Source organism: Streptomyces sp. CNQ329 (assembly GCF_000482585.1).
In genome coordinates this window covers 1-57,284 of the sequence record NZ_AXVU01000037.1, presented here as the reverse complement: position 1 = coordinate 57,284, position 57,284 = coordinate 1, and the positions used below count along the sequence as shown (strand labels likewise).

General features: G+C 73.0%; 47 protein-coding genes, 1 tRNA gene and 1 pseudogene (1 of these 49 running past the window's edge). 24 read left to right on the top strand and 25 right to left on the bottom strand.

What is annotated here, in order from left to right; genetic code table 11:
- Positions 1-537: the 3' portion of an ABC transporter ATP-binding protein gene (locus I003_RS0122775; RefSeq protein WP_027773631.1), read on the top strand. Its footprint begins 222 nt before the window's first position; only the last 537 of its 759 coding nucleotides appear in the window; its start codon lies beyond the left edge, outside the window; the stop codon is at positions 535-537.
- 10 nt (positions 538-547) lie between these two features.
- Positions 548-1,297 carry an MOSC domain-containing protein gene (locus I003_RS0122770; protein WP_027773630.1) on the top strand — a complete coding sequence of 250 codons (750 nt, stop codon included), beginning with the start codon at positions 548-550 and terminating at the stop codon, positions 1,295-1,297.
- Positions 1,298-1,318: 21 nt separating this feature from the next.
- Here the strand turns inward: I003_RS0122770 and I003_RS0122765 are convergent, their stop codons facing one another.
- Complete coding sequence (locus I003_RS0122765) at positions 1,319-2,497, bottom strand: hypothetical protein (protein WP_037721460.1); 1,179 nt, start codon at positions 2,495-2,497, stop codon at positions 1,319-1,321.
- Between the two features lie 323 nt (positions 2,498-2,820).
- On the opposite strand from I003_RS0122765, the gene I003_RS32910 reads away from it, so the two are divergent.
- The gene (locus tag I003_RS32910) at positions 2,821-3,993 is read left to right on the top strand and encodes a PQQ-dependent sugar dehydrogenase (protein ID WP_051368385.1); all 1,173 of its coding nucleotides are present in this window, start codon (positions 2,821-2,823) and stop codon (positions 3,991-3,993) included.
- Between the two features lie 123 nt (positions 3,994-4,116).
- On the opposite strand, the gene I003_RS0122755 is transcribed toward I003_RS32910, so the two are convergent.
- The 4 genes from I003_RS0122755 to I003_RS0122740 all read right to left on the bottom strand — a co-directional run bounded on the left by I003_RS0122755 (position 4,117) and on the right by I003_RS0122740 (position 9,144).
- Complete coding sequence (locus tag I003_RS0122755) at positions 4,117-4,968, bottom strand: EamA family transporter (RefSeq protein WP_027773628.1); 852 nt, start codon at positions 4,966-4,968, stop codon at positions 4,117-4,119.
- A complete protein-coding gene (locus I003_RS0122750; protein ID WP_027773627.1) occupies positions 4,965-5,459 on the bottom strand; it encodes a YbaK/EbsC family protein in 495 nt (164 codons plus the stop codon). The genes I003_RS0122755 and I003_RS0122750 overlap by 4 nt, the downstream gene beginning before the upstream one ends.
- Positions 5,460-5,552: 93 nt before the next feature.
- Positions 5,553-7,298, bottom strand: a complete 1,746-nt coding sequence (locus I003_RS0122745) for a penicillin-binding transpeptidase domain-containing protein (RefSeq protein WP_027773626.1) — start codon at positions 7,296-7,298, stop codon at positions 5,553-5,555.
- A gap of 97 nt (positions 7,299-7,395) precedes the next feature.
- The gene (locus tag I003_RS0122740) at positions 7,396-9,144 is read right to left on the bottom strand and encodes a phospholipid carrier-dependent glycosyltransferase (RefSeq protein WP_027773625.1); all 1,749 of its coding nucleotides are present in this window, start codon (positions 9,142-9,144) and stop codon (positions 7,396-7,398) included.
- A gap of 169 nt (positions 9,145-9,313) precedes the next feature.
- On the opposite strand from I003_RS0122740, the gene rsmI reads away from it, so the two are divergent.
- The 7 genes from rsmI (at position 9,314) to I003_RS0122705 (ending at position 17,220) form a co-directional block, all read left to right on the top strand.
- Positions 9,314-10,168, top strand: coding sequence for a 16S rRNA (cytidine(1402)-2'-O)-methyltransferase (gene rsmI / locus I003_RS0122735; RefSeq protein ID WP_027773624.1), 855 nt, complete (start codon positions 9,314-9,316; stop codon positions 10,166-10,168).
- 122 nt (positions 10,169-10,290) lie between these two features.
- On the top strand, positions 10,291-10,554 hold the full coding sequence (locus tag I003_RS0122730; protein ID WP_027773623.1) for a hypothetical protein: 264 nt from the start codon (positions 10,291-10,293) through the stop codon (positions 10,552-10,554).
- A gap of 78 nt (positions 10,555-10,632) precedes the next feature.
- Positions 10,633-11,541 (top strand): TatD family hydrolase, encoded by a 909-nt coding sequence (locus I003_RS32905; RefSeq protein WP_051368382.1) that lies wholly within the window; start codon positions 10,633-10,635, stop codon positions 11,539-11,541.
- Positions 11,542-11,545: 4 nt separating this feature from the next.
- The gene (gene rsmA, locus I003_RS0122720) at positions 11,546-12,439 is read left to right on the top strand and encodes a 16S rRNA (adenine(1518)-N(6)/adenine(1519)-N(6))-dimethyltransferase RsmA (protein ID WP_027773622.1); all 894 of its coding nucleotides are present in this window, start codon (positions 11,546-11,548) and stop codon (positions 12,437-12,439) included.
- The gene (locus I003_RS0122715) at positions 12,436-13,386 is read left to right on the top strand and encodes a 4-(cytidine 5'-diphospho)-2-C-methyl-D-erythritol kinase (protein ID WP_027773621.1); all 951 of its coding nucleotides are present in this window, start codon (positions 12,436-12,438) and stop codon (positions 13,384-13,386) included. The genes rsmA and I003_RS0122715 overlap by 4 nt, the downstream gene beginning before the upstream one ends.
- Before the next feature lie 120 nt (positions 13,387-13,506).
- Positions 13,507-15,354, top strand: coding sequence for an ABC-F family ATP-binding cassette domain-containing protein (locus tag I003_RS0122710; protein ID WP_027773620.1), 1,848 nt, complete (start codon positions 13,507-13,509; stop codon positions 15,352-15,354).
- Between the two features lie 117 nt (positions 15,355-15,471).
- The gene (locus tag I003_RS0122705) at positions 15,472-17,220 is read left to right on the top strand and encodes an outer membrane protein assembly factor BamB family protein (protein WP_027773619.1); all 1,749 of its coding nucleotides are present in this window, start codon (positions 15,472-15,474) and stop codon (positions 17,218-17,220) included.
- 44 nt (positions 17,221-17,264) lie between these two features.
- Here I003_RS0122705 and galK read toward each other — a convergent pair whose 3' ends face one another.
- Genes galK through galT form a run of 3 tightly spaced genes read right to left on the bottom strand, consistent with a single transcriptional unit; the run spans position 17,265 to position 20,649 of the window.
- Positions 17,265-18,500: a galactokinase gene (gene galK / locus I003_RS0122700; RefSeq protein WP_027773618.1), complete on the bottom strand. Its 1,236-nt coding sequence runs from the start codon at positions 18,498-18,500 to the stop codon at positions 17,265-17,267.
- Positions 18,501-18,520: 20 nt separating this feature from the next.
- The gene (galE, locus tag I003_RS0122695; protein WP_027773617.1) at positions 18,521-19,564 is read right to left on the bottom strand and encodes a UDP-glucose 4-epimerase GalE; all 1,044 of its coding nucleotides are present in this window, start codon (positions 19,562-19,564) and stop codon (positions 18,521-18,523) included.
- On the bottom strand, positions 19,561-20,649 hold the full coding sequence (gene galT, locus I003_RS0122690; protein WP_027773616.1) for a galactose-1-phosphate uridylyltransferase: 1,089 nt from the start codon (positions 20,647-20,649) through the stop codon (positions 19,561-19,563). Before galT ends, galE begins: the two co-directional genes overlap by 4 nt.
- 262 nt (positions 20,650-20,911) lie before the next feature.
- On the opposite strand from galT, the gene I003_RS0122685 reads away from it, so the two are divergent.
- Entirely contained in the window at positions 20,912-22,582 is a 1,671-nt protein-coding gene (locus I003_RS0122685) for a sodium:solute symporter family protein (protein ID WP_027773615.1), read from the top strand.
- 9 nt (positions 22,583-22,591) lie between these two features.
- Positions 22,592-22,975: a hypothetical protein gene (locus tag I003_RS0122680; protein WP_027773614.1), complete on the top strand. Its 384-nt coding sequence runs from the start codon at positions 22,592-22,594 to the stop codon at positions 22,973-22,975.
- 75 nt (positions 22,976-23,050) lie between these two features.
- Here I003_RS0122680 and I003_RS0122675 read toward each other — a convergent pair whose 3' ends face one another.
- Entirely contained in the window at positions 23,051-23,746 is a 696-nt protein-coding gene (locus tag I003_RS0122675; protein WP_027773613.1) for a LuxR C-terminal-related transcriptional regulator, read from the bottom strand.
- A 360-nt stretch (positions 23,747-24,106) separates the two neighbouring features.
- Between I003_RS0122675 and I003_RS0122670 the strand changes: the two genes are divergently transcribed.
- On the top strand, positions 24,107-24,871 hold the full coding sequence (locus tag I003_RS0122670) for a LuxR C-terminal-related transcriptional regulator (RefSeq protein ID WP_486584341.1): 765 nt from the start codon (positions 24,107-24,109) through the stop codon (positions 24,869-24,871).
- Between the two features lie 62 nt (positions 24,872-24,933).
- Here I003_RS0122670 and I003_RS0122665 read toward each other — a convergent pair whose 3' ends face one another.
- Positions 24,934-25,428 carry a MarR family transcriptional regulator gene (locus I003_RS0122665; protein ID WP_027773611.1) on the bottom strand — a complete coding sequence of 165 codons (495 nt, stop codon included), beginning with the start codon at positions 25,426-25,428 and terminating at the stop codon, positions 24,934-24,936.
- Between the two features lie 72 nt (positions 25,429-25,500).
- Here I003_RS0122665 and I003_RS0122660 point away from each other — a divergent pair, with 72 nt between their 5' ends.
- Positions 25,501-26,298: a trans-aconitate 2-methyltransferase gene (locus tag I003_RS0122660; RefSeq protein WP_027773610.1), complete on the top strand. Its 798-nt coding sequence runs from the start codon at positions 25,501-25,503 to the stop codon at positions 26,296-26,298.
- Positions 26,295-26,654, top strand: a complete 360-nt coding sequence (locus tag I003_RS0122655; protein ID WP_027773609.1) for a glyoxalase — start codon at positions 26,295-26,297, stop codon at positions 26,652-26,654. Before I003_RS0122660 ends, I003_RS0122655 begins: the two co-directional genes overlap by 4 nt.
- Before the next feature lie 145 nt (positions 26,655-26,799).
- Here the strand turns inward: I003_RS0122655 and I003_RS0122650 are convergent, their stop codons facing one another.
- Together I003_RS0122650 and I003_RS0122645 are read right to left on the bottom strand one after the other, a co-directional pair.
- Positions 26,800-27,495, bottom strand: coding sequence for a TetR/AcrR family transcriptional regulator (locus I003_RS0122650; RefSeq protein ID WP_199784341.1), 696 nt, complete (start codon positions 27,493-27,495; stop codon positions 26,800-26,802).
- Positions 27,492-28,535: a fatty acid desaturase gene (locus I003_RS0122645; protein WP_027773607.1), complete on the bottom strand. Its 1,044-nt coding sequence runs from the start codon at positions 28,533-28,535 to the stop codon at positions 27,492-27,494. The genes I003_RS0122650 and I003_RS0122645 overlap by 4 nt, the downstream gene beginning before the upstream one ends.
- Before the next feature lie 323 nt (positions 28,536-28,858).
- On the opposite strand from I003_RS0122645, the gene ppc reads away from it, so the two are divergent.
- Positions 28,859-31,651: a phosphoenolpyruvate carboxylase gene (ppc, locus tag I003_RS0122640; protein WP_027773606.1), complete on the top strand. Its 2,793-nt coding sequence runs from the start codon at positions 28,859-28,861 to the stop codon at positions 31,649-31,651.
- Positions 31,652-31,949: 298 nt separating this feature from the next.
- On the opposite strand, the gene pth is transcribed toward ppc, so the two are convergent.
- The 6 genes from pth to I003_RS0122605 form a co-directional block, all read right to left on the bottom strand.
- The gene (pth, locus tag I003_RS0122635; protein ID WP_027773605.1) at positions 31,950-32,540 is read right to left on the bottom strand and encodes an aminoacyl-tRNA hydrolase; all 591 of its coding nucleotides are present in this window, start codon (positions 32,538-32,540) and stop codon (positions 31,950-31,952) included.
- Positions 32,541-32,620: 80 nt separating this feature from the next.
- Complete coding sequence (locus I003_RS0122630; protein WP_027773604.1) at positions 32,621-33,235, bottom strand: 50S ribosomal protein L25/general stress protein Ctc; 615 nt, start codon at positions 33,233-33,235, stop codon at positions 32,621-32,623.
- A gap of 193 nt (positions 33,236-33,428) precedes the next feature.
- Positions 33,429-34,406 carry a ribose-phosphate diphosphokinase gene (locus I003_RS0122625; protein WP_027773603.1) on the bottom strand — a complete coding sequence of 326 codons (978 nt, stop codon included), beginning with the start codon at positions 34,404-34,406 and terminating at the stop codon, positions 33,429-33,431.
- Positions 34,407-34,503: 97 nt separating this feature from the next.
- Positions 34,504-35,982 carry a bifunctional UDP-N-acetylglucosamine diphosphorylase/glucosamine-1-phosphate N-acetyltransferase GlmU gene (gene glmU / locus I003_RS0122615; protein WP_027773602.1) on the bottom strand — a complete coding sequence of 493 codons (1,479 nt, stop codon included), beginning with the start codon at positions 35,980-35,982 and terminating at the stop codon, positions 34,504-34,506.
- A gap of 118 nt (positions 35,983-36,100) precedes the next feature.
- Positions 36,101-36,171: transfer RNA gene (locus I003_RS0122610), tRNA-Gln, on the bottom strand.
- A 7-nt stretch (positions 36,172-36,178) separates the two neighbouring features.
- The gene (locus I003_RS0122605) at positions 36,179-37,087 is read right to left on the bottom strand and encodes a hypothetical protein (RefSeq protein WP_027773601.1); all 909 of its coding nucleotides are present in this window, start codon (positions 37,085-37,087) and stop codon (positions 36,179-36,181) included.
- 157 nt (positions 37,088-37,244) lie between these two features.
- Between I003_RS0122605 and I003_RS0122600 the strand changes: the two genes are divergently transcribed.
- Complete coding sequence (locus I003_RS0122600) at positions 37,245-38,852, top strand: sensor histidine kinase (protein ID WP_027773600.1); 1,608 nt, start codon at positions 37,245-37,247, stop codon at positions 38,850-38,852.
- A 132-nt stretch (positions 38,853-38,984) separates the two neighbouring features.
- Here the strand turns inward: I003_RS0122600 and I003_RS0122595 are convergent, their stop codons facing one another.
- Both I003_RS0122595 and I003_RS0122590 read right to left on the bottom strand, forming a co-directional pair.
- The gene (locus tag I003_RS0122595) at positions 38,985-39,515 is read right to left on the bottom strand and encodes an SUKH-3 domain-containing protein (protein WP_027773599.1); all 531 of its coding nucleotides are present in this window, start codon (positions 39,513-39,515) and stop codon (positions 38,985-38,987) included.
- A gap of 3 nt (positions 39,516-39,518) precedes the next feature.
- Positions 39,519-40,022, bottom strand: coding sequence for a YwqJ-related putative deaminase (locus I003_RS0122590; RefSeq protein WP_027773598.1), 504 nt, complete (start codon positions 40,020-40,022; stop codon positions 39,519-39,521).
- Positions 40,023-40,387: 365 nt separating this feature from the next.
- On the opposite strand from I003_RS0122590, the gene I003_RS0122585 reads away from it, so the two are divergent.
- The 3 genes from I003_RS0122585 to I003_RS0122575 all read left to right on the top strand — a co-directional run bounded on the left by I003_RS0122585 (position 40,388) and on the right by I003_RS0122575 (position 45,192).
- Positions 40,388-41,371 carry an SMI1/KNR4 family protein gene (locus I003_RS0122585; protein WP_027773597.1) on the top strand — a complete coding sequence of 328 codons (984 nt, stop codon included), beginning with the start codon at positions 40,388-40,390 and terminating at the stop codon, positions 41,369-41,371.
- A gap of 8 nt (positions 41,372-41,379) precedes the next feature.
- Positions 41,380-44,082, top strand: coding sequence for an SUKH-4 family immunity protein (locus I003_RS34285; protein ID WP_027773596.1), 2,703 nt, complete (start codon positions 41,380-41,382; stop codon positions 44,080-44,082).
- A gap of 171 nt (positions 44,083-44,253) precedes the next feature.
- The gene (locus tag I003_RS0122575) at positions 44,254-45,192 is read left to right on the top strand and encodes a hypothetical protein (RefSeq protein ID WP_486584339.1); all 939 of its coding nucleotides are present in this window, start codon (positions 44,254-44,256) and stop codon (positions 45,190-45,192) included.
- A gap of 75 nt (positions 45,193-45,267) precedes the next feature.
- Here the strand turns inward: I003_RS0122575 and I003_RS0122570 are convergent, their stop codons facing one another.
- From I003_RS0122570 to I003_RS0122560, 3 genes are all read right to left on the bottom strand, one after another.
- Positions 45,268-45,465, bottom strand: a complete 198-nt coding sequence (locus tag I003_RS0122570) for a hypothetical protein (RefSeq protein WP_027773594.1) — start codon at positions 45,463-45,465, stop codon at positions 45,268-45,270.
- A 162-nt stretch (positions 45,466-45,627) separates the two neighbouring features.
- Positions 45,628-48,216 (bottom strand): FtsX-like permease family protein, encoded by a 2,589-nt coding sequence (locus tag I003_RS0122565; RefSeq protein ID WP_027773593.1) that lies wholly within the window; start codon positions 48,214-48,216, stop codon positions 45,628-45,630.
- A gap of 1 nt (position 48,217) precedes the next feature.
- Positions 48,218-48,982, bottom strand: a complete 765-nt coding sequence (locus tag I003_RS0122560; protein WP_027773592.1) for an ABC transporter ATP-binding protein — start codon at positions 48,980-48,982, stop codon at positions 48,218-48,220.
- Positions 48,983-49,482: 500 nt separating this feature from the next.
- Here I003_RS0122560 and mfd point away from each other — a divergent pair, with 500 nt between their 5' ends.
- A complete protein-coding gene (mfd, locus tag I003_RS0122555; RefSeq protein WP_027773591.1) occupies positions 49,483-53,070 on the top strand; it encodes a transcription-repair coupling factor in 3,588 nt (1,195 codons plus the stop codon).
- A 270-nt stretch (positions 53,071-53,340) separates the two neighbouring features.
- On the opposite strand, the gene I003_RS0122550 is transcribed toward mfd, so the two are convergent.
- Positions 53,341-53,919 (bottom strand): TetR/AcrR family transcriptional regulator, encoded by a 579-nt coding sequence (locus I003_RS0122550; RefSeq protein ID WP_027773590.1) that lies wholly within the window; start codon positions 53,917-53,919, stop codon positions 53,341-53,343.
- A 100-nt stretch (positions 53,920-54,019) separates the two neighbouring features.
- On the opposite strand from I003_RS0122550, the gene I003_RS0122545 reads away from it, so the two are divergent.
- Both I003_RS0122545 and I003_RS0122540 read left to right on the top strand, forming a co-directional pair.
- On the top strand, positions 54,020-54,910 hold the full coding sequence (locus I003_RS0122545; RefSeq protein WP_027773589.1) for an SCO6745 family protein: 891 nt from the start codon (positions 54,020-54,022) through the stop codon (positions 54,908-54,910).
- A 74-nt stretch (positions 54,911-54,984) separates the two neighbouring features.
- Positions 54,985-55,752, top strand: coding sequence for a hypothetical protein (locus tag I003_RS0122540; RefSeq protein WP_027773588.1), 768 nt, complete (start codon positions 54,985-54,987; stop codon positions 55,750-55,752).
- 144 nt (positions 55,753-55,896) lie between these two features.
- Here the strand turns inward: I003_RS0122540 and I003_RS0122535 are convergent, their stop codons facing one another.
- Positions 55,897-56,385, bottom strand: coding sequence for a DinB family protein (locus tag I003_RS0122535; RefSeq protein ID WP_027773587.1), 489 nt, complete (start codon positions 56,383-56,385; stop codon positions 55,897-55,899).
- Between the two features lie 764 nt (positions 56,386-57,149).
- On the opposite strand from I003_RS0122535, the pseudogene I003_RS32885 reads away from it, so the two are divergent.
- Positions 57,150-57,284, top strand: a pseudogene (locus I003_RS32885) (IS256 family transposase); the annotation flags it as partial.

The following is a 57,284-nucleotide window of genomic DNA, read 5'->3' as shown; positions in this document are numbered from 1 at the left end:
GCCGTGGAGAAGCGGAACATCGCCGAGATACGCCGCCGCGTCGGCATCGTCTTCCAGGACCCCGACGACCAGTTGTTCATGCCCACCGTCCGCGACGACGTCGCCTTCGGACCCGCCACCGGCGGCATGCGGGGGCCGGAGCTGGAGGCGTGCGTACGCCGTGCGCTGGAGCAGGTCGGCATGGCGGAGCACGCGGACAGGCCGCCGCACCACCTGTCCTTCGGCCAGCGCCGCCGGGTGGCACTGGCCACGGTGCTGGCCATGGAGCCGGAGGTGCTCGTGCTGGACGAGCCGTCCTCCAACCTCGACCCGGCCGCCCGCCGCGAACTGGCCGAGATCGTCCGTTCCCTCGACGTCACCGTGCTGATGGTCACCCACGACCTCCCCTATGCCCTGGAGCTGTGCCCCCGCTCCGTCGTCCTGAGCGGCGGGCTGGTCGTCGCCGACGGCGCGACCCGGGAACTCCTCCTCGACGAGGATCTGATGGCCGCGCACCGCCTCGAAATACCCTTCGGCTTCGACCCGAGCCGGGCATAGGGTCCGCAGCATGTCCGCACTCCCTCCCGCGATACCGGATCCGACGCCCGCCGCGGCACCGTCCGAGGCCACCGTCGTCACACTCCGGCGCTTCCCGGTCAAGTCCATGCTCGGCGAACGGCTGCCGGAACTCGTCATCGACGAGCGCGGCACGGTCGGCGACCGCCTCTGGGCCGTCACCTACGACGACGGCAAGCTCGGCAGCGGCAAGAACTCCCGTCGCTTCCGCCGCACCGAGGGCCTGCTCCACTTCACCGCCTCCTATCCCGCCCACCACGATGTCGGCGACCGCCCGCACGTCGTCACCCCCGACGGCGCCGACCTCCGCGACGACGCGCACCTCGCCGAACTGCTCGGCGCGGACGTCCGGCTGGCACGCGAGGACGCCGTGTCGCACTTCGACGACTGCGGAGTGACGCTGATCGGCGCCGCCTCCCTGCATGCGCTGGGCCGCATCCTCGGCGACACCGAACCGGCCGACGCCCGCCGCTTCCGCAAGAACATCGTTCTGGACACCGCCGAGCCGTGGATCGAGGAGGACTGGGTGGGCCGGGAGGTGACCGTCGGCCAGGAGGTGCGGCTGCGGATCATCAAGCGCATGAAGCGCTGTGTGATGACGACGATGTCGCAGCGCGCCCTGGCGGAGGACCGCCGGGTGCTCAAGACGCTGACCGCGGAGCGCGGGATGTGCCTCGGCGTGGGCGCCGAGGTCGTGACCCCCGGCACCGTACGCCCCGGCGACACGGTACGACCCGCCTGAGAGGACCCTGCCGCCGGCTCCTCAGCCGGCCGGCGGCGGTCCCGCCGACGGCGGCGCGGCCGGGGGCGGCGGTGCCGCCGGTGCCTGCGGTGCCGCGTCATGCTGCGGCCGGGGTGCTGCCGGCCGTCCAGCCGGCTGCGGCGGTATGTGACCGCCCGCCGCCGAAGGCGCGGACTCCCCGGCCGCCGCCTCCGGGGCGCGCAGCATCATCGCGATCACGACGACGGCTATCAGTGCCCCGCCGACGTAGGTGAGCAGGACGAGCCAGCCCTCCAGATCCTTGGTGTACCCGTCCCAGCCGAGGACGGGGATCCGCCCTTCGGCAGGCATCCCCTCCGGGTAGTCGGTGATCGTCATGCCGATCATGCGGCGGACGTCGAGGTAGAGGTGGACGGCGAGGAGCGTGATCGCCGCGCCGCGCACCACCGGTCGGCGCAGCAGCGCCAGCACGCCGAGGACCAGCAGCGAGACCGCGAAGACCGCCTCCCAGTACTGTGCGGCGCCGGCGAGCTCCGGGGCGTACGACTCACCGGGATTCACCAGCACCATGAAGTAGTCGCCGACGCCGATCGCGCCACCGTTCCGGGTCAGCATGCGCACGATCCAGCCGACGAGCGCGAGGCCGAGCACCAGCATCAGCCCACCGGCGATCACATAATGCTGCGACCCCCGCACCGGCATCCCCGCGGTGCGCGGCGCCGGCCGCTCGCCCGCCCGCAGCATCAGCACGACCACCCCGGCCGAGAAGACCAGGACGGCGGCCCAACTGCCGATGATCGCGGCCTCCAGGTCATTGCCCCCGATGTACCACTGCCGGAACCGGTCGCTGGCCGCCAGGCCGATCAGCTCGCGGGCGGCGGTCGCGAACATCAGGAACCCGCACAGCAGCGCCGCGCCCCGTCCCGCCCGCCGGTTCAGCGCCGCGACCACCCCCGTCACCAGCAACGCCACCGTGAACGCCCATACGTACGGGCTGAACAGCTCGGGCTCCAGCAGGATCCGCGGGTCGTACAGCGCCTTGAGGAAGTCGTCGACGCCGCTGCTCACATAGTCGAAGTCGTAGACGAGCCAGACCACCACCGTCCGGCCCAGGACGGTGAGCAGCGCGGCCACGGCCAGATACGCGCCCCAATGCCGCGGGGCATACCGGTCCGACGCCGCCCCGGGCTGCCGCTTTGTTGCTCGGTCGAGCACTGCCATGTCATCCCCCGTGATCCGTGCTGCGGAGATTCCATCCTGAAGGTGAACGCCCGCGGAGAAAACCCCTGTGGATAACCCCTGTTGCGTACTTGTCACCCGTTACGGACCGGCCGGACACGGGGCCGCCCGTACGGGCCCTGCCCCGTCGCCGCACATGCTGCTACCGTTTCCGTAGTGGGGCATTCCGCAGGTATGGATCACGCCTGCAGGGGCCTGGGTCCCGCGCCAGATCAAGGATCTCGGTACGTGGAAAGAACCGCCCCCCCCACATCTGGAAGGAGGTTGGGGACGGGACCTCCATGGGCACCCGGCCCCGGCTACCTATGAACCGTGGAAGATTATCGGCAGTCGTCGCTCTGGGCCTTGCATTGGCGTTGTCCGCGGGTATGGCGCCGGCTGTCGCCTCGGCGTCACCGGAAGGAACACAGCAGGCCCAGGTGGCACTGACCCAGGTCGCCACCGCGGCGGCGCCCACCGCCGGGGCCGCCGGGCCGGACGGCACGCTGTGGGTCGGCGAACGCGCCGGCACCGTGCGGGTCCTCGACGACCAGGGACTGAGTGAGCCGGTCATCGACATCACGGGTGAGACCACCACCGACGGTGAGCGCGGGATCGCGGACATCGCCTTCAACCCGGACTTCACCCGCTTCTACCTGTCGTACACCGATATCAACGGTCACAGCACCATCGACGAGTTCGACGTGACCGACGGCGAACCGCAGGCGGAGACCCGGCGCACCCTCTTCTTCCAGGAACAGCCCGGCCCCGCGCACAACTCCGGCCACATCGCCTTCGGCCCGGACGGCATGTTCTACATCTCCCTCGGAGACGGCGACTTCTCACTGGAGGGCGACCCGTACGGCAACGGCCAGAACCTCGGCACCCTGCTGGGCAAGATCCTGCGGGTCGACCTGAGCGCCGGCGACCCGTACGGGATCCCGGAGGACAACCCGTTCGTCGACGTCCCGGGTGCCCGTGGCGAGATCTGGGCCTACGGCCTGCGCAACCCGTGGCAGTTCTCCTTCGACGCCGCGAACGGCGACATGTGGATCGGCGACGTGGGCCACCTGGAGCGCGAGGAGATCAACCACGCCCCCGCCGGAGCCGCCGGCCGGAACTACGGCTGGCCCCTCATGGAGGCGACCCGGCCGCACCAGGGCACGGCACCTCCCGACCACGCCCCGCCGGTGCACGAATGGCAGCACGGCCTGAGCGGCGTCTGCGACTCGATCACCGCCGGCTTCGCCTACCGCGGTGACGACATCCCCGATCTGCAGGGCGCGCTCGTCTTCGCCGACTACTGCAACGGCGACCTGCAGGCCCTCCAGATGGAGAACGGTCAGGTGACCGAGGTGCTCGACCTCGGCGCCAACGCCGGCTGGGTGAGCACCTTCGTGCAGACAGCCGACAACGAGCTGTACGTCTTCGACATGGGCGGCTTCGGCGGCGGCGGGGGCACCCCGACCGGCGCCGTCTACCGCATAGGCCCCGCCTAGCGGCATGGCGGGTGCCGTGGTCCGCCGCCGCGATCCGGCGGCGGACCGCGGCGAACCCCTCACCGCCGCACCCCGGCCACCCGGACCCGGTCCCGGGACCACCCCGGCCCCCGGACCCGTCCGCTACGCCGGCAGCAGCACCAGCGCGATCCCCGCCACCATCAGGAGGGCCCCCGCGATCCGCGCCCCGCCGAACCGCTCCTTGAAGAACACCGCACCGATGGCCGCCCCGACCACGATGCTCGACTCGCGCAGCGCCGCTATCGGCGCCAGGGGCGCGCGCGTCTGGGCCCAGAGCACCAGCCCGTACGCCGAGACGGAGATCGCCCCGCCCAGCAGCCCGCGCACCGCGACCGGCCCCAGTGCACGCACCGCCCCCGGGCCGCGCAGCACCAGCGCCGCCAGCGGGATCCACGGGCCCATCAGCAGCACCAGCCACGCCGTGTAACCCAGCGCGCTGCCGGAGGCGCGCACTCCGACGCCGTCGACGATCGTGTACGCCGCGATGGACAGGCCCGTCGCGAACGCCGCGGCCAGGGCCGGCCAGTGCGGGCGGGTGTCCGAGCCGCGCAGGCCCCACAGGGCGATGCCGCTCAGGCCCGCGCACGCCACCGCGACGCCCGCCGTCTGCCACAGGCCCAGCCGTTCGTCGAGGAAGAGGTGCGCCACCGCCGCGACGACCAGCGGGGCCGTGCCGCGGGCTATCGGGTAGACCTGCCCGAAGTCGCCCAGCCGGAACGACTGCATGAGCAGCGTCATGTACACCAGGTGGATGGCGACCGACGCCAGCAGCCATGGCCAGGCACCGGCGGCCGGGAGCGGCACGAAGAACACCGCGGTCCCCGCGATCACCACGTCGCCCACGCCGATCAGCGCGAAGACGGCCAACCGGTCCCTGACACCGTGGGCGATGGCGTTCCACGAGGCGTGCATCACGGCGGCGGCGAGGACCGCCGCGGCTATGAGGGGCGTCACACCCCCGGCTCGCGCACCTCGGAGACGTCGGCGACCCGCGCGCCCGCGTGCGCGACGAGGTCCTTGGGGGACAGGGGGAACACCGTGTGCGGGTCGCCGGCGGCGGCCCAGACCTCTCCGTGGTCGAGGAGTCCGCGGTCGGCGAGGACCGTCATCCGCGTCACGTGCCCGAAGGGTGGCACACCGCCGATGGCGTACCCCGTCGCCTCGCGCACCACCGCCGCGTCCGCCCGGCGGACGTCCGCGGCGCCCAGTTCGGCCCGTACGCGCTCGGTGTCCACCCGCGAGGCGCCGTCCATCAGGACGAGCACCGGTACGCCGTCCGCCGCGAAGATCAGGGACTTGACGATCTGGCTCAGCTTGCAGCCGATGGCCTCCGCCGCCTGCGCCGCGGTACGGGTGGCGTCGGGGAAGCGGCGTACCGGGACGCTCAGACCCAGCTCGGCGAGGGCGGCGGCGAAGAGCGGATGTGCGGTGTCGGCGGTTGTCATGCAGGTGACGTTAACGCCCGGTGCACGGGCGACGCGAACACATTCGGGCCCCGGGCCCCGGCGTCCGCCGCCGGGGCCCGGGGCCCGCGCGTCTCAGCCGCCGTGCGCCTCCAGCACGTCCCGCACCAGCGGGCCGGCGAACTCACCGCCGTGCCCGATGTTCGGCACCGTGGCCGCCGCCGCCAGATCCCCGCGATACGCGGTGAACCAGGCGTCCGTCTCCTTCTGACCGCCCATCTCCGCGGAGCCCGTCTTCGCACCCACCTGCCCGGTCAGCCCGCTCATCGCCCCGGCCGCCGTCCCGGTCGCCGCCGTCTCCTCCATCAGCTCCCGCAGCGACTGCGCCGTCGACGCCTTCATGCTCTGCGGTGCCGTCGCGAACTGCCGCCCGTCGAACTCCTGGGGCACCAGGTACGGCTGCTTGAAGACGCCGGACTTCGCGGTCGCCGACACCGACGCCATCGTCAGCGGGTTCATCCTCACGCCGCCCTGGCCGATCAGCGACAGCGCCATCTCCACGCCGGACTGCACCGGCACCGAGCCGTCGAACGTGGCCACGCCCGTCTGCCAGTTGAGCCCGATGCCGAAGACGTCCCGGGCCTGCTTCGTCAGGTCGTCGTTCTCCAGCTTCTCCGCCATCGAGATGAACGCGGTGTTGCAGGAGGCGGTGAAGGACTGGGTGAAGGTGCCGCCCTGGATGGTGAACGAGTCATCGCCGACGTTCTCGAACTCCCAGCCGCCGTACGCCTTGTACCGCGGGCACGGGTGCGGCTCGTCGGGCGCGGCCAGGCCCTTGTCCATGAGCATCGAGGCCGTGATGACCTTCATCGTCGAGCCGGGCGGCAGCGTGCCCTTGAGCGCGGTGTTGAAGCCGTCGGGGTTCTGGTTGGCGACCGCGAGCACCTGACCGGTGCTGGGCTGCAGCGCCACCAGCGCCGCGCCGCCCTGCTTGGCGACGGCCGCCTCGGCGGTCTTCTGCACGGCTGCGTCCAGCGTCGTCTTCAGCGTGCCGGGCTTGGGCTTGGAGACCACCAGAAGAGTCTCGGGAGTGCCCGCCTTGTCGTCGTCCTCGTCCTTCTTCTTGTCGCCCTTGTCGCCCTTGCCGCGCGCGCCGGCCGGCTCGGTCCAGACCTTGACGCCGGCCTTGCCCCCGGCCTTCGCACCGTAACGTTCGCGCAGGTCGGCGACGACGGGCGCGAGCGAGGGGTACGTCTCGGGATCGAGCTTGGCGCCCGTGCGGTCCAGCACCGTGAGGGGCGGGGCCTCGGTCGAGCCGGTGCGCAGCCGCTCGCCCTCGGTGAGCTTCGGGTGTATGAGCGACGGGTCCCAGGCGACCTCGGCCTCGCCCGTCTTCTCGTCCCGGACGACCTCGAGCGACGAGTTGTACGCCCAGGGCTTGACGTTGTTCTCGAAGGTCACCTGGGCGTCGACGCTGAACGGCACCTCCGTGCCCGCCGGCCGGCCGGGGGTCAGCTTCACCTGCTCGACGCCCGCGTCCTCGCGGTAGGACGTGAGGCCGCGAAGCGCCGCCTTCCTGTTGTCCGTCATGCCGGCCGCGGTCTCGGTCTGGCCGCCTGCCCAGGCGGTCAGGAAGTCTCCCGCCGCCCTGGCGGTCTCCTGGGGACCGGGTGGCCCGGTCTTCACCGGATCGGATGAGGCCGGCGCCGAAAGCGCGCTCCCGCCGCTCTCCGGCTCGTCGTCCTCCAGGAGGCTGTACGCGCCGAACCCCGCCGCACCGACGACCGCGGCACCGGCTCCGACGATCACTGCGATCCGGGTGCGCGTCGCTCGTGCCGACGCACCTGATCCGGCGCGTCTGCGCCGGTGGCTGCCCGCCATCTGCCGTGCTCCCTCTGCGCGCCCCGAGACCGAAACGACCCTGCGTCAAGCACAGTAAGCCACCTGCCGCACCGGCGCCCACCCGTGGTCGCCGGGCTCAGACCCAACTCCCCAGCCACATGCGCGCCTCCCAGGCGTCGCGCGTCATCGTCTCGCCGGTGTAGAGGGGCCAGAAATAGATGAAGTTCCAGAGCACCAGCAGGACGAGCACCCCTGCCGCGACGACGCCCGCCGCTCTGCGCCATTCGGTGGGCTGGGGGGAGCCGGGGGCGTCCGCGGGCGTGCCCGTGCCCGCGAGCGCGGCGGCGCCGGCGCGGGCCATCGCGCCGAGCATCATCGTCACCGCCAGACACAGGTACGGGACGAAGACGACGGCGTAGAAGAGGAAGATCGTGCGCTCCTGGTAGAAGAGCCACGGCACCCAGCCGGCCGCCAGCCCGCACAGGATCGCGCCCGCGCGCCAGTCGCGGCGCAGCCCCCAGCGGTAGAGCGCATAGACCGCCGCCGCGACGCCCAGCCACCACAGCAGCGGGGTGCCCAGGGCGAGGACCTCGCGGGCGCAGTTCTCCGTCGCGTCGGCGGGGCAGCCGTCGTCGCCGGGCCGGGGGTCGTCCCAGAAGTACGACACCGGCCGGCCCACCACGGGCCAGCTCCACGGGTTGGAGTCGTAGGTGTGGCCGGAGTCGAGGTTGACGTGGAACCGGTAGACCACCGAGTGGTAGTGCCACAGGCTGCGCACGGCGTCGGGGATGAACGGGAACGCGGTGTCACGGTCCTCGGCCCAGCCGCGGAAGTAGCCGTTGCCGGAGGCGAACCAGCCCGTCCAGGAGGCGACGTACACGGCGACGGCCACCGGGACCGTGGAGAAGAACGCCGGCACCACGTCCAGGCGCAGTGCGCGCGCGTACGGGTGGCGGGATCCGGCGGTACGGCGTGCGCCCGCGTCCCACAGCACCGTCAGCAGACCGAACGCGGCGAGGATGAACAGCGCGTTCCACTTGGTGCCCAGCGCGAGGCCCATGCAGAGCCCGGCGGCGAGCCGCCACGGCCGTGCCCCCAGCCGCAGCCCGGAGGCCACCGCGTCGTCCGGCCGCCCCGCCGGGAGCGCGGCGGCCAGCCGTTCACGCGCGCGGTCCCGGTCGACGAGCAGACAGCCGAAGGCGGCCAGCACCCAGAACATCAGCACCAGGTCGAGCAGCGCCGTGCGGCTCATCACGAAGTGCAGCCCGTCCACCGCCATCAGCACGCCCGCCAGACAGCCGAGCAGCGTGGAGCGGAACAGCCGGCGGCCGATGCGGCACAGCATGAGCACGGACAGCGTGCCGAGCAGGGCGACGACGACGCGCCAGCCGAAGGGATCCAGGCCGAACGTCCACTCGCCGAGCGCGATCATCCACTTGCCGACGGGCGGGTGGACGACATAGCCCGGGTCCTCGCTGAGCGGGATGACCTGCGGGTCGTCGAGGAGCTTGTCGTTGGCGTCCTTGGGCCAGCTCCCCTCGTAGCCGAGCTGGAGCAGCGACCAGGCGTCCTTCGCGTAGTACGTCTCGTCGAATATCACCGCGCGCGGGCTGCTCAGGTTCACGAACCGCAGCACGCCGGCGAAGAGCGCCACGAGCAGCGGCCCGCCCCACGCCCCGAACCGCGCCACGCGCGCGGCCGTCGTCGCGGACACACCGGCCACCCGCAGCAGCCGCGCGCCGGAGCGCCGGTACGGGGGCACCAGCCGCTCGGTGACGCCCGGTTCGCGCCGGGGCACATACCCGAACGCACGGAGCCGGCGCCGCCACCCCGGGGCGGGCGCGGACCGGCTCTGCGCGGGCTGCGTCACGGTGTCACTGCTCACGGGGGCCCATCCTAGGCGCGCCCGCCCGGCTGGAGGCGGGCCGATCCGTACCGGCCCGGGGCGCCTCCGGCGCCCGCCCCGCCTCCGTACCCCGCCCCGCGCGCCGGCGGTCCCGCCGTACGGACCCCGTCCTCGCGGCTCCGGCACACCATCGGCCAGGATGGGGGACGTGAGCGGACTCCTCGTACTGGCAGGCACGCCCATCGGCGACCCCGCGGACGCCCCGCCGCGGCTGGCGGCCGAGCTGGCCGCCGCCGACGTCATCGCCGCCGAGGACACCCGCCGGCTGCGCAGGCTGACGCAGGCGCTCGGGGTCCAGCCCGCGGCCCGTGTCGTGTCGTACTTCGAGGGCAACGAGAGCGCCCGCACCCCCGAACTCGTCGAGGAACTGGCCGGGGGCGCGCGAGTGCTGCTGGTCACCGACGCCGGCATGCCCTCCGTCTCCGACCCCGGCTACCGCCTCGTCGCCGCCGCCGTGCGGCAAGGCATCACCGTCACCGCCGCGCCCGGCCCGTCCGCGGTGCTGGCGGCGCTCGCGGTCTCGGCGCTGCCGGTGGACCGGTTCTGCTTCGAGGGGTTCCTGCCGCGCAAGCCGGGGGAGCGGCTGGCGCGGCTGCGCGAGGCGTCGGCGGAGCGGCGCACCCTGGTGTACTTCGAGGCTCCGCACCGCCTCGCCGGCAGCCTCGCGGCGATGGCGGACGTCTTCGGCGAGGACCGCAGGGCCGCCGTGTGCCGGGAGCTGACCAAGACGTACGAGGAGGTCAGGCGCGGCCCGCTGAAGGAGCTGGCGGACTGGGCGGCCGAGGGCGTACGCGGCGAGATCACGGTGGTGGTGGAAGGCGCCTCCGGGGATCGTGAGCGGCCCGGCGCCGGGGAGCTGGCCCGCCGGGTCACCGTCCGTGAGGAGGCGGGGGAGGCGCGCAAGGAGGCCATCGCGGCGGTCGCCCGGGACGCCGGGGTACCCAAGCGCGAGGTGTTCGATGCCGTGGTGGCGGCGAAAAACTCGGCAAACAACTCAGAGTAGCCGGACCAAAACTCCTTCAATTGATGGTATTGGCGGCTGCGAGCTGCGCCGAACGGGTGTCCACTGGAATAGGGGATGCGTTCCGGTGACTTTGTCCCTCATATGGACAAGAGGAGCTGCCGATGTCCGAGCCCGAGCCAGTGATCGAGTCATATGCCTTTGCCTGCATGATGTGCGGGCACGGCTGGGAACAGACGTACGAGATACACCACCACGTCGATTCCAAGGGCCGTCCCTTCGTGACCTACCACACCGGCGGGGAGCGGGTTCCCTCGCCGCTCACCCGGCCCACGTGCCTGAACTGCGGCGAGCACGTCGTGCGCATCATGCGCGCCGGCCAGGTCCGTTCCGTCGAGTCGGTGCGGCAGCGCTCACGCCGCGACTGACCGCCCGGTGGCCCTTCGCGGTCTGCGCGCACACCGCCCCGCACGGCGTTGTCGTACCGGGCCAGTAGAGTCCCCGGCATGGCTCAGCACACCTCCGGCGGGGCGGACGCGACGTCCGCGCCGCCGCCGCCCGAGCCGCTCGGCCACCCCGCGGCGGACTCGCACACGCACCTCGACATGCAGGAAGGCACGGTCGCCGAGGCGGTGGCCGCCGCCGCGCGGGTGGGCGTCACCACGCTCATCCAGGTGGGCTGCGACCTGGAGCGCTCCCGCTGGTCCGCGGAGACCGCCGCCGCGCACGACGCCGTGTGGGCGACGGTCGCCCTGCACCCCAACGAGGCCCCGCGGCTGGGCGCCGGCCTGGAGGACGCCCTCGGCGAGATCGACGCGCTCGCCGCGCTGCCGCAGGTCGTCGGCGTCGGCGAGACCGGCCTCGACTACTTCCGGACAGGGCCCGGGGGAGTCGGCGCGCAGCAGCACTCCTTCCGCCGCCACATCGAGATCGCAAAACGCCGGCAAAAGGCCCTCGTCATTCACGACCGCGAGGCGCACGATGACGTGCTGCGCATTCTCCGGGAAGAGGGGGCGCCGGAGCGGGTGGTATTCCACTGCTTTTCCGGTGACGCGGCGATGGCCGAAATCTGTGCGGAGAACGGTTACTTCATGTCCTTCGCAGGAAACGTGACCTTCAAGAACGCGGCGCCGCTGCGCGAGGCGGTCGCCGTCGCCCCCGCGGAGCTGCTGCTCGTCGAGACGGATGCGCCGTTTCTGACGCCGATGCCGTACCGGGGCCGCCCCAACGCCCCGTACCTGATCCCCCTCACGCTGCGCGCCATGGCCGCCACCCGCGGCACGGACCCGGACGAGCTCGCCGCGGCGATCGCGGCGAACACCGCGCGGGCCTTCGGCTACGCCCCGGCGGGACCCCCGGGCTCCGCCGCCCCGGCGCCTCGCCGGGAGGCCGCCGGGACGGAGGGCATAACCTGAAGCGGTGAGCGCCACCACCGGCGAGCCGGACCCGCTGCTCGGCCCCGCGGACGTCCGCGAGCTGGCGGCGGCCCTCGGCGTACGCCCCACCAAGCAGCGCGGCCAGAATTTCGTCATCGACCCCAACACCGTCCGCCGCATCGTGCGCGCCGCCGGTGTCCGGCCGGTCGACGTCGTGGTCGAGATCGGCCCCGGCCTCGGCTCGCTCACCCTCGCGCTGCTGCAGGCCGCGTCCCACGTGACGGCCGTCGAGATCGACGACGTGCTCGCCGCCGCCCTCCCCGTGACCGTACGGGCCCGGCTGCCGCGGCGCGCGGAGCATTTCGCGCTCCTGCACGCCGACGCGCTGCGGATCACCGAGCTGCCGGGCCCGCCGCCCACGGCGCTGGTGGCCAACCTCCCGTACAACGTCGCCGTGCCCGTGCTGCTGCACATGCTGGCCACGTTCCCCGGCATCGAACGCACCCTGGTCATGGTGCAGGCCGAGGTCGCCGACCGGCTCGCCGCCGCCCCGGGCTCGAAGGTCTACGGCGTGCCGTCGCTGAAGGCCGCCTGGTACGCCGACGTCAAGCGTGCCGGTGCCATCGGCCGCACCGTGTTCTGGCCCGCGCCGAACGTCGACTCCGGGCTCGTCTCGCTCACCCGCCGCGAGCCGCCCGCGACGGCCGCCACCCGGACCGAGGTCTTCGCCGCCGTCGACGCCGCCTTCGCGCAGCGCCGCAAGACCCTGCGTGCGGCGCTCACCGGCTGGGCCGGCTCGGCGCCGGCCGCCGAGGCCGCGCTGCGCGCCGCGGGCGTCTCGCCGCAGGCCCGCGGCGAGTCGCTGACCATCGAGGACTTCGCGCGGATCGCGGAGTCCCGGCACCGGACCGCCACCACGAGGAGCAGCACGCCGTGACAAAGGGATCGACCACGCCCGCGTCCCCCGCGGCGCGGAGCGTCACCGTCCGCGTACCCGCGAAGGTCAACGTGCAGCTCGCCGTCGGCCCGCCGCGCCCGGACGGCTTCCACGGCCTCGCGAACGTCTTCCTGGCCGTCGGCCTCTACGACGACGTCACCGCCACCGAGGCCGACGGCCTGCGCATCACGGTCTCGGGCCCCGACGCCGCCGCCGTACCCACCGACGCCTCGAACCTGGCCGCTCGCGCCGCGCGGTTGCTGGCCGCCCGGCACGGGCGGGAGCCGAACGTCCACCTGCACATCGCCAAGGACATCCCCGTCGCCGGCGGCATGGCCGGCGGCAGCGCGGACGGCGCGGGCGCGCTGCTGGCCTGCGACGAGCTGTGGGGCACCGCTACCGGCACCGAAGAGCTGCTGCGGATCTGCGCCGAGCTGGGCAGCGACGTGCCGTTCAGCCTGGTCGGCGGGGCGGCGCTGGGCCACGGGAGGGGCGAGCGGCTGACGACGCTGGCGGTGAAGGGCCCGCTGTACTGGGTCTTCGCGGTGGCCGACGGCGGACTGTCGACGCCGGACGTCTACGGCGAGTTCGACCGCCTGGCGGCGGGCCGCTCCGTACCGGAGCCGGAGGCGTCCCCGGCGGTGCTGGACGCACTGGGCTCCGGCGATCCGGCGGATCTGGCCGCGGCGCTGGCGGCCATCGACGGCGGCAACGACCTCCAGCCGGCGGCGCTCTCCCTCCGCCCCTCCCTGGCGGCCACCCTGGCGGCCGGCAGCACGGCGGGTGCCCTGGCGGCCCTGGTCTCGGGTTCGGGCCCGACGTGCGCGTTCCTGGCGGCCGACGAGGCCGCCGCGACGGCCGTCGCGGCGGCGCTGGAGGACTCGGGCACGTGCCGCAAGGCCCGGGTGGCGCGGGCTCCGGCACCGGGCGCGGCGGTGGTGGGCTAGCGGCGCCGGTCCCGGGAGGGACGGGCCGGGGAAAGCCGCCGGGGCCGGACGACGGCGCGCGAACTACGCTGGGAGACCGTCCGCCGAGGACCCCGACCCCGCGAGGAGCACCGCACCGCCATGGCCGCCGCCAACCTGGTCAACCTGGAAGCCGTCGACAAGGTCTACGGCACCCGCGCCCTCCTCGACGGCATCTCCCTCGGCGTCGCCGAAGGCGACCGCATCGGCGTCGTCGGCCGCAACGGCGACGGCAAGACCACCCTCATCCGCCTCCTCGCCAAGCTGGAGGACCCCGACGCCGGCCGCGTCACCCACACCGGCGGCCTCAGCCTCGGCATCCTCACCCAGGGCGACACCCTCGATCCCGCCGCCACCGTCCGGCACGAGGTCGTCGGCGACATGGCCGACCACGAGTGGGCCGGTGACGCCCGCGTACGCGACGTGCTCACCGGCCTCTTCGGCGGCCTCGACCTGCCCGGCTTCGAGCAGGGCCTCGACACCGTCATCGGCCCGCTCTCCGGCGGCGAGCGCCGCCGCATCGCGCTGGCCAAGCTGCTCATCGGCAACCCCGGCCTGATCGTCCTGGACGAGCCGACCAACCACCTCGACGTCGAGGGCATCGCCTGGCTCGCCGCGCACCTGCGCACCCGCCGCGCCGCGCTCGTCGTCGTCACCCACGACCGCTGGTTCCTCGACCAGGTCTGCACCCGCATGTGGGACGTCCAGGGCGGCGCGGTCCACGAGTACGACGGCGGCTACTCCGACTACGTCTTCGCCCGCGCCGAGCGCGCCCGTATCGCCGCCACCGAGGAGGCCAAGCGGCAGAACCTCGTGCGCAAGGAGCTGGCCTGGCTGCGCCGCGGCGCCCCGGCCCGTACCAGCAAGCCCCGCTTCCGTATCGAGGCCGCCAACGCACTGATCGCCGACGTGCCGCCGCCCCGCGACTCCGCGGAGCTGATGAAGTTCGCGAACTCCCGCCTCGGCAAGACGGTGTTCGAGCTGGAGGACGTCACCGTGCGGGCCGGGGGCGGCGCCGACGGCAGGGTGCTGCTGAAGGGGCTGACCTGGCAGCTCGGTCCCGGTGACCGCGTCGGGCTCCTCGGCGTCAACGGCGCCGGCAAGACCTCCCTGCTGCGTACGCTCGCGGACGCCGCCCGCTCCGGTGGCGAGCGGCAGCCGGCGGCCGGGCGGATCGTCGCGGGCCGGACCGTGCGGCTGGCGTACCTCTCGCAGGAGGTCACGGAGCTGGACCCGCAGTGGCGGCTGCTGGAGTCGGTCGAGCGGGTACGGCAGCGGGTGGACCTCGGCAAGGGGCGGGAGATGACCGCCTCGCAGTTGTGCGAGCGGTTCGGCTTCGGGCGCGAGAAGCAGTGGACACCGGTGGGCGATCTGTCCGGCGGTGAGCGGCGGCGGCTGCAGTTGCTGCGGCTGCTGATGGACGAGCCGAACGTGCTGTTCCTCGACGAGCCGACCAACGACCTGGACATCGAGACCCTCACCCAGCTCGAAGACCTCCTCGACGGCTGGCCCGGAACGCTGGTGGTCATCAGCCACGACCGGTACTTCATCGAGCGCACGACGGACACCGTGCACGCGCTGCTGGGCGACGGGACGCTGCGGATGCTGCCGGGCGGGATCGAGGAGTACCTGCGCCGGCGGGCCCGTGTCCGTGAGACGCAGCAGGCCCGGTCGCCGCAGGCCCCGGCCCCGGCCGAGGCGCAGGCGAGGCCGGCGGCCGGGCTGTCCGCGGCGGATGCGCGGGCGGCGAAGAAGGAGCTGCAGCGCATCGAGCGGCAGTTGGACAAGATCGGCGGCAGGGAGGGCGAGCTGCACGCGGCGATCGCCGAGCACGCGACGGACTTCGCGCGGGTGGCGGAGCTGGACGGGCAGTTGCGCGAGCTGGCGGCCGAGCGCGAGGAGCTGGAGCTGCGCTGGCTGGAGCTGGCGGAGGCGGCGGAGGGGGGCTGACCCCCGGTGGCGGCGGGGCACGGTGCGTACGAGCCGGCGGCGGCTGTCACCCGCGGGTGGTAGAAATGAGCCACGCGATCGCAGTTCGTACGCACAGCCATCCGGGGGGACAGGGACATGTCGCAGCCGCCACCGCCGCCGGGCCAGCCGCCGTCCGGTGGTTTCGGGCCGCCGCCGGCCGAGGATCCGCAGCAGCCCGGTTACGGATATCCGCAGACCCCGCCGCCGCCCGCGCCCGGCGGCGGCTTCGGCGCGCCGCAGGAGCCGCAACAGCCCGCGCCGCAGCCCCAGTACGGCTACCCGCCGGCGCCGCCGGCCCAGCCGCAGCAGCCCCCGGGCCCGCCGCAGCAGCCCTATGGCCAGCCCTCGCAGCCGCCGAAGGAGCCCTACAGCTTCGCGCAGCCGGTCCCGCCGCACTCCGGCGGTTATCCGCAGGCGCAGGTCCCGGGCCTGCCCGCCCGGTCCGCGGCGCAGAAGCTTGTCCCGGTCTGGACGGTCATCGCGGCGGTGGTGGCGATCCTCGTGGTGGCAAGCGGCACGGGCTGGTTTCTCACCCGTGACGGCGAGGAGGCACAGGCCGGCGGAGGGGGCGGTGGCGGCGGTCCCAAGAAGACCGTGAGCGACAGCAAGCCCGCGAGCCGCGACGGCGAACTGCTCTTCGGTGTTCCGTACCCGCAGGCCGAAGAGGGCGCGACCTGGCCCGCGTCGGGCCAGTGGGCGACCGAGAAGATCTACGCCAAGGGCGAGCTGAACGCCGTGAAGGGCTACGACACCAAGACCGGCAAGGAGTCCTGGAAGCTGCCCACCGGCGGCCTGGTCTGCGGCGCCTCGCGGGCGGTCACCGACGACGGCAAGGCGGCCATGCTGGTGCAGGACGGCGAGGTCTCCGACCCCGACGACTCGTACGCGCCGTGCACCGAGGTCGTGCTCTTCGACGTCAACAGCGGCGAGGAGTTGTGGCGGCAGCATGTGGCGACCGCCGACGAGAGCGTGAAGTTCGAGCACGTGACCATCGCCGGTGACACGGTCATCGCCTCCGGCCTCTCCGGCTCCGCGGCGTTCCCCCTGGCCGGCGGTGACCCGGTCTGGCAGACCAAGCCCACCACCGAGTGCAAGGACCATGACTACGCCAGCGACGGGACGAACCTGCTGGGCCTGGTCTTCTGCGGCTCGCTCAACGAAGACATGAAGGTCCAGAAGGTCGACCCGGCCACCGGCGGCATCTACTGGTCGTACGACGTGCCGGACGGGGTGCAGAGCGTCCAGGTTCTCTCCGTCGAGCCGCCGGTGATCACGATCGGGGCGGGCAAGACGACCGAGACCGACATCTTCGCGCTCGACAAGGGCAAGCTGCGCTCGAAGATCTCGCTGGGCACCGAGACGGAGGGCCCGCGCTACAAGCCCGGTTGCGACTACTCCGGCGGCGCCGAGTCCTGCACGACGGTGGCGGTGGACGGCGACACGATGTATCTGCCCTCGCGCGAGCACCAGGGCAAGAGCGACTACGGCGACACGAACGAGATCGTCGCCTTCGACCTCAACTCGGGCAAGCCGACGAAGAAGTACGACGCCGGTGAGAAGCGGACGATGGTGCCGCTGCGGATCGACGACGGCAAGATCATCGCGTATCGCAAGGGGACGTACGACACGGGCGGCGAGATCCTCGCGATAGACCCGGACTCCGCCAAGGAGGAGGTCTGGCTGGAGCTGCCGAACGACACGGCGGAGGCCGAGACGACGATGACGTACAGCGACAACGTGCCGTACCTGTTCGAGCACGGCCGGTTCTATCTGGCGCAGGACATCATCAGCGACCGGGACGACGTGGAGTACTTCGCCCTCGCCTTCGGCAGCAAGGACCAGTGACGGCGGGGCGCCAGGCGCCCCCGGGCGGGGGCGCCTGAGCGGCCTCAGACCAGGCGGCGGGCGCCCGCGCCGGGTACGGCGGCGAAGACCCGCGGCGGGCGGAAGTCCGCCGCGGCGAAGGCCGCCCCGACGGCCTTGCCGACCGTGTCGGCCGCGTCCGTCTCGACCAGCACGATCGCCGAGCCGCCGAAGCCGCCGCCGGTCATGCGTGCGCCGAGCGCGCCCGCGGCGACCGACGACTCGACGACCACGTCGAGTTCGCGGCAGGAGACGCGGAAGTCGTCGCGCAGCGAGGCGTGCCCGGCGAGCAGCACGGGCCCGATGTCGCGGGTGCGGCCCGCGTCGAGCAGCGTGATGCACTCCTCGACGCGCCGGTCCTCGGTGACGACGTGCCGGACGAGCGGGCGCACCGCCGGGTCCGCCAGCCGGGCCAGCGCCGTGTCCAGCTCCGCGTGCGGCACGTCACGCAGCGCCGGCACGCCCAGCGCCCGCGCCGCCGCCTCGCAGCCGGCGCGCCGCTCGGCGTACTCGCCGTCGCCCAGGGCGTGTTTGACCTGTGTGTCGACGACGAGCAGCGTGAGCCCTTCGGCGGCGAGGTCGAACGGCACGGCGCGCTGCGTGAGATCGCGGGTGTCGAGGTGGAGCAGGTGGCCCGCGGTGCAGCATGCGGAGGCCATCTGGTCCATGATCCCGCTGGGTACGCCGACGAAGTCGTTCTCGGCGCGCCGGCCGATCTGGGCCAGCTCCATGGGGCCGAGGCCCCAGCCGTACAGGTCGCTGAGCGCCAGCGCCGTGGAGACCTCCAGCGCCGCCGACGAGGACAGACCGGCGCCGGTGGGGACAGTGCTCTCGTAGTGGATGTCCGCGCCGCCGAAGCCCGCGAAGGCGTCCACGGTGCGGCGCAGCGCCCACACCACGCCCGCCGGGTAGGCGGCCCAGCCGCCGCGGTCGCCGCCCACGGCCAGGGGGTCGATCTCGTCGACGGCCAGTTCCACCAGGCGGGATTCGCCGTCGCCCGAGTGCAGCCGCAGCACGCCGTCGTCGCGGCGGCGGGCGGCGGCGAGGGTGGTGTGCGGGAGGGCGAGCGGCATGACGAAGCCGTCGTTGTAGTCGGTGTGCTCGCCGATGAGGTTGACGCGTCCGGGCGCCGCCCACACCCCGGCGGGCCGCTCCCCGTACAACTCGGCGAAGGCGGCGGCAGCAGCCTCTGCCCCGGCGCCGTCCGCGCGCGGGCCTCCGGCCGCCCCGGCCGCGGCTCCCGTGTCCGCCGCGCCCCGCACCCCCGCAGTCTCCCCGGCCGTCATCCGTCCCCACCGCCTTCCCTCGCGCCCGCGACCCGCCGTGCGAAGTCCCAGGCGTCCGAAACGATCCCCGCCAGCTCCGTACGCGACGGCTGCCAGCCCAACTGCTCCTTCGCCGCCGCCGCCGAGGCCACCAGCACGGCCGGGTCCCCGGCCCGCCGGGGTGCGACCACCTCGGGCACGGGGTGCCCCGTCACCTCGCGGACCGTCTCGATGACCTCACGGACGGAGAAGCCCTCGCCGTTGCCCAGGTTGCAGATGAGGTGCTGGCCGGGGCGCACGGCGCCGAGGGCGAGCAGATGGGCCTCGGCGAGGTCCGCGACGTGGATGTAGTCGCGGACGCAGGTGCCGTCCGGGGTGGGGTAGTCGTCGCCGAAGACGGAGATGGACGCGCGCTGCCCCAGGGCCACGTGGAGCACCAGCGGGATCAGGTGGGATTCGGGGTCGTGCCGCTCGCCGTACGGGCCGCCGCCCTGCTCCGGCAGGTAGGCGCCCGCGACGTTGAAGTAGCGCAGTGACGCGGCGGCCAGCCCGTGGGCGTGGCACTCGGCGCCGATCATCTGGTCGACGGCGAGCTTGGAGGCCCCGTACGGGTTCGTCGGCGCGGTGACGGCGTCCTCGGTGATCGGCACGGACTCCGGCTCGCCGTAGGTGGCGGCGGTGGAGGAGAACACCAGCCGCCGCACACCTGCGTCGCGCATCGCCGCGAGCAGCTCCAGCGTGCCGCCGACGTTGTTGCGCCAGTACTTCTCGGGGTGCGTGACGGACTCGCCGACCTGCGAGGAGGCGGCGAAGTGCAGGACGGCGTCGTACGAGGAGTCCAGCCACTTCGCGGCGTTCTGGATCCGGTCCTCGACGAACTCGGCGCCTTCCGGCACCCCGTCGCGGAACCCGGTCGACAGATCGTCGACCACGGTCACCCGGTGCCCGGCGGCCAGCAGGTGCGCCGCGACGACGCTCCCCACGTACCCGGCCCCGCCGGTCACCAGGTACTTCCGCGCGGCCCGGTCGCCCCCGGCACCTCCGGCTGCGTTCTCACTCACGTGCTCGCTACCTCTCGCAGTCGTTCCGCCGCCCGCTCCGGCGGCACATCGGTGACAAACGCGTCCATCGCGGACTCCGATCCCGCAAGATACTTCAGCTTGCCCGGGCTCCGCCGGATCGTGAACAGTTCGAGATGGAGAGCGTAGTCATCGCGGCCCGGCCCCCGCACCGGCGCCTGATGCCACGCCGAGATGTACGGCGTCGGGGGCTCGCCGGGGCCGAAGATCCGGTCGAATCTGCGCAGGAGTTCGAGGTACATCCCGGGGAACTCCTCGCGCGCCTCGTCGCCCAGCGCCGGCAGGCCGGGCACGCGGCGCCGCGGGTAGAGGTGGACCTCGTACGGCCAGTGGGCGGCGTACGGCACGAACGCCACCCAGTGCCTGCCCTCCAGGACCACCCGCGTCCCCGCCGCGGTCTCGGCGGCGACGACGGTGTCGAAGAGGTTTCCGCCGGTCTTCGCCCGGTGCCGCTCGACGCGCCGCATCATCTGCGCGGTGCGCGGCGTGACATACGGATAGGCGTAGATCTGCCCGTGCGGGTGGCCGAGGGTGACGCCGATCTCCTCGCCGCGGTTTTCGAAGCAGAAGACCTGCTCGACGCCGGGGAGTTCGCCCAGCTCCACCGAGCGGTCGATCCAGGCGTCCAGTACCAGCGCCGCCTGGCCGGGGGAGAGGCCGGCGAACGAGGCGTCGTGGTCGGAGGTGAAGCAGACGACCTCGCAGCGGCCCGCGCCCGGGGCGCCGACGAACGGCGGCTCGCCACTCTGCGGACCGGGGCCGCCGGTCAGCGAGGGGAAGCGGTTCTCGAAGACGGCGACCTCGTAGTCGTCGGCGGGGATCTCGCTCAGCCGCCCGTTCCGGGAGGGGCACAGCGGGCATTCGTCGGCGGGCGGCCGGTACGTACGCCCCTGCCGGTGCGAGGCGATGACCACCCACTCCCCGCGCAGCGGGTCGAAGCGCGCCTCCGAGGCGGTGCGCGTCGGCTCCAGGGGGCGGCGGTCGGCCGCGTCCCGGACGGCGTCGTCACGCGCGTCGAAGTAGATCAGCTCGCGCCCGTCCGCGAGCCGCGTGTGCGTCTTCTTCACTGGAGCCTCTTCCTCGGCCCTGGCCTGCCCTGCCCGCCGGTCGTCATGGTCCGGTTCTCCAACACAATCGAACACAATGAACCACAAGCCAACAGGCGAGTCAACGCCGGAGCGTCGCTTACCCATAATTATCCGTTATCAGACATTCTGGGTGCGAGATCCAACAGACAAGCAAACAGTCCCAACAGAAGTTTTCGGAATCCAACGCCACGCGTCTGGCTTCGCCTTCCGAACGCGTCACGCACTGAAGCGGACCTGCACCATGCACCCACTAGCGGCCGAGCTGCGGCTCGACACCAACGTCCTCGACTACGTGATCATGGCCATGTACTTCGCCGTCGTGCTCGGCATCGGGTTCCTGGCCCGGCGAAGCGTCAAGACCAGCCTTGACTTCTTCCTCTCCGGCCGCTCGATGCCCGCGTGGATCACCGGTCTGGCGTTCATCTCCGCCAACCTCGGCGCCACCGAGATCCTCGGCATGGCCGCCAACAGCGCCCAGTACGGCGTCTACACCACGCACTGGTACTGGATCGGCGCCATCCCGGCCATGGTCTTCCTGGGCCTGGTGATGATGCCCTTCTACTACGGCTCGAAGGTCCGCTCGGTGCCGGAGTTCCTGCTGCACCGCTACGACCGCAACGCGCACCTGCTCAGCGCGGTGCTCTTCTCCCTGGCCGCCGTCCTCATCGCCGGCGTCAACCTCTACGCCATGGCCATCGTCGTCGAGGCGCTGCTCGGCTGGCCGGAGTGGGTCGCCATCGTCGTCTCCGCCGCCGTCGTGCTCGCGTACATCACCCTCGGCGGGCTGTCGTCGGCGGTCTACAACGAGGTGCTGCAGTTCTTCGTCATCATCGCCGCGCTGCTGCCGCTGACGATCCTCGCGCTCAAGCGCGTCGGCGGCTGGGACGGTCTCAGCGACACCCTGACCGCGTCCCGCGGCAGCGACTTCCTGACCGCCTGGGGCGGCACCGGCATCGGCAACGACAACCCGCTCGGCGCCAATTGGCTGACGATCGTCCTCGGTCTGGGCTTCGTCCTCAGCTTCGGCTACTGGACGACCAACTTCGCCGAGGTCCAGCGCGCGCTGTCCGCCAAGAACCTCTCCGCCGCCCAGCGCACGCCCCTCATCGGCGCGTACCCGAAGATCTTCATCGTCTTTCTGGTGATGATCCCGGGCCTGGCCGCGGCGGCCCTGGTGCCCGAGATCGGCACCTCCGGCTCCGACCTGACGTACAACGACTCGATCCCCTTCCTCATGGAGCAACTGCTGCCCAGCGGCGTGCTCGGCGTGGCCATCACCGGCCTGCTGGCGGCCTTCATGGCGGGCATGGCGGCCAACGTCTCGTCGTTCAACACCGTGTTCACCACGGACATCTGGGAGCCGTACGTCGTGCGCGGCCGGACGGACGCGTACTACCTGCGCGTCGGGCGGATCATCACCGCCGTCGGGGTCGCGGCCAGCGTCGGCACCGCGTTCATCGCGTCCAGCTTCAGCAACATCATGGCGTACCTGCAGACGCTGTTCTCCTTCTTCAACGTGCCGATGTTCGTGGTCTTCATCATCGGCATGTTCTGGAAGCGCACCTCCGCCAGGGCAGGCTTCTGGGGGCTGCTCGTCGGCACGGTCGCCGCGATGCTCAACTACTTCTGGATCTACAAGCAGGGCGTCATCGGCATCCCCAGCGACCAGGGCGCCAACTTCGTCTCCGCGATCGTCGGCTTCGTCGCCGGCGCGGTCGCGATGCTGGCCGTCACGCCGTTCACCCGCCCCAAGACCCGCGAGCAGCTCGCGGGCCTGGTCTACGGCACCCGCTCCCCGGGCATGTCCGAGCCCCCCGCCGAGGGGGACGACGCCTGGTACCGCAAACCGGCGCTGCTGGGCTGGGGCGCGCTCGTCCTGGCCGCCGTGTGCTACATCCCCTTCTCCTTCTAGGAGCGCACCATGAGCGACACCCACGAGCCCTCCGGCGGCCCCGGCCGCGATGTCCCGGACACCGGGGAACTGGTGGAGCAGATCGAGGAGCTGGAGCGCAAGTCGGCGACGGCCAGCCGGCTGTTCGACGTTCGGCGGCTGATCGGCGGCCTGTTCGTCGTGTACGGGCTGATCCTCGCGATCGTGGGCGCCTTCGACTCCGACGCGGAGATCGCCAAGGCGGTGGACGTGCGCATCAATCTGTGGACGGGCCTGGGGATGCTGGCGCTCGGACTGTTCTTCCTCGTCTGGCAGCTCCTCCGGCCGGTGCGCCCGCCGTCGGCGGAGGAGCTGGCGGAGGCGATGGACGGCCACCACCACCAGGGCCCCCGGGACCGCCCAGGCGACCGCTGACCCGTTGACGCCCGGGGAGCCCGCCCCGTACGCGATTGTCCGAAAGCCGCCGCGTCCGCCGCAGTCCGCAAGCCGCTACGCGCCCGCGTCGCCGTCCGCCGCGGGGCGGGCGGCGGCGCGGTCCAGCAGTCCCGTACGGGCCGCCAGCGCCGCCGCTTCGAGCCGTGATCCCACCCCGAGCTTCATCAGCACCCGCTGCACGTGCGTACGGGCCGTGCTCGCCGCTATGTGCATCCCCTGCGCGATGAGCCGCGTGTCCTCGCCCTCCGCCACCCGCACCAGCACCTCGACCTCCCGGGGGGTCAGCATCTGCAGCAGCCGGGCGCCCTCGTCGTCCGGCTCCGCCGCCGGGTTGAGCAGCTCGGTGAACGCGCCCTGCAACAGCTGAGGAGCCACCGCCGCCTCCCCGGCCCGCGCCTTGACCAGCGCACGTTCCACGCCCTCGATGCGCTCGTCGTGCCGTACGTACCCGGAGGCGCCCGCGGCGAACGCCGCCGCTATGCCCCGCGGGTTCGGCACCGGGCCGAGCACCACCACCGCGATCTGCGGACGCTCCCGTTTGATCCGCAGGACAGGGTCGAACGCCCCGGATGCGGCCGGGGTCGCCGTGCCCAGCAGGCACACCTCAGGTCCTCTGCTCACCACCAGCTCCGCGGCGCCCGCCGTGGGCGCGGCCGCGGCCAGCACCCGGTGTCCGCGCAGCTTCAGCGCGGACGCGAGAGCCTCGGCGAGCAGGCGGTGCTCGTCGACCACGATCAGCCGAACGGCCATCTCGCCCTCCCCCCGGGGGTCTACTGCCCCGGCAACGTACAGCCTTACCGCTCCCGGGCCCGCCGGAACTCCGGAATCCATCCCCTCCGGGGCCGTATCCGGCCGGTTTCTACTCCGCGTGGCGAACTCGCCACGGAAAGTTGGCCGTTGGGCTTCCCTTGTCCGTCCCGCGCCCTACGCTGTGGGGGCAGCACCGGTGGGGGCCGGTGCCCTTTCAGGGGGCGGGAGACGTGGGTACGGCGCACGGGGCGGGGTAGCTATGGGACGCGGCGGCGGCCGCAGCTCAGGCGGACGTCCGACGCTCGGGGGGCCGCATTCCGCATTCCGCGAGTTCTCGTAGTACGCGACATGGGGGTGTCCGTGGTTCGGATCCGGGTCCTGGTGGCCGATGCCCACCGCGTGTTCGCCGAGTCGCTGGCCGCGGCGCTGGCAGCAGAGCCGGATGTCGACGTGCTGCCGGCCGGCAGCGGTCAGGCCGCGCTGCGCTCACTGGAGCGCGCGGCGGCGGAAGGGCGCCCGTTCGACGTGTTCCTGGTCGACGCCGACCTCGACCGCGACGTGCCCGCGGGCACACCGGTGCCCGCGCAGGCGGTCGCGGGCAACGGCTCGGCGGCCGGCGCCCCGGGCGGGATATCGCTCACGGCGCGCGTCCGCTCGGCGCATCCGCAGACCCGCACGGTGGTCCTCGCGGCCCGCGACGATCCGGCGCGGGCGGCGGCGGCGCTCCAGGCCGGAGCGTTCGGCTGGGTCGCCAAGGACAGCTCGCTGTCCCGGCTGCTGGCGGTGATCCGGGGCGTGCTGCGCGGCGAGACGCATCTGCCGCCCGCGCTGCTCACGGGCGTGCTGCGGGAGCTGACGGCGGCCCGGGAGCACCGCACGGAAAGCGAGCAGCTCGTCGAGTCGCTGACCCCGCGGGAGCACGAGGTGCTGCGCTGCATGGTCGCGGGCCTGGGCCGCAAGGCCGTCGCTGAGCGGCTGTATCTGTCGCCGCACACGGTCCGTACGCACATGCAGAACGTGCTGGGCAAGCTCGGCGTGCACTCGACGCTGGCCGCGGTGGCGCTGGCCCGCCGCGCGGGCGTGGGCCCGGTGGACCTGGGCGAGCCGGCAGGCGTGGGCGGGTAGCGGCCCGGCGCCCGAGAGGGCGGCGCGGCGGCGGTCGCGCGCGGGCCGCGGGGCACACCGGGCTACGGCACGTTGTCGAAGGGCGCCGTCAGCCGGCGGAGCAGTCCCGCCAGTTCCGTGCGGCGCTCCGGCGGCAGTTCCGCGAGGATCGCCCGCTCCTGCGCCAGCAGTGCCGCCAGCGCCGCGTCCGCGCGCTCGCGGCCCTCGGGGGTGAGCCGCACAAGCACCCCGCGCCGGTCGCTGGGGTCCGGCAGGCGGGAGACGAAGTCCTTCTTCGCCAGCCGGTCGATGCGGTTGGTCATCGTCCCGGAGGTGACCAGGGTCTGGGTGAGGAGCTGGCCGGGGGAGAGCTGGTACGGCTCGCCGGCGCGGCGCAGCGCGGTCAGCACGTCGAACTCCCAGCCCTCCAGGCCGTGTTCCGCGAACGCCACCCGCCGGGCCCGGTCCAGGTGGCGGGCCAGCCGGCTCACCCGGCTCAGCACCTCCAGCGGCTCCACGTCGAGGTCGGGGCGCTCCCGGCGCCACGCCGCGACCAGCCGGTCCACCTCGTCCCGCATGACGTCAGTGTAGTTGGTCTGTCGACATGAAGTCTCTTGACATCGAGATACATCGGCGGAACGCTGGAACACATGACCTCACCCTCCTGGGACCCGCAGCAGTACCTGCGCCACGAGGGGCCCCGTACCCGCCCCCTCGCGGACCTCCTCGCCCACGTCGGGGAGCCACCCCGCCGCCCGGCGCGGATCGCCGACATCGGCTGCGGTACGGGCAACGGCACCGCACTGCTGGCCGCCCGCTGGCCCGGCGCCCACGTCACGGGGTACGACAGCTCCGCCGCCATGCTCCGCGCCGCCGCCGCCCACGCCGGCCCCGCCCCCGGCGGCGGCCGGATCGACTTCGCCCACGCCGACCTCGCCGACTGGACGCCCGAGCCCGGCGCGTACGACCTGATCCTCGGCAACGCCGTGCTGCAGTGGGTGCCCGACCACTGGAAGCACTTCCCCCGCTGGCTCGCCGGCCTCGCCCCCGGCGGCACGTTCGCCTTCCAGGTCCCCGGCAACTACGACGCCCCCAGCCACGCGCTGATGCGGCAGCTCACCGGCGACCCCCGCTGGCGCGGGCGGCTCGACGGCGTGCTCCGCGACCAGCCGGTGCTGCAGCCGGTCGCCTACCTGGAACTGCTCTGCGACCTCGGCTGCGCCGGCGACGCCTGGGAGACCACGTACGTCCACCTCCTGCACGGTCCCGACCCGGTGCTGGACTGGGTGAAGGGCACCGGCCTGCGCCCCGTGCTCGACGCGCTCGGCGACGACGCCGACGCGTTCGTCACCGCCTACGCGGCCCTGCTGCGCACCGCCTACCCGCCGGGCCCGCACGGCACCCCGTTCCCGTTCCGCCGCATCTTCGCGCTGGGAGTCATGCCATGATCACCGGAATCGACCACGTCCAGCTCGCCGTCCCCGCCGGCAGCGAGGAGGTCCTGCGGATCTTCTACGGCGACGTCCTCGGCATGACCGAGGTGCCCAAGCCCGCGGTGCTCGCCGCCCGCGGCGGCTGCTGGTTCACCTCCGGCCCCGTGACGCTCCACCTGGGCGTCGAACAGGACTTCCGCCCCGCCCGCAAGGCGCATCCCGCGCTCGTCGTCACCGGCCTCGACGCGCTCGCCCGCCGGCTGGCCGCCCGCGGCCACGACGTGACCTGGGCGGACGGCGAGATCCCGGGCGTACGGCGCTTCCACACCAACGACCCGTTCGGCAACCGGCTGGAGTTCCAGGCCGGGTAAGGGCCCACCCGGAGGGCCGCTCCGCCGCGGCGGGACGCCGACGGCGCTCCGCGGGCCCGCCCCGGGCGCCCGGACCGGCACCGCAGCGCGCGACCCCACCGAGGCGACGCAGGCGCCGCGAGTCGCAGGAGCCCCGCACCGCGGGCTACGCGCGGCGGTGGCCTACCAGCCGCGGCTTGGCCTCCATATCGCCCAGCCCGTGCCAGGCCAGGTTCACCAGATGCGCCGCGACCTCCGCCTTCTTCGGCTTGCGCACGTCCAGCCACCACTGCCCGGTCAGCGCCACCATCCCCACCAGCGCCTGCGCGTACAGCGGCGCCAGCTTCGGATCGAAGCCGCGGGACTTGAACTCCAGCCCCAGGATGTCCTCCACCTGGGTGGCGATGTCGCTGATCAGCGACGCGAACGAGCCGTGCGACTGCGCCACCGGCGAGTCCCGGACCATGATGCGGAAGCCGTCGGTGTACTCGTCGATGTAGTCCAGCAGCGCGAACGCCGCCTGCTCCAGCAGCTCCCGCGGATGCCCCGCGGTCAGCGCGCCCGCCACCATGTCGAGCAGCCGCCGCATCTCGCGGTCGACGACGACCGCGTACAGCCCTTCCTTGCCCCCGAAGTGCTCGTACACGACCGGCTTGGACACGCCCGCCTTCGCGGCGATCTCCTCCACCGACGTCGCCTCGAAGCCGCGCGCCGCGAACAGCGTGCGCCCCACGTCGACGAGCTGCTCGCGGCGCTCCTTGCCCGTCATCCGCCGCCGGGTGCGGCGCGGCGGCTTCCCCTCGCCGCCGTCGCCGCTGTTGCCCGTGCTGCTCTTACCGCCGGTAGCCACGGGCTCCATCATGCCGCGTCGGCGGCGGCCCCCCCACGGCGGGCCGACGCGGCGGCCGTGCCCTTGCCCGAGCCCTTGCCGCCGTCGCCGTCCTTGTTGCGCTTCGCGTCGATACGGGACTGGCTCGGCCAGCGCACGTCGTACGCCCAGCCCAGCTTCTCGAAGATGCGGATGATCCGGGCGCTGGAGTCGATCTGGCCCTTCATCACGCCGTGCCGGGCGCAGGTCGGGTCCGCGTGGTGCAGGTTGTGCCACGACTCGCCGCCGGACAGGACCGCCAGCCACCACACGTTGCCCGAGCGGTCACGCGACTTGAACGGGCGCTTGCCGACCGCGTGGCAGATCGAGTTGATCGACCACGTGACGTGGTGCAGCAGCGCCACCCGCACCAGCGACGCCCAGAAGAACGCCGACAGCGCGCCCTGCCACGACCAGGTGACCAGCCCGCCGACCAGCGGCGGGAACAGCAGCGAAACCGCCGTCCACAGCACGAACTGCCGCGACACCCGGCGGATCGCCGAGTCCTTGATCAGATCCGGCGCGTACTTGTTCTGCGGCGTCTGCTCCTCGTCGAACAGCCAGCCGATGTGCGCCCACCACAGGCCCTTCATCAGCGCAGGCACCGTCTCGCCGAAGCGCCAGGGGGAATGCGGGTCGCCGTCGGCGTCGGAGAACTTGTGGTGCCTGCGGTGGTCCGCGACCCAGCGCACGACCGGGCCCTCCACCGCCATCGACCCGGCGATCGCCAGCGCCACCCGCAGCGGCTTCTTCGCCTTGAAGGAGCCGTGCGTGAAGTACCGGTGGAAGCCGACCGTCACACCGTGCAGGCCGAGGAAGTACATGAACGTCATCAGTCCGAGGTCGAGCCAGCTCACCCCCCAGCCCCAGGCCAGCGGGATCGCCGCGACCAGGGCGACGAACGGGAGCACGATGAAGGCGAGCAGGGTGATCTGCTCGATCGATCTCTTGTTCTCACCGCCGAGCGTCGCGGACTCGGGGGTGACCGTGGCCGAGCGGGACTGCTCGTCGATCACTTCGGACGTAGACGGCATGGGCATCCCTCGAAGGCTGGGGAACATGGACCAGCGAGGCTACGGTCCCGTAACCTACGTTGGCGTAAGTATGGCATGCCTCAGTTCCGGGCTGAAAGAGGCACGGGCCCACGGGCGTACATGCGCGCCCGTGTGGAAGGAACACCTCTTGAGTGCCCGCAGACACCGGTTCCCATGCCGCAACCCCGCGGGCTTCGCCCGCCCGGGCCGCAAGCAGGGCCGACTAGTCTGGGGGCCCGGACAGCGCGGTCCGCACCCCTGCCCGCCGCGCGCCGCCGCGCACGGGCGGACACACCAGCGCCGCATGCCAAGGAGCCGCACCAGTGACCAGTGCCGACACCCACGCGCACCGCCCCGCCGGAGCCGCAGGCCCCGACCCGGGCGCCGCGGCCGCCGGCAACGCCGAGCTGCGCGCCGACATCAGGCGCCTCGGCGACCTGCTCGGCGAGACCCTCGTCCGGCAGGACGGACCGGAACTACTGGATCTCGTCGAACGCGTACGCGCCCTCACCCGCACCGACGGCGACGCCGCCGCCGAACTGCTGCGCACCGTCGACCTGGAGACCGCCGCCCGGCTCGTCCGAGCCTTCTCCACCTACTTCCACCTCGCCAACGTCACGGAGCAGGTGCACCGCGGCCGCGAGTTCCGCGCCCGCCGCAACGCCGAGGGCGGCAGCCTCGCCCGCACCGCCGACATGCTCAAGGACGCCGACCCCGCGCACCTGCGCGAGACCATCGCCAGCCTCGGCGTCCGGCCCGTCTTCACCGCCCACCCCACCGAAGCCGCCCGCCGCTCCGTCCTCACCAAGCTGCGCGACGTCGCCCGCCTGCTCGAAGCCGACGAGGGCAAGTCCGCCGCCGACCGCCGGCGCTGCGACCGGCGCCTCGCCGAGGACATCGACCTCATCTGGCAGACCGACGAGCTGCGCGTCGTACGCCCCGAGCCCGCCGACGAGGCCCGCAACGCCATCTACTACCTCGACGAACTCAACCGCGGCGCCGTCGGCGACGTCCTCGAAGACCTCGCCGCGGAGCTGGAGCGCGTCGGCGTCGTGCAGTCCGGCGTCCTGCCGCCCGGCACCCGCCCGCTGACCTTCGGCACCTGGATCGGCGGCGACCGCGACGGCAACCCCAACGTCACCCCCCAGGTCACCTGGGACGTGCTCCTCCTCCAGCACGAACACGGCATCAACGAAGCCATCGGCCACATCGACGACCTGCGCTCCGCCCTGTCCAACTCCATCCGCAACGGCGGCGCCACCGACGAACTCCTGGCATCCGTCCAGCACGACCTGGAGCTGCTCCCCGAGATCAGCCCCCGCTACAAGCGGCTCAACGCCGAGGAGCCCTACCGCCTCAAGGCCACCTGCATCCGGCAGAAGCTCCTCAACACCCGCCGCCGCCTCGCCGACGGCAGCGCCCACGTGCCCGGCCGCGACTACCTCGGCACCGCGCAGCTCATCGACGAGCTCACCCTCATCCAGACCTCCCTGCGCGCACACCGGGGCTCCCTCGTCGCCGACGGCCGGCTCGAACGCACCATCCGCACCATCGCCGCCTTCGGCCTCCAGCTCGCCACCATGGACGTACGCGAACACGCAGACGCCCACCACCACGCCCTCGGCCAGCTCTTCGACCGGCTCGGCGAGGAATCCTGGCGCTACCTCGACATGCCCCGCGACTACCGCCGCGGACTCCTCGCCAAGGAGCTGCGCTCCCGCCGCCCGCTGGCGCCCACCCCCGCGCCGCTCGACGACGCCGGCACCAAGACCCTCCGCGTCTTCGAAACCGTGCGCAAGGCCATCGACACCTTCGGGCCCGAGGTCATCGAGTCGTACATCATCTCCATGTGCCAGGGCGCCGACGACGTGTTCGCCGCCGCCGTCCTCGCCCGCGAAGCCGGGCTCGTCGACCTGCACGCCGGCTGGGCGAAGATCGGCATCGTGCCGCTGCTGGAGACCACCGACGAGCTGAAGATCGCCGACGACCTCCTCGACGCCATGCTCTCCGACCCCTCCTACCGGCGCCTGGTCTCCCTGCGCGGCGACGTCCAGGAGGTCATGCTCGGCTACTCCGACTCCTCCAAGTTCGGCGGCATCACCACCTCCCAGTGGGAGATCCACCGCGCCCAGCGCCGACTGCGCGACGTCGCCCACCGGCACGGCGTACGCCTGCGCCTCTTCCACGGCCGCGGCGGCACCGTCGGCCGCGGCGGCGGCCCCACCCACGACGCGATCCTCGCCCAGCCCTGGGGCACCCTCGAAGGCGAGATCAAGGTCACCGAGCAGGGCGAGGTCATCTCCGACAAGTACCTCGTGCCGTCCCTGGCCCGGGAGAACCTGGAACTGACCGTCGCCGCCACCCTCCAGGCATCCGCCCTGCACACCGCACCCCGGCAGTCCGTCGAAGCACTCACCCGCTGGGACGCCGCCATGGACGTCGTCTCCGACGCCGCCCACGCCGCCTACCGGCAGCTCGTCGAGGACCCCGACCTGCCCGCCTACTTCTTCGCCTCCACCCCCGTCGACCAGCTCGCCGAACTCCACCTCGGCTCCCGCCCCTCCCGCCGCCCCGACACCGGCGCGGGCCTCGACGGACTGCGCGCCATCCCCTGGGTCTTCGGCTGGACCCAGTCCCGGCAGATCGTCCCCGGCTGGTTCGGCGTCGGCTCCGGGCTGCGCGCCGCCCGGGAAGCCGGACTCGACGCGGTCGTGGAGGAGGCGTACGAACACTGGCACTTCTTCCGCAACTTCCTCGCCAACGTCGAAATGACGCTCGCGAAGACCGACCTGCGGATCGCCCGCCACTACGTCGACACCCTCGTGCCCGACGAGCTGAAGCACATCTTCGCCGTCATCGAAGCCGAACACGAACTGACGGTCAGCGAAGTGCTGCGCATCACCGGCGAGACGGAACTGCTGGAGGCCAACCCGGTGCTCCAGCAGACGTTCCGCATCCGCGACGCCTACCTCGACCCCATCTCGTACCTCCAGGTCACACTCCTCGGCCGGCAGCGCGAAGCGGCCGAACGCGGCCAGGACCCCGACCCGCTGCTGAGCCGGGCCCTGCTGCTGACGGTCAACGGGGTCGCCGCGGGGCTGCGCAACACGGGGTGACCTCCGGTCCGGGCGGCGGGCCGGAAAGCCGGCCGCCCGAACCGCCGCCCCGCCCGCGGCGATGCCGCACACGGCGCGGCGGGCGGGGCCGCGTGTGCCGGGTGCGCTGCCGGCCGGTCCATCCGCCCCCGGTCGTGCTGCGCACGGGCGAGTGGGGTGCCCCGCGCGGCGGGCGGTCCGGTGCCGTGTGCACGGCCGGCGCGGGCACCGTAGCGGCGTCGGCCGGCCCACGAGCGTGCCGCGCACGGCGCGGCGGGCGGCTCGTCGCCCCGGGACCCGTGCCGCTTCCGGGCGCGGGTCAGCCGTTGTAGGCGTTCTGGGCGCGCTCCAGGCCCTCCGTGACCAGCGTCTCCACCGCATCCGCGGCGCGGTCCACGAAGTAGTCGAGATCCTTGCGCTCGGCGGCCGAGAAGTCCTTCAGCACGTAGTCCGCCACGTCCATCCGCCCCGGCGGACGCCCCACACCGAACCGCACCCGCAGATACTCCCGGCCCAGCGCCTTCGACAACGACTTCAGGCCGTTGTGGCCGTTGTCCCCGCCGCCGAGCTTCAGCCGCAGCGTGCCGTACTCCAGATCCAGCTCGTCATGGACGACGACGATCCGCTCCAGCGGGACCTTGTAGAAGCCGGCGAGCGCCGAGACCGGGCCGCCGGACAGATTCATGAACGACATCGGCTTCGCCAGCACGATCCGCCGGCTCGCCGGCCCCGGCGGCCCGAGCCGCGTCTCCACCACCTGCGCACGCGACTTGTGCGACGTGAACCGCCCCCCGGCCCGCTCCGCCAGCAGATCGGCCACCATGAACCCCACGTTGTGCCGGTTGCCCGCGTACCCCGGGCCCGGATTGCCCAGGCCCACGACGAGCCACGGCTGCGCTTCGTCCGACATCTGCTGGCTCTCCCGGGGTGCGTGTACGTGCGCGTACGGAGACGGACAGGGGCGGGCCCGTACGGCCCGCCCCCGCCAAATCACTCCTCCGACTTGCCCTCTTCGGCCGCGGCCTCGCCCTCGGCGGCCTCGCCCTCCGCCGCCGGCTCCTCCGCCTGCGGCGCGACCACGTGCAGCACCGGGTCCTCGCCGTCCACCGCCAGCGTCACACCCGCCGGCAGCTTGACGTCCTTCGCCAGCAGCGTGGCACCCGCCTCCAGGCCCTCGACACTGACCGTCACGGACTCCGGGATGTTCGTCGCCTCGGCCTCGACCGGCAGCGCGTGCAGCGTGTGCTCCAGCAGGTTCTGGCCCGGCGCCAGATCGCCCTCGACCTGGATCGGCACCTCGACGCTGACCTTCTCGCCGCGCTTCACGACCAGCAGGTCCACGTGCTTCAGCACCCCGGTGCGCAGCGTGTCACGCTGCACGTCCTTCGGGATGACCAGCTCGGACTTGCCGCCGACCTCAAGGCTGATCAGCACGTTCGACGTCTTCAGCGCCATCAGCAGGTCGTAGCTCGGCAGCGCCACGTGCCGCGGGTCGGTACCGTGCCCGTAGATGACGCCGGGGACCTTGTCCTCACGGCGCAGCCGGCGGGCCGCACCCTTGCCGGTCTCGGTCCGCGGCTCCGCGACGATCTTGTACTCGGCCATGACTGCACTCCTCGCAGTAGGTGAAGCTGACGGGAACGGTCACCCGGCCGCAATCGGCCTGCTACGAAGAGCGCGTCGATAACGGAGCACCGAGCCGGAACCGGACGAACCGGGGCGGCCTCCCTCGCCGAGCAACTCCGCGAGTCTACCCGGCGGCGAGCGGCCGCCCCAAGTCGATCTTGCTGCGAAAAAGCTACGCGTGCTCTTCGAAGAGGCTGGTCACCGACCCGTCCTCGAACACCTCGCGCACCGCCCGCGCGATCACCGGCGCCATCGACAACACCGTGATCTTGTCCAGCTCCAACTCACTCGGCGTCGGCAGCGTGTTCGTGAAAATGAACTCGCTGACCTTCGACCCCTTCAACCGCTCACCCGCCGGACCCGACAGCACACCGTGCGTCGCCGCCACGACCACATCCTCCGCGCCGTTCGCGAACAACGCGTCCGCCGCCGCACAGATCGTGCCCCCCGTGTCCACCATGTCGTCCACCAGCACACACACCCGGCCGGCCACATGCCCCACGACCTCGTGCACCGTCACCTGATTCGCCACATCCGGATCCCGGCGCTTGTGCACGATCGCCAGCGGCGCACCCAGCCGGTCACCCCACCGGTCCGCCACCCGCACCCGACCCGCGTCCGGCGACACCACCGTCAGCTTCGACCGGTCCGTCTTCGACGCCACATAGTCCGCGAGCACCGGAAGCGCGAACAGATGATCCACCGGGCCGTCGAAGAAACCCTGGATCTGATCCGTGTGCAGATCCACCGTCAGGATCCGGTCCGCCCCCGCCGTCTTCAGCAGATCGGCGATCAGCCGCGCCGAGATCGGCTCCCGGCCCCGGTGCTTCTTGTCCTGCCGGGCATAGCCGTAGAACGGCACGATGGCGGTGATGCTCCGCGCAGAAGCACGCTTCAGCGCATCCACCATGATCATCTGTTCCATGATCCACTGATTGATGGGCGTCGTGTGACTCTGCATCACAAAACAGTCGGCACCCCGCGCCGACTCCTGGAAACGGACGTAGATCTCACCGTTGGCGAAGTCGAACGCCTTCGTAGGAACGAGGCCCACACCGAGCTGGTGCGCGACCTCCTCGGCAAGCTGCGGGTAGCCACGGCCGGTGAAAAGCATCAGCTTCTTCTGGCCGGTCGTCTTGATCCCGGTCACAGCACGTTCTCCTCGGTATCGGGGCAGGCGGCCGGGCGGGCGGCCGGTCGGATGTCCTCCTCACCGTACGCCCCGTACGACCCCGCCTCCCACGGCCTCACCCCGCCTGACCGGCCCCCTCGCCCCCCTCGGCACCCTCCCGGCGCGCCGCCTCGGCCGCCTGCGCCGCCGCACTCCCCGGCCGCTTACGGGCCACCCAGCCCTCGATGTTGCGCTGCTGACCCCGCGCCACGGCCAGCGAACCCGGCGGCACATCCTTCGTGATCACCGACCCCGCGGCGGTGTACGCGCCATCCCCGATTGTGACCGGCGCAACAAGCATGTTGTCCGCACCCGTACGGCAATGACTCCCGATCGTCGTGTGGTGCTTCGCCACCCCGTCATAGTTGACGAACACACTCGCGGCACCGATGTTCGTGTACTCGCCGATCGTCGCGTCCCCCACATACGACAGATGCGGCACCTTCGTACCCGCACCCACCTCCGCGTTCTTCATCTCCACGTACGTCCCCGCCTTCGCCCCCGCACCCAGCCGCGTCCCCGCCCGCAGATACGTGTACGGACCCACCTTCGCGTCCGCCCCGATCTCCGCCCCGTCCGCCACGGTGTTGAGCACCCGCGCCCCCGCACCCACCACCGTGTCGGTCAGCGTGCACCCCGGCCCCACCTCGGCACCGGCCCCCAGACGGGTCGCCCCCAGGAGCTGCGTCTGCGGCAGCACCACCGCATCCGGCTCGTACGTCACCGCCACGTCGAACCACGTCGACGCCGGATCCACCACCGTCACCCCGGCGAGCATCGCGTCACGCAGCAGACTGTCGTTCAGCAGCCGGCGCGCCTCCGCCAACTGCACACGGTTGTTGATGCCCAGGATCTCCCGGTGATCGGCGGCCGGCGACGCACCCACCCGGTGACCCGCCGCACGCAGGATCCCCAGCACGTCCGTCAGATACTCCTCACCCTGACTGTTGTCCCGCCGCACCTGCGTCAACGCCGACGCCAGCAGCTTCGCGTCGAACGCGAACACCCCCGAATTGATCTCCCGGATCTCCCGCTGCGCCGCGGAGGCGTCCTTGTGCTCCACGATCCCCGTGACGGCCCCGTCCGCGCCCTCCCGCACGATCCGCCCGTACCCGGTCGCGTCCGGCACCTCGGCGGTCAGCACGGTCACGGCGTTCCCGTCGGCGGCGTGCACCCCGGCAAGCCGGCCGAGGGTCTCCCCGGAGAGCAACGGCGTATCGCCGCACACCACCACCACGGTCCCGTCCAGAGCCACGCCACCCCCGGCCAGCTCCTCCAGCGCGATCCGCACGGCATGCCCGGTCCCGTTCTGCTCCCGCTGCACCACGGTCCGCGCGAGCGGTGCGATTTCCCCGAGATGCGCGGCGACGGCCTCCCGGCCGTGGCCCACGACGACGACGAGATGCTCGGGGTCCAGCTCTCCGGCGGCGGCGACGACGTGCCCGACGAGGGAGCGACCACAGATGCGGTGCAGGACCTTGGGGGTCGCGGACTTCATACGGGTGCCTTCGCCCGCGGCGAGTACGACGACGGCTGCGGGGCGGTTCGCGGTCACGTGAGGTGTCCTTACGCAGGCGGAATGGGGGATACGGGCAGGATACCGAGGGGGTATGCGGGGGGTGACGCAAACGGGCCCCGGCGGATGCCGGGGCCGTGGGTGATGTGTGTCGAAGCTCCCGGGGAAGGAGTCGAACCCTCATTCAATGGACCAAAACCATTTGTCCTGCCATTAGACGACCCGGGATAGTTCGTCACCTATGTCCGATTCGCTGATCGAGGTGACGTGTGGCCACCACTATGCCGTACCACCACCCCTCAATGCGACGGTAGAGCTCAGCGCCGTCCCGGACCGTTACCCGAAGGCAGCCGTGGTAGTCGTCGCCGGTGTTCGTTCGGTTGGTCAAGGGGTTGTGCCTCTTGAGGGACGTCTTGAGCAGGTGCCCGCGGTCTACGCCGACGTGTGTGGCCCAGAACTCCTCGGCGGCTGTCACGTCCGCCGTCTCGTGGATCTGCACGCTGAACCTGAGCCGGTCGCCGTCCACCTTGAGCAAGCGGAGCCAGGCCAGGAAGGTCGTGATCATTCCGGGGTCGCTGTTGACGAAGATGACCCTCTCCCTCCGGCGAGGCCCCTTGCACTTGGCGCCCTCCGACCAGTAGAGGCCCACGCCGACGAGGAACAGCTCCCTGTCGCTGAGGTGTCCGATCTCCCGGGTCGCTTCGCGCTTCGTTCGCCGGCGTTCGGACTCCCTCTTGCGCAGCGTCGCCTCCCAGCCCCGTCTGGCGATGGCCGACGCCTCCTCGCGGGTGCGGGGCGGCGGCTTGGGCAGGTCGCGTACCCACAGGGAGATCGAACTCTTCGAGCAGCCCAGTTCCACCTGGATCTGGTCGTAGGTCCGGCCCTGCTTGCGCAACTCGCGGGCCTTTGCGCGCAGGTCGTCCTTCGCTCGCGGGCGCTTCGTCCATTCCGGGGGTGGTTCGCCTTCCAGGAGGCGGTTGAGCAGGTCGTTGTTGGCGACTTTCAGGCGGTCGCGGATCTGCCTGCGGCTCAGGCCCTCCCTGCGCAGGGCCACCGCCCGGTCGCGGAGTTCTGCGAAGGTCGCCGTGCCGGTGAGCAGGCCGCCCGTGCCGTCTCCGGGGCGGCGGGGTCGTGCGTGTGTCATGTCGCCCAGCCTGGCCTGGTGTCGGGTCGGCGGATGCGAATATACGGTCGATTCACCAGTTCGGGGCTTACCTGGCGGTTTCGTGTGCGTTCGAATGCGTTGCGTGCTGTTGAACCCGGAGCCTGCCACCGCGCGATCGGCCCTTACGCTGGTTGGTATGACCACGTCGGGGGAAGCCGTGAGTGAGGTCTCCGGGGGGCGGAGGCCGGTCCGGTGGTGGGCGCGGCGCCGGTCGATGGTGCTGGACGTGGTGCTGGCGCTGGCGTCGGCCGTGGAGTGTGCGGTGCAGGGGGTGCCGTTCTCGCGGGACGCCGGGCTGCCCGTGGGGTTCGGGATCGTGCTGGGGGTCGTCGCGGGGAGCGCGCTCGTGCTGCGGCGGCGGTGGCCGATCGTGCCGGTGCTGGTGGCCATCGCGGTCACGCCGGCGGAGATGGGCTTCCTGCTGAACATCGTCGGCCTCTACACGCTCGCCGCCTCCGACATCCCGCGGCGCATCACCGCGGCCCTGGCGGGCATGTCGGTGTCCGCCGTGATCATTGTCACGTTCGTGCAGATGTATCAGACCTTCGAGGAGCACGGCCGTAACTCGCCCTTCGTTCTGGCGGCGCTCGTGGCTCTGCTGATGTCGGTGGGGGTGACGCTGCCGCCGCTGCTGTTCGGGCTGTACGTGGGTGCGCGGCGGCGGCTCGTGGAGAGCCTGCGGGAGCGGGCGGACGGGCTGGAGCGGGAGTTGTCGCTGCTGGCGGAGCGGGCGGAGGAGCGCGCGGTGTGGGCGCGGCGCGAGGAGCGCACGCGGATCGCGCGGGACATGCACGACGTGGTGGCGCACCGGGTGAGTCTGATGGTGGTGCACGCGGCGGCGCTGGAGCGGGTGGTGCTCCACGATCCGGAGAAGGCGGCGCGGAACGCGGCACTGGTCGGGGATATGGGGCGGCAGGCGCTGACGGAGCTGCGGGAGATGCTCGGGGTGCTGCGGATGCCGGCGGGGTCGGTGGTGACGTCGCCGGGGATCGGGGCCGCGGGCGGTGGCGGCGCCGTGGTCGCCGCCGGTGGGCCGGAGGGTGCGGGTGCCGGCGGTGCGGCGGCGGGTGGCGTGGTGGCCGGTGGCGTGGAGAACGGTGCTTCGGGAGCCGGGGCTTCCGGGCCGGGGGCAGGGTCCGGTGCGGAGGCTGTCGTCCCCGCGCCCGTTGCCTCCGGTGCCGCCGTTGCGGACGGGGCCGGCGGGCCGTCGCCGGAGGGCCGGGTTCCGGTCGAGGCGGGGGCGGAGGTGGAGGCGGGGTCGGGAGAGAGGGCCGGGGCCGCCGTGTCCGCGGGCGCCGGTGCCGGGCGTGGCCCGGGGGGCGCCGGGGGCGAGGAGGCCGGTGGCGGTCCGGGGCCGTCTCTGGACGACCTGGAGTCGCTGATCGGCGAGTCCCGTGCGGCCGGCATGGCCGTGGATTTCGCGGTGGAGGGCGATCCCGGCCCGTACGCCGCGGAGGTGGAGCAGACGGTCTACCGGGTGGTGCAGGAGGCGCTGACCAACGTGCACAAGCATGCTCCCGGTGCCAAGACCCGGGTGCTGCTCGCGCATCGTGTCGCCGAGGTGGCCGTGCTCGTGCTCAACGGCCAGTCCGACGCCGCTTCGCAGAGCGCCGGGCTGCCCAGCGGCGGTAACGGCCTGGTGGGCATGCGGGAGCGGGTGACGGGCCTGGGCGGCGGCTTCGTCTCGGGTGCGACGGAGGCCGGCGGTTTCCGTGTCTCGGCGGTTCTTCCCAGCGGGAAGTAGGGCGTCGGCGGGCGGGCCCGGGGTGTCGGCGGCGCGGTGACGGTCTCAGCGTCCGGTTCGGCCGCCTCCCACCGTCCGTACGCGGACGGCCGGCAGCCGGGGCCCGGCGCCGGGCCCCGTTCCCGTGCCGTCCTATCCCGCTTCGGCCGTCAGGCGCCGTGGTTCGAGTCCCGTCACCAGGGTCACCAGGGTCTCGTCGACGCTGTTGCCGAGGAACCAGTCCCCGGCGTGATCCAGCGCGTACCCGCGGCCTTCCGCGTCGACGGCGAGCACGGCCTGTGCCGTGCTGCCGTCGGGGGCCAGTTCGGCGCCCAGCGGGCACAGCTCCGTCTGGAGCGCGCGGCCGAGGTCCGCGAGGCTGCGGGTGAGGTGGAGGCCGTGCATCGGGTCCACGTGCAGGTCGGCCGGGCCCAACTGGCGGCCGGGGCCTTCGCCGACGATGCGCAGGCCGCCGAACTCCGCCCATGCCTCGACCGCCGCCGGGAAGACGGCGTGCAGGTGTCCGCCCGGCGAGACGTGGGCCCGTAGCGCGTCGGCCCAGCTTTCCGCCTGTCTTATGTCCCACCGGCCCGGCTCCCAGCCGGCGACGCGCAGCGCGCTGTCGACCTCGACCGGGAAGCGGGTGTGGTGCGCGGCAAGGTCGCGCGGGTCCGCGGGGGCCACGGCTCAGCCCTCGGGGTGCGCGTCACCGACCGTGCGCACGCCGAAGTGGGTGAGGAGCGCGGTGCAGGAGCGGCACGGCGGTGCGTACCGGCCGTGCAGCGGGTCGCCGTCCTCGCGGATGTGCCGGGCGGTGATCTTCGCCTGTTTCAGCGACCGCCGGGCTTCTCCCGCGGAGAGGGGCTTGCGCGCGGCGCGCTTGCCGCGGCCCGCCTCGACGGCGGCCAGGTGCCGCGACAGCAGCACGGCTTCGGGGCAGCGCCCGGTGAAGCGCTCGCGCCGGCTGCTGGTGAGGGTGTCGAGGAAGTCCTGGACGAGTGGATGGAGGAGCGGGCCCTGCTCGGCGCGGCCCGCGGTGCAGGTGAGGGTCTGGCCGCGGACGGAGAGGGCGGCGCCGACGGCCGGCAGGACGCCGTCCCGCCGGCTGTGCAGGCGCGGTGCGCCGTCGCCGGGCGCCGTGTCGCGCCAGTCCGTGCGGGGGTCGGCCGCCGGGCCGGTCCCCGTCCCCATGTGCGTTTCCATGTATCCGTACGGAGTGTCCGTCTCGCCGAACATGCTTCCCATACCGCCGTACGGGTCGCCGCCGGTGAGCGGATCGGCTGTGTCTGAGCGTGCGTGCATAGCGGTAAGAGCCTCCCCCGTGAAACTCCGCTGTCTCGCGTCGTCCAGCTTGCCACATACGTACGACACGCCACCCGAGCTGACTTCTGTACCGGCGTGTGCGCGCCTCCGGGCCGGTCCGGTGCTGGGCAAGTCCGTCATTGCGGAGCAGATCACGCCGCTCGCCGGGGCACTGTCTGACCAGGGCAAGACCACCGGCCGCGGCACCCCATAGGCTGTGTTTTGACGGAGACCAACGGCAGGGGGCACACGCGATGACGTCAGGTCGGCGAGGAACGACCGTCGCACCGCCGAACGCGGCGTACGCCGGGCAGGTCGTGAACTTCCCGGACCCGGTGCGGGCTGCCAGACACCCCCGGGGCGTGCGTGTCGACGCCGACGGTTACCCGGACTTCTCCGCGTACGCGCGCGCGGCGGCGGAGATCGCGGAGCCCCCGGAGGGCTTCGGTATCGACGAGCTGAGGCTGACGGACTACGTGTCGGCGAACGCGGCGCTGCGCGCGCAGGGCCATGAGCTGTGGTCGACGCTGCCGCCCGTGGCGACGCCGCACGGCTGGACGTGGCATCACGTGGCGGGCACCCGCCGTATGGAGCTGGTGCCCGCGGATGTGAAGGCGCTGCTGCGGCATCACGGGGGGCTGGCGACGGCGGCGGTGGACCAGGACAAGCGCGGCACGCGGCCGTTGCAGGAGACGCGGCCGGTGCACTTCACGCTGCCGCGTGACGGCGCGGCGGTCACCGAGGAGCAGGTTCTCGGCGTCGAGGAGGATCTCGGTTACGGGCTGCCGGGCGCGTACCGGGATTTCCTCAAGGCGGCGGGCGGGTGTGCGCCGGTGGGCGCGGCGCTGGATCCGGAGCTGGGGCTGCTGGTGGACCAGCCGTTCTTCACGGTGCGCGATGAGGCGGCGGTCAACGATCTGGTCTACGTCAACAAGTGCCTGCGTGACCATCTGACGAAGGATTATCTGGGTGTCGCGTTTCTGCAGGGCGGGGTGCTGGCGCTGAAGACGAAGGGCCGCAGGCGCGGCAGTGTCTGGTTCTGCCCGTACGACGACGCCCGCGACCAGGGGGATTCGGGCTGGACGGTCGAGGAGCGGGTGGAGCGGCTGCTGCTGTTCTGCGGGGAGGACTTCGACGCCTTCCTGGACCGGCTGGTCGGCGGCCCGCCGGAGTTGGAGACCGTGGCGAATCTGATGGTGGACGGCGGCTTCGCGCGCGCCGTGCCGGTGGAGGGGTGAAGGCGGTAATGGTCACCTTCGCACAGGCGCAGGAGCGCGCCGATTCGTGGATCAACGGCGGAGTGCCGGAGCAGCGGCGCCGTGTGGTCAAGGTGCGGGAGTTCGAGCTGGGCTTCGTGGCCTGGGCGGAGGTCCCGGCCGGCGACGGGGTGCCGGAGGGCTCGGGGGCGCGGATGGTCATCGCGCGTGATTCGGGCGACACGACGCTGTGGCCGGCGCTGCCGGTCGGCGAGGTGATCCGGCGCTTCGAGGAGGAGTACGGCGGCGAGGGGGAGGCGGCGCCGCGGGGGACGCCGCCGGGGGAGCGCGTGGACCTGGGGGCGACGTCGTTCCTTCTGACGCCGCCGGAGTGGTTGCAGGAGGCGGCGGACCAGATCGGCATTCCGCGCGGCCGTTCGAGGTCGTCCGGGCCGGGTGGCCGGCACGCGGGTGCCGCCGCGGGCTCCGGTTCCGCCGGGCCGTCGCCCTCACCGTCGCCGCTGCCTTCGTCGGCTTCGGGCCCCGCTGCGCCTGCGGCGCAGGGGAGTGCGGGCGCGTCGTACGGAGCGGGGGGTTCTGGTACGTCGTCGCCGGGCGGCCCGGTTTCGCCGTACGCGGCGGGGGGCGCCGGTCCGTCGGGTGCCTCCGGTTCGGTGGGCCCGCGGGTGGACCCCACGGCGCCCGCGGCGGCGGCGCCGACTCCGTGGAACGACACCAACTCCCGCGGCGACGACGACGCGGCGTCCGTGCCTCTGCCGGAGACGGTCCTGTCGTCTCAGCTTCCCGACACCCCGCCGCCGGGCGGCCCGTACCCGCCGCCGCCGGGCGGCGGCAGCCACCCCGGTGCCCCGGGCGGCCCGCACTCGGGGGCGGGCGCTCCCGGCTCGGGCGCTTACCCCGGTGCCCCGGCCCCGGCCCCCGGCGGCCCCGCGCCCGGCGGTACGCCGCCGCCGGCACCCGGCTCCGCACCGGCCCCGGGCTCCGGCAGCTACCCCGGTGCGCCGGGGGCCCCGCCCGGCGCCCCCGGTGCGCCGGGGTCCCCGGGCGGCATGGGAGCCCCCGGATCCACGGGCACCCCCGGCGCCCCGCCCGGTGCTCCGGGCGCTCCGCCGGGCCCACCCGCGGCCCCCGGCACGTCGGGCGCACCCGGTGCCTCCGGTGCACCGTCGGCCCCCGCGTCCCCGCCCCCCAGTTCCGGAGGCGGCGCGGCCGACATCGCCGAGCAGGCCACCAGCAAGGCCACCCCGATCGTGTCCCCGCCCAAGGGCAAGCGCGCCCCCGCCGGCCAGGGCGTACCGCCGCCCCCCGGCGCCCCCGGCACTCCCGGCGCCCGCGGCTCGGGGGCCTCGGCGCCGCCGCCGCCCTCCGCCCCGGGCACTCCGGGCGCGGGCAACGCGTACATCCCGACCCAGCTCGTGTCGCAGGTCGACCCGGGCGCTTCCGCGGGCGGCGCGCCCCCGGGCCCGCCTTCGCCCCCCGGCGCGCCCGGAACTCCGCCCGCCCCCGGCGCACCCCCGCCTCCGGCGCCCGGCCAGCCGGCCCCGCCCCCCGGCGGCGCCCCCTTCGCGCCCGGTGCCCCGGGCGCCCCCGGTGCGCCCCCCGGTGCCGCCGCCCCGTTCCCTCCGGGCGCCCCCGGCATGCCGCCCCCCGCCGCGCCCGGCATGCCTCCCGGCGCCCAGAACCCGGCCGGTCCGCCGAACCCCGCCAACCCGGCCCAGGCCGGCTACGGTTACCCGCCCCCCGGTGTCCCCACCGTCGGACCGGGCTACCTCGCCGTCCTGCGCTACCGCGCCCAGGACGGCTCCGAGCAGCAGGTCATGCGCCGCTCCGCCCCGGGCACCCCGCACCCCGAGTGGCAGATCCTGCACGAGCTGCGCGGCATGGGCGTACCGCCGCAGCAGGTCCTGGAGCTCCACACCGAGCTGGAGCCCTGTGATCTGCCGGGCGGCTACTGCTCCCGCATGATCCGCGAGACGTGGCCGCAGGTGCGGCTGAGTCACACCGCCTCCTACGGCCGCGACCACGCCTCCCGGCAGCAGGGCATGCAGCAGCTCATCGAGCACCAGGGCGAGCTGCACCAGGTCGCCGACGGCCCGGCCCGGCCGCGGCCGCAGCGCGTGCCGCTGCCGCCGCGGGGGCAGATCCCGGTGCTGCCGCCGCTGCCGCCCGAGGCGCTGGGGCACGAGTTGTTCCAGGCGTTCGGGCCGCAGGGCGTGTTCCGCTACGACCAGCGGGCCGTGGCCCGCCAGGGCGTGCCGGACATCGTGGCGCAGACGCTGGTGTGGGCGGGGCTGCCGATGGACTTCGGCCCGTTCTTCTGGGGCCAGGCGCAGCCGGGCCGGCCGGTGCCGACGCTGGCGGAGCTGGCGGCGGAGCGGGGTGTGCAGGCGGCGCCGGACGCCGGTTCGTACCTCGTGATGGGGAACGACTTCGGCCGTCAGATGTGCGTCCAGTACGGCACGGCGCACATCGTCGCGGTGCCGCTGGAGGCGGCGCCGGGCGGGGGCAGTGCGCCGCCGCAGTTCGTGAACACGGGGCTGCCGGAGTTCGTGCGCTGCCTGTCGATGCTCGGCCACATGTGGCGGCTGCGCGCCGGGCTCACGCCGGACCAGGCGGGGCGCTGGACGGTCGACTTCCAGTCCCAGTTGGCGGCGATCGACCCGGCGGCGCTGGAGGGCCCGGACCACTGGTGGTCGGTGGTCCTCGAACAGCTCTGGGACGGCTTGCTGTAGCCAGTCGCGGCAGTACGGGAACGGCCCCACCGGATCATCCGGTGGGGCCGTTTCGTATGTTCTTCGACCGATGATCACCTGAAAGGAGTGGGTGTCACATAATGACCGATTCGCACGAATCCTGAAGGATGAGCGCCGACAGTCGACCGGGGACGAGAGGAGCTCGATCGCATGGGCGCCGTGAAGACGTCGGCTCGGGGCTTCGACACCGTACGCGGTGGTCGCGGCTACCGTCCGGACCACGTGGACGCCGCGTTGACCCGCATGGGCGAGGAGCGTGACTCCGCCTGGGAGCGGGCCGCCCGCCTCACCGTCCTGGAGCGCGAGCTGAGCCAGGAGCTGGAGCGGCTCACCGGTGAGCTGGCGCAGGTCAAGGAGCAGACCTACGCGGAGCTGGGCCCCCGCGCGCAGGAGATCTTCCGCCTCGCCCAGGAGCAGGCCGCGGAGCTGCGCGGCGACGCCGCGGAGCAACTGCACATCGCGCAGGCCGAGACGCGCCGGTACGTCGAGGAGACCACCGCCGGGACCCGCCGCGCGGCCCAGACGCTCTGCGAGGAGGCCGAGGCCCGGCTGCGCAGCGCCCTGGGCGCGGCCGAGCAGGAAGCCGCCGACCTGCTGTCCTCCGCGCGGGCGGCGGTCGAGGACACCGCGGGTGAGGCGGCGGCGGCGCTGGCGGAGATGAAGCGCCGCACGGCGGCGATGCTCGACGACACGCGCAGCGAACGCGAGGCGGCGGAGAGGCGCCTGGACGAGGAGGTGCGGGCGCGCCGGGAGGCCGTCGACGCCGACCTCGCCACCCGCACCCGCAGCGCGGAGATGCACCTCGCCGAGCAGCAGGCGGCCCACGTCGAGGCCGAGGCGTACGCGCGGCGCTGCCGCGACGAGGCGGAGGAACAGGGCGCGGAGCTGGTGGCGGAGGCGGCGGCACAGGCGGAGCAGATCGAACGGGACACGCGGCGCGCGCTGCGCGACGCGGAGGTGCGCCGCGAGGAGCTTTCGGCGCACATGGAGCACGTACGCGCCGCCCTCAACGCGATGACGGGCCGCGCCCCCGACTCCGACCCGGCCACCGGCACGGTCCCGGGCCCCTCGCCCCACGCGGACGACTAGGCGGTTGCGCGTCCGGCTCACGGCAGGCGCGTCGTGGTCTCAGGGCGGTGCCGTGGGTACCGCCGGGGCCCGGGGTCACGGTCGCCGCCGCCGGTACGCGGTGGCCAGGGCCGAGACGGTGACCCGGCCGGGCAGGACGCCGTCCGCGTCCGTACGGTCCGTGTGCCGCGCGCCGGGCGTCATCGCCACCAGGTCCAGCGCCAGCGCCCCGGTCAGGGCGGCGCGGTACTCGACCTGTTCGGTGGCGGCGGCCTCGAAGCACGGGCCGGGCACACGGTGCAGACGCCCCTCCTCCCCCGGGGTCGCCGGCCCGTACGAGCCGCCCCGGCGGCTGAGCGGGGCCGCCCGTTCCGGCTGCCCCCGTACCGGGAACGGGCACGGGGCCCGGCGACACCCACCAAGCTTCGCCGGGCCCCTCTCCACCGCGTACCGCCGCTACTCGGTCGCGATGGCGTTCAGCACGTTCATCCTGCCCGCCCGGAACGCCGGCACCAGCGCCGCGAACAGCCCGACGACCGCCGAGCCCGCGAACACCACGCCGATCGTCGGCCAGGGGATGTCGAGCACCTTCAGGCCCTCCAGCGCCAGCAGTTGCTGCGCCGCCGTGCCCCACGCCAGCCCGAGCCCGAGTCCGAGCAGCGCGCCGAACAGGGCGATCACCACCGACTCCAGCCGGATCATCCGGCGCAGTTGCCTGCGCGACAGCCCGATCGCGCGCACCAGCCCGATCTCCCGGGTCCGCTCGACCACCGACAGGGCCAGGGTGTTGACCACGCCGAGCACCGCCACGATGATCGCCAGCGCCAGCAGCCCGTTGACGAGGTTGAGCATCTGGCCCACCTGGTCCTTGAGGGTCTGCTTGAAGTCGGTCTGGTCGCGCACCTTGTACTGGGGGTACGGGTCCATCGCCTTCTTCAGCGCCGCGTACGCGGCCTCCTCCTGGCCGTCCTTCGCCTTGCCGAACATGATGTCGTTGCGCGGCAGGTCGTCCGGCTTGATGTAGTCCCTGGCGGTGCTCAGGTTCAGGTATGCCGCGCCGGAGTCCAGGGTGGTCTCGGAGGAGGTGATGGCGCGCAGCGTCAGCTCCGCCGTCCCGCCGTCCTCGAAGTCGACGGTGAGGGTGTCGCCGAGCTTCAGCCCGTGGTCCTCGGCGAAGTCCTCGCCGACGGACATGCTGTCCTTCTTGTAGGCGTCGGTCAGCTTGCCCTGCACGGTTTCGGTCCTGAGGTCCTGCGCGTACGTCTTGCTGGCGGCGGTCAGGCTGTACTCCTCGACCGTCTTGCCGCCCGGCAGCGTCAGGTCCGCGTCGAGCGCCTTGTAGTGCGTGACGTGCTCCATGTGCGGGGCGTTGTCGAGGACCTTCGCCGCCTCCGGCACGATCGGCTGGCCCATGTCGGACTGGATGATGAAGTCCGCGCCCACCGACTTGTCCAGCTCCTCCGTCGCCGAGGCGACCATGGAGGAACCGACCACCGACAGGCAGGCGACCAGCGCAAGACCGATCATCAGCGCCGAGGCGGTCGCCCCGGTGCGGCGCGGGTTGCGCAGCGCGTTGCGCTCGGCCATGCGGCCCACCGGCCCGAAGATCCGCAGGACACCGGCCGCGAGGGCCCGTACCAGCAGCCCGGCCAGCACCGGCGCGAAGACGATGAAGCCCAGCAGGGACAGCAGCACCCCGCCCGCGAGGTACATCGCGCCGTCGGCGGCCTCGTCGACGCGGGCGGTGAGGAAGAGCAGCCCGCCGCCGCCCGCGGTGAGCACCAGGCCCAGCACGGTCCGTACGACGCCCGTCCTGCGGTCGCCCGGTGTGCCCGCCTCGCGCAGCGCGGCCATCGGTGAGACCTTGCCCGCCCGGCGGGCCGGCAGCCATGCCGCGAGCACGGTGACGACGACGCCGAGGACGATGCCGACGACCGGCGTGGTGGCGTTGACGGTCAGGTCGGCGGTGTTGAGCTCCATGCCGACCGCGCCCATGAGCTTCATCAGCCCCACGGCGATGCCGATGCCCGCGCCGACGCCCAGGGCCGAGCCGATGACGCCGAGGAGCAGCGCCTCGACGAGCACGGAGCGGTTGACCTGGCGGCGGCTGGAACCTATGGCCCGCAGCAGCCCCAGTTCGCGGGTGCGCTGGGCGACGAGCATCGAGAAGGTGTTGACGATGAGGAAGATGCCGACGAGGACGGCGATGCCGGCGAAGCCGAGCATGGCGTACTTCATGACGTCCATGAAGCTGCCGACGTCGTCCTTGTTCTCCGCGACGACCTCGTCCTTCGTCTGCACCCTGAGGGGGGCGCCGTCGAAGCCGGCCGCGGCCTCGCGGACGTCGGCCTTCAGCGCCTCGTGGGAGACGCCGGGGTCGGCGGTGACGTTGATCGAGGAGAAGACGCCGGGCTTGCCGAGGAGCTTTTCCTGCGCGGTCGCGGTGTCGAAGTAGACGATCGTCGCGCCCGGGTTGGTGATCTTGAAGGTGGCGATGCCGACGACCTCGGAGGTGAACGAGCCGGGGTCGGCGATCGTACGGATCGTGTCGCCGATCTCCACGCCGTGCTTGTCGGCGGCGGCGGCGTCGATGACGACCTCGCCGGACCCGCGCGGCTCGTGGCCCGAGGTGATCTCGACGGACTTCAGCTCCAGCGGGTCCCAGTTGGTGCCGATGGTGGGGGCGCCGGTGTCGGAGCCGAGGTTGTCGTTGTCGGCGTCCGCGACGGTGATGGCGTCGTCGGTGACCTCGCCGTCGGCGGCCTTGACGCCGTCGACCTTCTCGACGCGCGCCAGGTCCGTGGCCGGCAGCGTCGGCTGCGGCTTGCGGCCCCAGTCGCCGTCGTCGTCGCCGGCGGCCTGAGGGCTGACCCGGACGTCGGAGGCGGTGGCCTGGAAGAGCCGGTCGAAGGTGGTGGTCATGGTGTCGGAGAAGACGAGCGTGCCGCACACGAACGCCACCGACAGGACGACCGCGACCGCGGAGAGCGCCATGCGTCCCTTATGGGAGAAGAAGTTGCGCATGGAGGTCTTGAAGACGGTCATCTCAGGCCACCCGGCCCCGGGCGTCGAAGGACTTCATGCGGTCGAGGACCTGCTCGGAGGTGGGGTCCCACATCTCGTCGACGATGCGGCCGTCGGCGAGGTACAGCACGCGGTCGGCGTAGCCGGCGGCGACCGGGTCGTGGGTGACCATCACGATGGTCTGGCCCAGCTCGTCCACGGACCGGCGCAGGAAGCCGAGGACCTCGGCGCCGGCACGGGAGTCGAGGTTGCCGGTCGGCTCGTCGCCGAAGATGATCTCCGGCCGGGAGGCGAGTGCCCGCGCCACGGCGACGCGCTGCTGCTGGCCGCCGGAGAGCTGGCTCGGGCGGTGCTTGAGCCGCTCGGCCAGGCCCACCGTCTCCACCACCCGCTGCAGCCACTCGCGGTCCGGCTTGCGGCCGGCGATGTCCATGGGCAGCGTGATGTTCTCCAGGGCGTTGAGGGTGGGCAGGAGGTTGAACGCCTGGAAGATGAAGCCCACGCGGTCGCGCCGCAGCAGGGTCAGCTTCTTGTCCTTCAGCCCGGTGATCTCGGTCTCGTCGATCCAGATGCGGCCGGCCGTGACCGTGTCGAGGCCGGCGAGGCAGTGCATGAGGGTCGACTTGCCGGAGCCCGAGGGCCCCATGATGGCGGTGAACTGGCCCCGGGCGATGTCCACATCGACGTTGTCGAGAGCGAGGACCCGCGTCTCCCCCGAGCCGTACGCCTTGGTCACCTGTCGCGCTCGTGCGGCGACGGCCGTGCGCGCCGCTACAGCCGTAGTCACTGTCGTGTCTCCTTCGTCTCCGGAACCGCCCTGCGGTACCTGGCGGCGCCCTGTGCGGCGCCGTTGCGTGGTGAGTCCGAGTCTGGTGGGCGGGGGCCGGGAAATCCCTGGTGCCTGGCGCCGTATCCGGTGTGGGGATATCCCCACCCCGGTACTGGGGGAAGGTCCCCCGCCCGGCTCCTCGCCCCCCGTCGCCGACCCGCCTGACCAGGCTAGATCGTGCGAAAGGCGGCCCCGTCGGCCGGACGGAGGAGCCGGCCCCTGCTTTCCGCCGGGGGCGTGCCCTTAGGGGAGCGCGGGGGCGGTACGGGCTCAGGGCCGGGGTTCCGCGGCGGGACCTGCGGCTTCGGCGGCCGTGCGGCGGCTGCGGGCGCGGGGTGTCGGTGTGGCGTCGTACGCTGGACACCCCCGGGGCGTTCGCCGCCTCGGGCTGTTCGCGTTGCCCGCGGCGCCAGCCGCCTGCCCACCACCCAGCCACAGCCACCCGGAGCGGATGCCCCATGAGCCTGCACGGCCTGCTTGACGCCGTCGTCCGCGACCCCGCACTCGCCGAGGCGGTGACGGCCGCCGAAGGCGACGGCCGGCCGCACGTCGACCTCGTCGGCCCGCCCGCCGCCCGCCCCTTCGTGATCGCGGCGCTCGCCGCCCGTACCCGGCGGCCGGTGCTCGCGGTCACCGCCACCGGCCGCGAGGCCGAGGACCTGGCCGCGGCCCTGCGCTCGCTGATGCCGCCGGGGCACGAGGACGCCGTGGTGGAGTACCCGGCGTGGGAGACCCTGCCGCACGAGCGGCTGTCGCCCCGCTCCGACACCGTCGGCCGCCGCCTCGCCGTGCTCCGCCGGCTGGCCCACCCGGACCCCGACGACGCGGCCACCGGCCCGGTCTCCGTGGTCGTCGCACCCGTGCGCTCGGTGCTCCAGCCACAGGTCAAGGGGCTCGGCGACCTCAAGCCCGTGGCGCTGCGCGGCGGTGGGTCCGCCGACCTCGAAGAGACGGTGCAGGCGCTGGGGGCCGCCGCGTACAGCCGGGTGGAGCTGGTCGAGAAGCGCGGCGAGTTCGCGGTGCGCGGCGGGATCCTCGACGTGTTCCCGCCCACCGAGGAGCATCCCCTGCGGGTGGAGTTCTGGGGCGACGACATCGAGGAGATCCGCTACTTCAAGGTCGCCGACCAGCGCTCCCTGGAGGTCGCCGAGCACGGCCTGTGGGCGCCGCCGTGCCGCGAGCTGCTGCTGACCGGCTCCGTACGGGCGCGGGCCGCGGACCTCGCCGTACGGCACCCGCAGCTCGGCGAGATGCTGGGCAAGATCGCCGAGGGCATCGCGGTGGAGGGCATGGAGTCCCTGGCGCCGGTCCTCGTCGACGACATGGAGCTGCTGCTCGACGCGCTGCCGGCCGGCAGCATGGCGGTGTCCTGCGACCCCGAGCGGGTGCGCACCCGCGCCGCCGACCTGGTCGCCACGTCGCAGGAGTTCCTCCAGGCGTCGTGGGCCGCCTCCGCGGCAGGCGGGGACGCGCCGATCGACCTGGAGCTGCTGGGCCGGGCGTCGCTGTGGGGCATCGCCGACGTCCGCGACCACGCGCGCGAGCTGGGCATGATGTGGTGGTCGGTCAGCCCCTTCTCCGCGGACGCGGAGCTGGAGGCGGAGTCCCCTGGGTCCTGGGGGCCCGGGGAGGCCCCCTCTCTTGAGCTGGGGCTGCACGCCCCGGAGGTGTACCGCGGGGACACCGCCCGCGCGCTCGCCGACACCAAGGGCTGGCTCGCCGACGGCTGGCGCGTGGTCTACCTCACCGAGGGCCACGGCCCGGCCCAGCGCACCACCGAGGTTCTCGGCGGCGAGGGCATCGCCGCCCGCCTCGACGCGGACCTGGGCCCGGACGCGCTCGTGCCGTCCGTCGTGCACGTCTCGTGCGGCGAGCTGGACCACGGTTTCATCGCCCCGGACCTCGGACTCGCGGTGCTCACCGAGACCGACCTGTCCGGGCAGAAGGCCGCGGGCCGCGAGGGCGCGCGGATGCCCGCGCGGCGGCGCAAGCAGATCGACCCGCTGACGCTGCAGGCCGGCGACTACATCGTGCACGAGCAGCACGGCGTCGGCCGCTACCTGGAGATGGTGCAGCGTACGGTCCAGGGCGCCACCCGCGAGTACCTGCTGGTGGAGTACGCCCCGGCCAAGCGCGGCCAGCCCGGCGACCGGCTGTACATCCCCACCGACCAGCTCGACCAGGTCACCAAGTACGTCGGCGGGGAGGCGCCCACGCTGCACCGGCTGGGCGGCTCCGACTGGGCCAAGACCAAGTCCCGCGCGAAGAAGGCCGTCAAGGAGATCGCCGCCGACCTCATCAAGCTCTACTCGGCGCGCATGGCCGCCCCCGGCCACGCCTTCGCGGGGGACACCCCGTGGCAGCGCGAGCTGGAGGACGCGTTCCCGTACGTCGAGACGCCCGATCAGTTGTCCACCATCACCGAGGTGAAGGAGGACATGGAAAAGCCCGTGCCGATGGACCGTCTCATCTGCGGCGACGTCGGATACGGCAAGACGGAGATCGCGGTGCGGGCGGCGTTCAAGGCGGTGCAGGACGGCAAGCAGGTCGCCGTCCTCGTGCCGACGACGCTGCTGGTGCAGCAGCACATGGGCACGTTCTCCGAGCGGTACGCGCAGTTCCCCGTGGTGGTGCGGGCGCTGTCGCGGTTCCAGACGGACACCGAGGCCAGGGCGGTTCTCGACGGGCTGCGCGAGGGCTCGGTGGACATCGTCATCGGCACCCACCGGCTGTTCTCGTCCGACACCCGGTTCAAGGACCTGGGGCTGGTCATCGTGGATGAGGAGCAGCGCTTCGGCGTCGAGCACAAGGAGCAGTTGAAGAAGCTGCGCGCCAACGTCGACGTGCTGACGATGTCCGCGACCCCCATCCCGCGCACGCTGGAGATGGCCGTCACCGGCATCCGCGAGATGTCGACGATCACCACCCCGCCGGAGGAGCGGCACCCGGTGCTGACCTTCGTCGGCCCGTACGAGGAGAAGCAGATCGGTGCCGCCATCCGCCGCGAACTGCTGCGCGAGGGCCAGGTCTTCTACATCCACAACCGGGTGGACTCCATCGACCGCGCCGCCTCCCGGCTGCGGCAGGTGGTGCCGGAGGCGCGGATCGCCACGGCGCACGGGCAGATGTCGGAGTCGGCGCTGGAGCAGGTGGTGGTCGACTTCTGGGAGAAGAAGTTCGACGTGCTGGTCTCCACGACGATCGTGGAGAACGGCATCGACATCTCCAACGCCAACACCCTCATCGTCGAACGCGGCGACGCCTTCGGCCTCTCCCAGTTGCACCAGTTGCGCGGGCGTGTCGGCCGGGGCCGCGAGCGGGGCTACGCGTACTTCCTGTACCCGCCGGAGAAGCCGCTGACCGAGACCGCGCACGAACGCCTCGCCACCATCGCGCAGCACACGGAGATGGGCGCCGGCATGTACGTGGCGATGAAGGACCTGGAGATCCGCGGCGCGGGCAACCTGCTGGGCGGCGAGCAGTCCGGGCACATCGCGGGCGTCGGCTTCGACCTGTACGTCCGGATGGTCGGCGAGGCCGTCGCCGACTACCGCGCGACGCTGGAGGGCGGCGCGGAGGAGGCGCCGCCGCCGGAGGTCAAGATCGAGCTGCCGGTCGACGCCCACGTCCCGCACGCCTACGCCCCGGGCGAACGGCTGCGCCTCGCGGCGTACCGCTCGATCGCCTCCGTCACGACGGAGGATGACATCCGCGCCGTCCGCGAGGAACTCACCGACCGCTACGGCCCGCTGCCGGAGCCGGTGGAGAACCTCCTGCTGGTCGCGGGCCTGCGCATGCTGGCCCGCTCCTGCGGCGTTACGGACATCACGCTGCAGGGCACCCGCATCCGGTTCAGTCCGGTGTCGCTGCGGGAGTCGCAGGAACTGCGGTTGAAGCGGCTGTACCCGGGCGCGGTGGTCAAGCCGGCGCTGAACCAGATCCTGGTGGACCGCCCGAAGCCGAAGCAGATGGGCGCGCAGCCGCTGAAGGGCCGCGAACTGCTGGCATGGGTGGGGGAGCTGCTGACGACGGTCCTGGACTCGTAGGAGCGGGCCGGGCCGGCGGGGCGGCTCGGGCCGGAGCGGGCGTCACCCCGGAAGGGGGGTGCGCACCCGCAGGCCGGGGGGCCGGCTGACGTCACGGTCGGCGGACCAGAGCTCGCGCACGCCGCACATCTGGCACGCCGCGGCGGCCCGGCCTTCGTGCACCGTCGGCCCGGCGCCCTTGCGATGACTGGCCGCGTCGGATCGTCCGTCGTCGTACGTGTAGCCGAGTGCGGTCTTCCGTGGGAACGGGCCACCCCTGCGGCCCGGGAGTCACCGCCCCGCTCCGGGGGTGAACATCAGCGGCGTGAGGGTGCGGAAGACCTCCGCCGGGTCGTCGTGGCCGGCGAGGGCGGCGTCCAGGCTTCCGCTGAGGGCCAGGGTCGCGAAGCCGTGGGCCGCCGACCAGGCGGCCAGGCGGGCGCGCTCCGGGTCGGGGCCGCGGTCGGACTCGGGGAGCGCGGCGATGGCGTCCCGCAGGGTGCGGTCCACGCGGTCCCGGGCCGCCGCCAGGTCCGGGGCGTCGGCGTGCAGCAGGTGCGGCTGGTACATCACCTGGAAGTGCGCCGGGTGCGCGAGCGCGAAGCGTACGTACCGTACGCCCAGGTCCTCCAGGTCCGCCGCCGCCTCCAGCGACTCCGCGAGCAGTGCATTGCCCTCGGCCGCGACCGCGGTCAGCAGTCCGGCGCGGTCCTTGAAGTGGTGCGTGGGCGCCGCGTGCGAGACGCCCGCGCGGCGGGCGAGGTCGCGGAGGCTGACGCCGCCGGGGCCCCGGTCCGCGATGACGTCGAGCGCGGCGTCGAGGACGGCGCGGCGCAGGTTGCCGTGGTGGTAGTTGCGGTGGCCGGTCATGGTGCCATCCTCCACGACCGATCTAGTCATTGACAAGTTGCGCTCGGGTGAGGCAATCTAGTCAGTGGATAGATTGACGTACGGGAGCAAGGAGCACGCCATGCCGGAAGACCTCACCCCGCAGCGCGTCCGGCAGCTCTGGCACCTGCTGGAGCCCCTGCACGCCGTCCTCTACTACGCGCCGGAAGCCGACGACGAAGCCGCCGCCCTCGGCTACGCCACCGGGGAACGCTGGCCCTCGTACTTCGCCTGGCGCGCCGCACCCCTCGGCCCCGTCGGCGAGGCGGTCGTCACCTCGGCGTTCTACAGCTTCAACCCCGCCATGACCGCCCGCTACGTCCCCGCCGCCTGGGACGTCGCCGACCCGGCGAAGGTGCTCGCCGCCCGCGAACGCGCCGTCGACCGCACCTACCGGTCGATCTTCGGCGACGACCCCGGCGACCCCGACGGCCTGGGCGCCCCCGCACTCGCCGAAGCCGCCCGGCTCACCCGCCGCGCCGCCGAGGCCGCCCGCACCACCGGTCGCCCCCTGGCCGCCGCCAACGCCGCGCTTCCCTGGCCGGAACCGCCGCACCTGCAGCTCTGGCACGCCGCGACGATCCTCCGCGAGCACCGCGGCGACGGCCACCTCGCGGCGCTCCTCACCGCGGACCTGGGCGCCGTCGAGTCGCTGGTGTCCTTCGCGGCCGTCGGCGCCGCCGCCGAGGAAACCTTCGCCAGCCGCGGCTGGACCGACGAGGCATGGACCGCGGCCCGCTCCCGGCTCGCCGCCCGCGGGCTGGTGACGGAGGACGGCACCGCCACGGACGCCGGCCGGGCGCTGCGCGCGGAGGTCGAGCGCCGTACCGACGAACTGGCGGCGGACCCGTGGCGCGCGATCGGCGCGGACGGCGCCGAGCGGCTGGCGGAGCTGCTGGGCGGACCGTGGCTGAAGGTGCTGGGGACGGGGATGCTGCCGGCGGAGAACACGCTGGGCATCGGCAAGGTGTGACCGCGACGCCCGCTCCGCCCACCGCCCCCGGAACTCCCGGCACTCCCGCCCTGCCCCTGGCTACACTCCGCCGCATGCAGCCGCAGCCCGTCCGCGTCGCCAGCCTCGCCGAGCGACCGGAACTGCGCGCCCGGCTCTGGCACATGACGGACTCCTGGCCCGAGTTCATGACCCAGGACCACGTCGCGAACGCCCTGCACGAGCGGATAGCCCAGGTCTTCCCCGAGCACGTCCACGTCGCCACCGACGAGTCCGGCGCGGTGGTCGCCCGGGCGTTCGCCGTGCCGTTCGCCCTCCGCGGCGCGGGCCGCGACGGCGCGCTGCCGGGGCGCGGGTGGGACCAGGTCCTCGTCTGGGCGTTCAGCGACAGGCGGTACGGGGTGGAGCCGGACACCGTCAGCGCGATCGAGATCGCCGTCGATGCGGGAAGGCAGGGCCGGGGGCTGTCCACCGTCATGCTCGGCGCGATGCGCTCCGCCGCCGCGGACCGCGGCTTCGCCGAGGTCGTCGCCCCCGTACGCCCCAGTGCCAAGCACCACGAGCCGCACACCCCGATGCGCGAGTACGCCACCCGCACCCGCGAGGACGGCCTCCCGCACGACCCCTGGCTCCGCGTCCACGTCCGCGCCGGCGCCACCCTGGCGGGCCCCGACCCGGTGGCCCCGGCGTCGATGGTCATCGGCGCCCCGCTCGCGCAGTGGCGGGACTGGACGGGCCTCCCCTTCGACGAGGAGGGCTGGACGACCGTCCCGGGCGCCCTGACCCCGGTCCGCTGCGAACCGGACCACGGGTGGGCGGTGTACGTGGAGCCCAACGTCTGGGTCCGCCACCACCTGCGCTGACGGGGGTCGGGCCGGTCTGGGGCGGGGGTTCTGGGGCCGGGTGGTCCTGAGGCGGGCCGGTCCGGGACGGGCGGTTCCGGGGCGGGTGGTCCTGGATCGGGCAGCTCCGGGGCGGGCAGCTCCGGGGCGGGCCGCGCTTCTCGGTCAGCGGCCGGTCGAGCCGTCGATCTGTTCGCGGAGGATGTCGGCGTGGCCCGCGTGGCGGCCCGTTTCCTCGATCATGTGCGCCAGCGCCCACCGCACGCTCGGCGCCTTGCCGCCCCGCCCCGGTACCGGCGCACCCAGATCCGCGCAGCCGTCGAGAACCCGGTTCGCGCCGCCGACCGCCTCGCGGTACCCCGCGACGACCTCCGCCACGCTCGCCTCCGCCGGGGCCGCGAACGTCCCGGGCCAGTCGGGCACCCGCTCGCCGAGGAACGTCGCGCGCTCCACGAACGTGAGGTGGTGCAGCAGGCCCAGCAGATTCGTACCCGACGGAACTCCGGCTGTGCGCACCTGCGGCTCCGGGGCGGTCTCGACCTTCGCGGCGATCGAGGCCCGCAGGTAGTCGAGAAACCCGCGCAGCGTCTCGGCCTCCGTGCCTCCGGTACGGGGCGGTGGGGTGTCCCTGCGGCGGGATGGGGCGGTGGTCATGGGGTGCCTTTCGACTGGCGGCGTCCGGTGCTCCGCCAGTTTCGGCACACATCGCGGAGGGCCGCGAGAAACCTTGCCGTTCCGGCAACAGGTACCGGAAGGCGTACGGGATAGGCGGGAGTGCGGTGGCGGTGGCGGTGGCACTGGTGGTGGAAGTGGCACTGGCGGTGGCGTCGGCGGCAGCGGCGGTGGCCGCAGGGGCGGCGGTAGGTGCGTCGCATGCCGGATGCTCCGTCCCGCCCCGAGCCGTTCGCCTGCCGGACCGGCTCCGCGGCGCTGGAGGACCTCCGCGAACACCGTGCGCGTGTCCGGGTGGCCGGGTGGCCGGGTGTCGGGGTGTCCGTGTCCGTCGATCCGTCTCCGGGTTTCGGGTCGTGGGACGTCTGGATGTCTGTATGCGTGCGCGGTGTCCGAGTTTTTGCTGGCGTTCGTTTCTCCGGATGGCGTCCCGCCAGGTGGTGTGGGTGATGCGGCTCCCGAGTGAGGCGGTCCTGAGTCCGGACGCCGCCTTTCTGTTCTGCGCGGCGAAGAAGCCGGCCGCCTGTGTGGGGCGTGCCGGACGTGAGCGGGCGAGGGCCGCGTGTCGGGGCTGGGACCTGCGGAGTCATGGTGCCCGACTCGGCCCACCAGGCTGCGTCCTGGGAAGTGGTGTACGGGGTTCGACCTGTTCCGGGGGTTTGCTCCGGCGTCAGGGTGAGTCCCGCATAGATGAACGGCCACCGGCTGATCTTCGAAGTGTCAAAGCCTCGAAGGAGATCAGCACGATGACCGCACCTGACAGTCTGCCCCTGCATGCCCTGACCGAAGACCATCTCGCCGCGGCGAGTCCGGATCTGCTGCGCGCGATGGTCAAGATGTTCGCCGACGCACTGATGTCCGCGGAGGCCAATGCGCTCTGC

What these genes read in the sequence shown, in the direction of transcription:
- I003_RS0122770 (WP_027773630.1), top strand. Translation starts at nt 548, where the DNA reads ATGTCCGCACTCCCTCCCGCGATACCGGATCCGACGCCCGCCGCGGCA.
- I003_RS0122765 (WP_037721460.1), bottom strand. Translation starts at nt 2,497, where the DNA reads ATGGCAGTGCTCGACCGAGCAACAAAGCGGCAGCCCGGGGCGGCGTCG.
- I003_RS32910 (WP_051368385.1), top strand. Translation starts at nt 2,821, where the DNA reads ATGAACCGTGGAAGATTATCGGCAGTCGTCGCTCTGGGCCTTGCATTG.
- I003_RS0122750 (WP_027773627.1), bottom strand. Translation starts at nt 5,459, where the DNA reads ATGACAACCGCCGACACCGCACATCCGCTCTTCGCCGCCGCCCTCGCC.
- I003_RS0122745 (WP_027773626.1), bottom strand. Translation starts at nt 7,298, where the DNA reads ATGGCGGGCAGCCACCGGCGCAGACGCGCCGGATCAGGTGCGTCGGCA.
- I003_RS0122730 (WP_027773623.1), top strand. Translation starts at nt 10,291, where the DNA reads ATGTCCGAGCCCGAGCCAGTGATCGAGTCATATGCCTTTGCCTGCATG.
- I003_RS32905 (WP_051368382.1), top strand. Translation starts at nt 10,633, where the DNA reads ATGGCTCAGCACACCTCCGGCGGGGCGGACGCGACGTCCGCGCCGCCG.
- I003_RS0122710 (WP_027773620.1), top strand. Translation starts at nt 13,507, where the DNA reads ATGGCCGCCGCCAACCTGGTCAACCTGGAAGCCGTCGACAAGGTCTAC.
- I003_RS0122705 (WP_027773619.1), top strand. Translation starts at nt 15,472, where the DNA reads ATGTCGCAGCCGCCACCGCCGCCGGGCCAGCCGCCGTCCGGTGGTTTC.
- I003_RS0122685 (WP_027773615.1), top strand. Translation starts at nt 20,912, where the DNA reads ATGCACCCACTAGCGGCCGAGCTGCGGCTCGACACCAACGTCCTCGAC.
- I003_RS0122680 (WP_027773614.1), top strand. Translation starts at nt 22,592, where the DNA reads ATGAGCGACACCCACGAGCCCTCCGGCGGCCCCGGCCGCGATGTCCCG.
- I003_RS0122675 (WP_027773613.1), bottom strand. Translation starts at nt 23,746, where the DNA reads ATGGCCGTTCGGCTGATCGTGGTCGACGAGCACCGCCTGCTCGCCGAG.
- I003_RS0122665 (WP_027773611.1), bottom strand. Translation starts at nt 25,428, where the DNA reads ATGCGGGACGAGGTGGACCGGCTGGTCGCGGCGTGGCGCCGGGAGCGC.
- I003_RS0122660 (WP_027773610.1), top strand. Translation starts at nt 25,501, where the DNA reads ATGACCTCACCCTCCTGGGACCCGCAGCAGTACCTGCGCCACGAGGGG.
- I003_RS0122655 (WP_027773609.1), top strand. Translation starts at nt 26,295, where the DNA reads ATGATCACCGGAATCGACCACGTCCAGCTCGCCGTCCCCGCCGGCAGC.
- I003_RS0122650 (WP_199784341.1), bottom strand. Translation starts at nt 27,495, where the DNA reads ATGATGGAGCCCGTGGCTACCGGCGGTAAGAGCAGCACGGGCAACAGC.
- I003_RS0122645 (WP_027773607.1), bottom strand. Translation starts at nt 28,535, where the DNA reads ATGCCGTCTACGTCCGAAGTGATCGACGAGCAGTCCCGCTCGGCCACG.
- pth (WP_027773605.1), bottom strand. Translation starts at nt 32,540, where the DNA reads ATGTCGGACGAAGCGCAGCCGTGGCTCGTCGTGGGCCTGGGCAATCCG.
- I003_RS0122630 (WP_027773604.1), bottom strand. Translation starts at nt 33,235, where the DNA reads ATGGCCGAGTACAAGATCGTCGCGGAGCCGCGGACCGAGACCGGCAAG.
- I003_RS0122605 (WP_027773601.1), bottom strand. Translation starts at nt 37,087, where the DNA reads ATGACACACGCACGACCCCGCCGCCCCGGAGACGGCACGGGCGGCCTG.
- I003_RS0122600 (WP_027773600.1), top strand. Translation starts at nt 37,245, where the DNA reads ATGACCACGTCGGGGGAAGCCGTGAGTGAGGTCTCCGGGGGGCGGAGG.
- I003_RS0122590 (WP_027773598.1), bottom strand. Translation starts at nt 40,022, where the DNA reads ATGGGGACGGGGACCGGCCCGGCGGCCGACCCCCGCACGGACTGGCGC.
- I003_RS0122585 (WP_027773597.1), top strand. Translation starts at nt 40,388, where the DNA reads ATGACGTCAGGTCGGCGAGGAACGACCGTCGCACCGCCGAACGCGGCG.
- I003_RS34285 (WP_027773596.1), top strand. Translation starts at nt 41,380, where the DNA reads ATGGTCACCTTCGCACAGGCGCAGGAGCGCGCCGATTCGTGGATCAAC.
- I003_RS0122575 (WP_486584339.1), top strand. Translation starts at nt 44,254, where the DNA reads ATGGGCGCCGTGAAGACGTCGGCTCGGGGCTTCGACACCGTACGCGGT.
- I003_RS0122565 (WP_027773593.1), bottom strand. Translation starts at nt 48,216, where the DNA reads ATGACCGTCTTCAAGACCTCCATGCGCAACTTCTTCTCCCATAAGGGA.
- mfd (WP_027773591.1), top strand. Translation starts at nt 49,483, where the DNA reads ATGAGCCTGCACGGCCTGCTTGACGCCGTCGTCCGCGACCCCGCACTC.
- I003_RS0122550 (WP_027773590.1), bottom strand. Translation starts at nt 53,919, where the DNA reads ATGACCGGCCACCGCAACTACCACCACGGCAACCTGCGCCGCGCCGTC.
- I003_RS0122545 (WP_027773589.1), top strand. Translation starts at nt 54,020, where the DNA reads ATGCCGGAAGACCTCACCCCGCAGCGCGTCCGGCAGCTCTGGCACCTG.
- I003_RS0122540 (WP_027773588.1), top strand. Translation starts at nt 54,985, where the DNA reads ATGCAGCCGCAGCCCGTCCGCGTCGCCAGCCTCGCCGAGCGACCGGAA.
- I003_RS0122535 (WP_027773587.1), bottom strand. Translation starts at nt 56,385, where the DNA reads ATGACCACCGCCCCATCCCGCCGCAGGGACACCCCACCGCCCCGTACC.